We start from the raw sequence: 57,671 nt of genomic DNA, 5'->3' as shown, positions 1-57,671 counted from the left end.
TCAGTGCCCTGCGGCACCGCGAGGCCGGCGATGCGGTCGGCGATGCCGCGCAGCACCGCGCGCGGCTCCGGGGCGGCCGGGGCCGCCTCCGCGCGCGCCTGTGCCGGCGGCGGGCGGCGGAGCGCGGCGCGCACCAGAGCGGCGCGGTCGGCGATCGTCGCCGCATCCAGCGCGGCGAAATCGGCGGCCACGCGGTCGTACATCGGGATGGCGAACACCGGGCCGAGGCCGGCGCCTTCGACGGAGGCGGCCTCGCGCCTGCCCGGCGTGAAGGTGAAGGCGGGAATGTCGAGGCGGGCCAGCGCCACGGCCTCGGCCGCCAGCACGGCGGCCCAGGCGCGCGCGTCCGCGATCAGCGGCGGGCGGCCGGCGGCGCGGGCGGCCCGCCGGGTGAACGCGGCCTCGGCGCGGGCGCCGTCGCCGGAAAGCGCCGAGGCGGCCAGCAGGGCGTAGAGGTTGGTCGGCGCGCACAGCAGCCGGCACGGCACGTCGCGGAACCGCGCCAGCGCGCCATCTGGGGCCGTGAGGTCGGCCCGGCGACGCAGCAGCGCCGCCAGCGTGGCCTGGAAGCCGTGCGCCACCTCTCCGGCGAAGTCGCGCACGTCCAGCACGGCCTCGCCCAGGCGGGGGCCTTCCGCGAAGCTGGGAACCAGCCGGTCCGCCAGATGCAGCCAGTCCGTCCCGGCGTGCGCGACGTGGGTCTCGGGCCTGAGCGGCACCGGGCCGGCGCCGGCGGCGGCGATCGCCACCAGCGACGCGCCGCCGTCGAACGCGGTGAACACCGGCAGCAGGCCGTTGGAGAACAGCAGCGGGTCGTCCAGCGGGTCGGGCAGGCCGAGGTCGGCGGGGCTCGGCTGGAACAGGCATTCCAGATCGACGATCACCGGGAATGCGCCGGCCGGGACGAGATTGTCCGGATGGATGTCGCCGCCGCGCAGCAGGCCGAGCAGGGCCAGCAGCCCGCCGCAGCGGGCCATGTAGGCGCGGGCCGCGTCCATGTCGCCGAGCGGGGCGGGCGCCACCCATTCCATCCAGCCGTGGTCGCCTTGGTCCAGCACCCAGGGCGCGTATTGGCGGGGCGCCCGGTCATCGTCCGCGAGCGTGCCCAGCAGCGCGCCGAAGGCGGCCTCGGCGGCCAGGGCGCGGGGCTTGTAGGCGAGGCGCGTGCCGTCCGCGAAGGTGACGCGGATGACGCTCCTGCCGCCCGCATGGGGATCGGACAGGCCGAGCGCGAGATCGGTGATTTCCGGCACGCTGCCGCCCCAGGCGGGGTGGCGGGCGCAGAGCGAAGGGCCGTCCTGCGCCAGATGGCGCGCGAACGAGGCAAGGTTCCGCTCGCGGTCGGCGCAGAGCGTGGCGAGGCGGTCGCGCAGCACCGGCCAGGCATCAAGGCCGGCGTTGCCCAAGGCGGCGACGAAGGCGGCGACGAAGGCGGCGTAGCGCTCGCGGGGCACTCCGTCCGGGGCCGCGTCGAACAGGCGCGCCACGGCGGGGAGCGGCGCATCGGCGCGGAACGCCTCCACCAGGGCCGGGGCGGCGACCTCGCTCAGCCGCGCGCCGAGCGCCGCGTGGAGCGCACCATGGACGCCGGGCGCCACGGCGATGCCGGTGAGCGCTGCGCGCAGGCGCGGGGCGGCCGGTTCCAGCAGGGGGCTGAGAAGATCCAGGAAGGGCGCGGTCGTGGACGGCACGGGGACGCTCTCCGGTGGTGCTTTCCTGGTGGCGCTCTGCGGGCGGCGCTCTGCCAGTAGCGCTTTCCTGGCCGCGAGCCGGCCGCTGGCGTCTGCCACGGCCGACGGTCCGGCGCGGCGTCATGCGGCGGTTCGGGCGCGCGTGGCGGCCAGGCGCGGCGGCGCGCCCGGCCGGTGCTGTCGGACAGGAGCGGCGGGGCCGCCGCCGGTCACTTGGTGAAGATGCAGTAGCAGCCCTTGGTGAAGATGCAGTAGGGCGAGCCGCCGCCGGAGACATGGTCGAGCGCGGCGTCGTCCAGGGGCTCCATGCTGGTGGGCGCGCTGGTGTCGCGCGCGGCGAACACGCCTTCGATCTCTGCCTGCGTCAGCTGGATGCCGCGCGTGGCGGCGAACTCGGCCAGCGCCTTCGCGGCGAGCTTCACGTCGCCGGAGCCGGCGATGCCCTTCAGGATGTCCGTGTCCGACGCGATGAGCGCCTTCAGCTTTTCCAGCTCCGGATTCTGCTCGGCCATGTGTGTTCCCCCCAAGGATGGAACCTTGGCGATACACGGCAAAACGCGGCCGATCAAGCCGCAGCCCGCCACGGGCGCGTGCCCGGCACCCGAAGCGATGCCCCCGCGGATCAGCCGGCCAGGAAGCCGCCGTCCGCGCACAGCACGTGGCCGACGATGTAGCCGGCCTCGTCCGACAACAGCCAGGTCACGGCGGCGGCGACTTCCTCCGGGTGGCCCATGCGGCGCAGCGGCAGGCCGGCGGCCACGTGGCGCATGTCGGCGATGCCGGAGGCCAGCATCATGTCGGTGACCACCCGGCCGGGCGCCACCGCATTGATGCGCACGCCGCGCGGCGCATATTCCATCGCCGCCGACCGGGTGAGGGCGATGGCGGCGGCCTTGGAGGCGCCGTAGAGCGACAGGCCGGGGTTCGGGTTGCGGATGCCGCTGACGCTGGTGTTGTTCACCATGGCGCCGCCGCCGGCCGCGAGCAGCGCCGGGATCTGGTGGCGCATGGCGTTGAACAGCGCGCGCACATTGGTGTCGAATACCTGGGCGAAGGTGGCTTCGTCCTGCTCGGCCAGCGGCGCCCGCTTCTCCTGGAAGCCGGCATTGTTGAACACGGCGTCGAGCCGCCCGAAGCGCGCCAGCGCGGCGGCGACCAGCCCGGCTGCATCCTCCTCCCGGGTCACGTCCGTGGCCACGAACAGGCTCTCGGCGCCGGCCTCGCGCACCGCCTCCGCCACCGCCGCGCCCAGCTCCGCGCGGCGGCCGGCGATGACCACGGCGGCCGCGCCTTCCTGCGCCATGCGCACGGCGGCGGCCCGGCCGATGCCGCTGGTGGCCCCGGTGACGAGGCAGATCCTGCCGGCCAGCCGGCCGTTCGGCCGGGGATCGGGCAGGGGGCCGGCGAGGTCGGCCAGGGTCGGGGCGCTCATGGCCGGCGCCGCGTGAAAAGCTGGTTCATGATGGTCTCCCCGAGACGGCCGGCCGCGCATCGCCGCGATGGCGCGCCGCCGCCATGGAGACACCGGCTCCCGGCCATGGCCACCCGAAAATCGCGGCGCGGCGGCGGGCGGCGCGCCAGGACCGCCTTCGGGACCGTTCAGGCGGGCGTGCGCAGCAGGCCGGCGGCGATCTTCTCGGCGATCATGATGACCGGGATGTTGGTGTTGGCGCTGGGCAGGCGCGGCATCACCGAGGCGTCGGACACATAGAGATTCTCCGTGCCGATGACCCGGCCGGTGGGATCGACCACCGCCTCGGGGTCGTCCGCATCGCCCATGCGGCAGGTGCCGCTGGCGTGCCAGACGCCGAACACGTTGGCGCGCACGAAAGCCTCCAGCCGCGCGTCGTCGGCGAGGATCGCGCCGATGGCCCCGCCCGACATGAAGCGCCGCAGCAGGACGCCGCGCAGGGCGGCGGGCACGTCGAGCAGTGCGCCGAGCACGGCGGTCAGCGCCGCGTTGCCGGGCGACACCGCGCTCAGGCGCTTGATGGCGGGCGTGAAGCCGGCGGGGAACAGGTCGGCCGGATTGGCATTGAGCGCGTCGCTCACCACGAGGCGCACCAGCAGGCGGACGCCCGCCATCATCCGCGCCACGTCCTGCGGATGGCCGAGCAGGCCGAGATCCACGTCGGGATAGGCCATGGGATCGGCCGAGGCGAGGCGCACGCGCCCGCTGGATTGGGGCCGGTTGCACCACAGGAAATAGAGCCCGAGCCGGCGGCCGAGCGCGTGCCAGCCGGCCCGCGCCGAGGCGGTCATGTACATGTCCGACGCCTCGGCCCCGGCGACGCCGGAGGAGAAGCGCAGCGCGGCGAAGCTGGCACGCCGGTAAGCGGCAGGCAGGCGCAAATGCGCCGGCAGATACTGGCAGAAGGTCAGGGTGGGGTGGTCGCGCAGGTTCCGCCCCACGCCGTCGCGGGCGAGGACGACGGGAATGCCCAGCGTCGCGAGATCGGCGCCGGGGCCGATGCCGGCGCGCATCAGCAAGGCCGGCGTCTGCAGCGCCCCCGCCGTCACCACCACGCGCCCCGCCCGGACGGTCTCGCGCCGGCCTTCCCGCGCCACCTCCACGCCGGTGGCGCGGGGGCCAGCCATCATGAGCCGCACCACCTGCGCCTGCGGCCAGATGGCGAGGTTCGGCCGCGCCCGCGTCGCCGCATCGAGATAGCCGACGGCGGTGGACACCCGCCGGTCGTGCTCGTTGCTGAAGGCGGGCGGGAACACCCCGTCCTCGAACGCGCCATTCTGGTCGCTGAGGCGCGGCAGGCCGCCGGCGGCGAACGCCCGGGTTGCCGCCTCCGCGAACGGCGGCCAGTCCGGCGGCAGGATGCGGCGGATGGGGATGGGGCCGTCCGTGCCATGCAGCGGGCCGCCACAATCGAGATCGCGCTCCAGCCGGATGAAGAACGGCAGCACGTCTTCCCAGCCCCAGCCGGTGGCGCCGAGCGCTGCCCATTCGTCATAGTCGCGCGGCAGGCCGCGATTGGCCGACTGCACGTTGACGCTCGAACCGCCGCCCATGACGCGGCCCTGCTCATAGGCGCGCACGCCCGCCGTGCCGTCCGGGCGGGTGGTGGTGCGGGCCGTGAGGCCGGGCCACAGGAAGCGGTCGCCGTGGAACAGGCCCATGGGATAGCTGTCCGAGATGGCGGCCGGCACCGCGCCGGGCGGCGTGTCCGCCCCCGCCTCCACCAGCAGCACCCGCGTCCGGGCGTCGGCGGACAGGCGGTTGGCCAGCACGCAGCCGGCCGAGCCGCCGCCGACGATGACGTAATCGAAGACAGGTGCGTCGCTGGAAGCCATGGGATGCTCGGAACCTCGGGCCGGAAGCGGGGCGGGCGCTCAGACGACGCCGGCCTCCTGGTAGATGTGCTTGATCTCCATGAAGTCGATCAGCGCGTCATAGCCGTGCAGCCGGCCGAGGCCGCTGCGCCGGTAGCCGCCGGTCTCGGCCTCGGCGAACAGCTTGTTGTGGTCGTTGATCCACACCGTGCCGTTGCGCAGCGCGCGGGCAACCCGCAGGGCGCGGGCGCCGTCGCGGGTCCACACGCTGGCGGAGAGGCCGAAGTCCGTGTGGTTGGCGCGCCGCACCGCGTCGCGCTCGTCGGCGAAGCGCTCGATCACCAGCAGCGGCCCGAAGATCTCCTCCTGGACGAAGAAGGCGCCGGTGTCCTCGTGCGCCACCAGCGTGGGGGTGAGGAAGAAGCCGCGCTCCAGCGCGCCGCCGGGCCGGGTGCCGGCCAGCACCACCTCGTCGGCGGCGGCCATGGCCTCCTCGATCCGCCGGCCCACGGAGGCGCGGGCGGCGGCGTCGATCAGCGGGCCCATCTGCGAACCCGCCGCATCGCCGGGGGCGACCACGAGGGCCTTCAGCGCCGCCTTCATCTCGTCGTAGCGGCTCTCGTGCACCAGGATGCGGCGGGCGGCGGTGCATTGCTGGCCGGCGATGATGGTGGCCGCCGCCGCCAGCTTCGGCGCCACGGCGGCGACGTCCGCATCCTCGAACACCAGGCAGCAGGACTTGCCGCCCAATTCCAGCGACAGCTTCTTCATGGTCGGCGCCGCGTCGGCCATGATGCGCGCGCCGGTGGCGTTGGAGCCGGTGAAGGAGATGACGTCCACCTCCGGCGAGGTCACGAGGCACTGCGCCACCGCATGGCCGGTCTCGCTGACGAGGTTGAGCACGCCCTTCGGCAGCCCCTCCGCCGCGTGCAGCGTGCGCAGGATCTCCGCCGTGACGAGGGCGGTCTGCGGCGCCGGCTTCACCACGCAGGTGCAACCCGCCGCCAGCGCCGGGGTCAGCGCGCGGATCAGCAGCACGGCGGGCGCGTTCCAGGGGATGATGAGGCCGGCGACCCCGGCCGGCTCCTTCAGCAGCGTGGCGAAGGCGCCGGGCTCCACCTCCAGCACATGGCCGGGGATGTGGCGGGCGAGGCCGGCATAATAGCGGATCTCCGAGATGGCGCCGGCGATCTCGCCGCGCGACTGGGCCAGAGGCTTGCCGTTCTCGGCGGTGAGCAGGCGCGCCAACGCCTCGGCCTTGTGCTCCATGGCGTCGGCCCAGCGCAGCATGACCATCTGGCGCAGGCGCGGGGCCTGCGCCCAGTCCGGCCGCTCGAAGGCGTGGCGGGCGGCGGCGATGGCGGCTTCCGCGTCCGCCCGTCCGCCGGCGGCGAAATGGCCGAGCACGGCGCCGGTGGCGGGGTCGAGGCTGGCGCCGGTGGCCCCGTCGGCGGCGCCCTGCCAGGCGCCGTCGATGAGGTGCTGCGCGGTGAGCGGCGAGATGGCGGTCATGGATGCCTCCGGCAGGGTCAGCGGGCGCCGTGCCCGGCCTTCAGGGCGGCCGCGCGCAACTGGGTGAGCGTGGCGCTGGGGGTGATGGCGTCGGGATCGATCTTCAGTTCCAGCAGCGCGGGCCGCGACTGCTCCGCCGCGAAGGCGCGGGCGCGGGCGAAGGCCGGCGCGAAGGCGGCAGTGTCCTCCACCCTCTCGGCGAAGGCGCCATAGGCGCGGGCGAGGGCGCAGAAATCCGGGTTGGTGAGCGCGGTGGCGAACACGCGGCCGGGATATTCCTTCTCCTGGTGCATGCGGATGGAGCCGTACATGGCGTTGTCCACCACGATCACCACGACGCCCGCCCCATACTGGCAGGCGGTGGCCAGTTCCTGCCCGCTCATCAGGAAGCAGCCGTCGCCGGCGAAGCAGACCACCTCGCGCGCGGGATGCAGCAGCTTGGCGGCGATGGCGGCGGGCAGGCCGTAGCCCATGGCGCCGGAGGTCGGCGCGAGCTGGGTGCGGAAGCCGCCGTAGCGGTGGAACTTGTGCACCCAGATGGCATAGTTGCCGGCGCCGTTGGTGAGGATGGCATCCTTCGGCAGGGTCTCGCGCAGATGCAGCATCACCGCGCCGAGATCGAGCGCGCCGGGCATGGGGCCGGGCGTCTGGTCGGCCAGATAGGCGGCGCGCGCCGCCTTCACCTCGCCGCTCCATCGGGACCGGGTGTGCCAGCCGGCGGCGGGCTTGTGGCGCAGGGTGGCCGCGGCGGCGGAAAATTCGCGCAGGCCCGCATTGATGAACAGGTCCGCCTGGTACACCCGGCCGAGTTCCAGCGGGTCGGCATGCACATGGATGAAGCGCTGGGCGGGGCGCGGCACGTCGAACAGGGTGTAGCCGCTGGTGGTGGTCTCGCCGAGGCGCGGGCCGACCGCGAGGATGAGGTCGGCGGCGCGCACCCGCTCCACCAGCCTGGGGCTGGGGCCGAGGCCGACGTGGCCGATATAGTTGGGGTGGTGATTGTCGAGAATGTCCTGGCGGCGGAAGGCGGCGGCCACCGGCAGATCGAACGCCTCGACGAAGCGCTGGAAGTCGCGGGTCGCCGGGGCGTCCCATCCGCCGCCGCCGACGATCACCAGCGGGCGCTCGGCGGCCTCCAGCATGTCGCGCATGCGCTCCATCTCGGCCTGTCCGGGATGGGCGGCGACGCGCCGGTAGGCCTCCGCGTCGGCCGTGACGGCGCCGCCCGCGAGCATGTCCTCCGGCAGGGCGACCACCACCGGGCCGGGGCGGCCGGAGACGGCGACGTGGAAGGCGCGCGACACCAGCTCGGGCAGGCGCTCGGCCTGGTCCACCTCCACCACCCATTTGGCCATTCCGCCGAACATCTGCGGGTAGTCCACCTCCTGCCACGCCTCGCGCCCGCGCATGGCGCGGCCGACCTGGCCGATGAACAGGACGAGGGGCGTGGAATCCTGCGAGGCGGTGTGCACGCCGATGGCGGCGTGGCTGGCGCCGGGGCCGCGGGTGACGAAGCACACGCCCGGCCGCCCGGTGAGCTTGCCATAGGCTTCCGCCATGTTGGCCGCCGCCGCCTCGTGACGGGTGACGATGGTGCGGATGCGGTCGGTGGCGCCGGCGAGGGCGTCGATGGCGGCAAGAAAGCTCTCGCCGGGAAGGCAGAACACCGTGTCCACGCCATGGATCTTCAGCGCGTCCACGAGGATCTGGCCGCCGGTACGCGAATGCGACGTCTCAATCATGGTCCTGCCCGTGTGCTGGATCGAGGTCCGCGCCGGCCCGTGCGGCCGGCGCGGAAGGAGTATCAGCGGAACTGGCCCTTGGTCTCCGGCACGATGAGGGTGCCGATGAGGTAGAGCACGAACACGCCGCCGGCGAAGATGGACAGCGACAGGGGGATGTCGGCGGGCGTCGGGCTGGCCAGCGAGACGAAGGTCGGCATCATGCCGCCGATGGCGAAGCCGATGTTCCACGACAGCCCCGTCCCGGTGGCGCGCATGGCGGTCGGGAAGCGCTCGTTGAGGAAGATCAGCACCGGCGCGTAGCCGGCGTTGCCGACGAAGGCGATGCCGAGCGAGAACAGCACGATGGAGGTGAGGTCGGTGGTCCTGGCCATGCCGAGATAGAAGGTCGGCAGCAGGATGATGGCGAGCACGCCGATGATCAGGAACGTTTTCTTGCGCCCGATCACGTCGCTCAGCATGCCCACCAGCACCGCCGCCACGAAGGCCGAGACGCTGCACGCCATGAGGATGTAGGACGAGACGTGGTTGGGCAGCTGGTTGATGAGCTTCAGGAAGGTCGGCATGTAGCCGGACGTCAGATAGTAGCCCGCGCCGCCGCCGATGGTGATGAGCAGGTTGACCAGCAGCACGTTGCGATAGCCGCCGGAGAACAGCTCCTTGAGCGGGGTCTTGGCCGCCTTCTTGGCCGCCTTCTGCTTCTGCATCTCCTTCCAGAACGGGGACTCCTCCAGGTTGCGGAAGATGAACCAGCCGAGGAAGGAGGACAGCAGGCCGGAGAAGAACATGAAGCGCCAGCCCCATTCCGCGAACGCCTCGCCGGGGAAGACGGTGGAGGTGATGAGGAAGACGATGGAGGCGAGCAGGGCGCCGATGCCGGCGCCGCCGCCGCCCACCAGGCCCGACATGAAGCCGCGCCAGTTCGCCGGCACGGATTCGGTGCCGATGGTGTGGGTGGAGGCCACCACGCCGCCCACGAACACGCCCTGCACGAGGCGCAGCGCGAGGAAGATGATGGGGGCGGCCGCGCCCACCTGGTGGATGGTGGGCAGCAGGCCGAAGGCGGCGGTGGAGAAGCCGACGCCGACGATCGCCACCAGCATGGCGCCCTTGCGGCCGTGGGCATCGGCATAATGGCCGAAGATGGCCGAGCCGATGGGCCGCATCAGCAGCGTCACGGCGAACGAGGCGTAGACCGCCGCCAGCGACCATGTGGGATGGGTGGAGGGGAAGAACAGCTGCCCCACCACCGGCGCCACATAGAGCAGGATGAACAGGTCGAACAGATCGAGCGACCAGCCGAGCACCGAGGCGATGATGGCGCTCATCATCTGCTTGTTGTCCACCGGCCGCGCAGCGGCGCCGGTGGCGGGGATGTCACTTGTCGACATTCTTGGTTTCCTCCCTGGATGTGCCGGCGCGGCTTCTCAGAGGCCGGTGAAGGCCGGCTTGCGCTTCTCGTGGAACGCCTCGACGCCTTCCTTGAAGTCGTGCGACTGGCGCAGGCGGCTGTAGCAATGGCCCTCCAGCTCGATGGCGATGGAGAGCGGGCAATCCTCGGTGTCGTTGAGCAGCTTCTTGGCCGTGCGCTGGGCGATGGGCGAGAAGGCCCGCAGCTCCGCCACCAAGGCGTCGGTGGCCGCCTCCAGCTCGGCGTCGGCCACCTTCTCGGTGGCGATGCCCCAGTCCAGCGCCTGCTGGGCGGAGATGCGCTTGGAGCGCATCACGATGTCCTTGGTGCGGGTGATGCCGACCATCATTTGGAGCCGCGCCGAGCCGCCCGAGCCGGGGATCTGGCCGAGCTTCTGCTCGGGCAGGGCGTACTGGGTGGTGTCGGTCACGATGCGGAAGTCGCAGGCCAGCGACAGCTCGAAGCCGACGCCGAAGCAGTAGCCGCGGTTGGCCGCGATCACCGGCTTGGCGGCGCGCGCCGGGGCGGCGATGTTCCAGGCCAGCTTGGAGACGTGCTCGGGGGTCGCCTCCATGAAGCCCTTGATGTTGCCGCCGGAGGAGAAATGCTCGCCCACGGCGCGCACCACGATGACGCGCACGCGGTCATCCGCGTCGAGCGCCTCGAACACCAGGCGGAGCTGGTCGCGCTCGGGCATGGAGACGATGTTGTAGGGCGGGCGGTCGAGCACGATGTCGGCGCGCTCGGACGCCTCGTCGATCTCGACGCGGAACCCGTCCAGCTGCGTGAGGCGCGGATCGGCGAAGGTCATGGGGGACGGCATCTTGTGCTCCTTGATGTGAAAGCGGGAATGGGTGCGTGCGTTCAGGCGGCGCCCTGCGCCGGCGCGTCCTCTGGGGTGTAGTCGCCGGCGACGAGGAAGCGCCGCAGCAGCTTGCCCACGGGCGATTTCGGGATGTCCTGCACGAACACGAAGCGGCGGGGGCGCTTGAAATTGGCCAGCCCGCTGTCGCGGCAGTAGCGGTCGAGCTCGTCGGCGCCCACCGGCGCCGCCTTCTTGATGAAGGCGACGACGACCTTGCCCCATTTCTCGTCCGGTAGGCCCACCACCGCCACTTCCGAGACGGCGGGGTGCAGCGAGAGGCAGCTCTCGATCTCGGCGGGGAAGACGTTCTCGCCGCCGGTGATGATCATGTCGTCCATGCGGCCGGTGACGAACAGGTCGCCGTCGGCATCCAGGAAGCCGGTGTCGCCGGTGAAGTACCAGCCCTCGCGCAGCGCCTTGGCGTCCGCCTGCGGGCGCCGCCAATAGCCTTCGAAGGCTTCGTCTCCGGCCAGCAGCGCGATGATCTCGCCTTCCTCGCCGGGCCTTGCCATGTCGTCCGGCGTGCGCGCGTCGAGCCGCACCACGCGCACCATCTGGTTGATGCCGGCGCGCCCGGCCGAGCCGGGCTTGGCATTGGCCTTCTGGTCGATGGTGAAGGTGTAGATCTCGGACGAGCCGTAATGGTTCACGAACAGCTCGGGCGCGAAGGCCGCGTCGAGCTTCTTCAGCAGCCCGTCGGTCATGGCCGCGCCGGCGAAGCCCAGCTTGCGCACGCTCGTCACGTCGGTGGCGGCGAAGGCCGGGTCGTAGACCAAATCGTGATAGAGGGTCGGCACCAGATAGAGGTTGGTGACGCTCTCCCGGGCGATCAGGTCGAGCGCCTTGCGCGTGTCATAGCGCGGCAGGCAGACGAAGGCGCCGCCGATCACCGACATGGCGATGAGCGAGCGCACGCCCATGGTGTGGTAGAGCGGCATGACGCCCAGCGTGACCTCGCCGCGCCGGTAGAGGTTCTGCGCCACATGGGCGATGCCGGCGGCGCGCTCGGCCCGGTGGCGGCGCGGCACGCCCTTCGGCTTGGAGGTGGTGCCGGAAGTGTAGAGCATGATCGACCAGGCGTCCGCGCCGACGCGCGGCGCAACGTCCGCGGCGCTGCCCTGCGCCATGGCGGCGAAGGACAGGGCACCGTCCGGCACCTGCGCGCCCACCGCGATGGCCAGCAGGCCGGGGGCAAGGCGGCTGCCGTTCACCGCCTCGCGGGACACCTCCTCGAACACCACGCCCCGTGCCTCGCAATCCTCCAGGCAGAAATCCAGCTCGTCCGCCTTGGCGCGCCAGTTGATGGGGGTGATGACGAGGCCGGCGAACTGGCAGGCCCAGTGCAGGGTCGCCGCCTCCCAGCGGTTTTGCAGGATGCTGACCAGATGATCGCCGGGCTTCAGGCCGGCGCGGTCGAGCGCCGCCACCACGGCGGAGATGCGGGCGTACCACTGGCGGTAGGTGAGCCTCAGGTCCCCGTCCACCAGGGCGATGGCGTCGGGATCGCGGGCGACGCTGGCGACGAAGCTCGTGCCGAGGTCAAGCATGGGCGGTTTCCTCTTGGGTCGCTGAAAGTTCCGCGGCCGCCTCCAGGGCCGCGCGGACGATGGGCGTGTAGCCGGTGCACCGGCACAGATGGCCGGACAGCAGGTCCCGCACCGCCGCCTCGTCGGGGCGCGGCGTCGCCTTGAGGAAGGCGTCGAGGGACATCAGGATGCCGGCGGTACAGAAGCCGCACTGGAGCGCGTGATGCCGGCGGAACGCGGCCTGGAGCACCGAGAGCCGGTCGGGCGCGGGGGCGAGCCCCTCCACGGTGCGGATGGCGCTGCCCTCCACCTGCACCGCCAGCGTCAGGCAGGCGCGGGTGAGCATGCCGTCCACCTCCACCGTGCAGGCGCCGCACACGCCGTGCTCGCAGCCCACGTGCGTGCCGGTGGCGCCGATGACGTGGCGCAGGAAATCGGACAGCAGCATGCGCGGCTCGGCCACCCCGTCCACGGCGCGGCCGTTCAGGGTGAAGGCGACGGCATGGCGCCCCTCGGCGCTCAGGCGCGGCATTTCAGGGCCTCCTCGATGGTGGCGCGGCCGATGCGGCGCACCAGCTCGCGGCGGTAGCGCGCGCTCGCATGCACGTCGTCGCGGGCGTCCAGCTCGTAGGCGAAGGCGTTCAGCGCATCGTCCAGGGCGGAACCCTCCAGCAGCGGGAAATCGCGGGCGGCGGGCATGTCCGCCACGCCGCCGATGGCGAGGCGGATGGCGGTGCCGGAGACCAGCGCGCCGCAGGCGACGATGGCGAAGTCGCCGTGCCGCCGGGCGATCTCGCGGAACGCCGTGCCCGCGCCGCCGGCGACGGGGAAGGACACCGCCTCGATCATCTCGTCGTCGGCCTTGGCGGTGGCCATCATGCCGGTGAAGAAATCGGCCGCGGCCACCTTGCGCCGGGCCTTGGCGGTGGCGAGGTGGACGTGGCCGTTCAGCGCCACGAGGCAGAGCGGCAGCTCGGCGCTCGGGTCGGCATGGGCGATGGAGCCGCACACCGTGCCCCGGCTGCGGGTCTGCACATGGCCGGTGTAGGGCAGGGCCTTGGCGATGAGCGGCAGCGCGCGGGGCAGATCGGGCCAGGCGAGCAGCTGCGCCTGGCGCACGCCGGCCCCCACCACCACCTCGTCCCGCGCCTGGGCGAGGGTCGCCAGTTCGGGCAGGCGCATGATGTCCACCAGCACCTTGGGCCTGGCGAGCCGCATGTTGAGCATGGCCATGAAGGACTGGCCGCCGGCGATGACGCGGGCGTCGGAGCCTTCAGCCTTCAGCACGCCCAGCGCCTCATCGAGGCTGGCGGCGCGCACGAAATCGAACGGTGCGGGCTTCATCGGCCGCCCTCCTTCGGCGTGCGGGAGAACAGGGACAGCAGGCGCGCCAGCAGGCCGGGCCGGGGCGTCGTGCCCGCTGCGCCGCCCGCGCGCCGCGCCAAAGCGGCGAAGAACTGGCCGATGATGACCTTGGCGGCGCCGTCCAGCAGGCGGCCGCCGATGCTGGCCACCTTGCCGCCCACGAACGCCTCGTAGACATAGGCGACCTCGGTGCCGCCGCGCCCATCGGGGGTAAGGGTGATGCGGCCCTGGCCGCCGCCGAAGCCGAGATTGCCCTCCACCTTGCCGCCGAGCGTGACCGCCCGCGGCGGATCGAGATCGGACAGCGTGACCTCGGCGCGGTAGCGGCCCTTCACCGGGCCGATGCCCAGCGTGACGTCGGCGCGGAAATGGGTGTCGCTGATCTTCTCCACACCGTGGGCGCCGGGGATGATGGCTTCCAGCGTCTTCGGGTCCAGCAGCATGGCCCAGATCGCCTCCGGCGCCGCGCGCACCTGCGCCGCGCCCTCGCCGCGCATCAGCTTCTCGCCTTTCGCGCCCGCCGCCTTCGGGGCGCCGCCGCGCGGCTTGGCATCGGGCGGTGCGGCGCGTTCCTCGCCCTGGATCAGGGCGGCGACGCCGGAGGGCACCAGCGGCAGGCGGATGTCGGCGACGCCCAGCGCATCGGCCACCGCATTGGCGAGGCAGGCGGGGGTGGACATGCAATTGCCCTCGCCCACGCCCTTGGCACCCAGCGGGGTGAAGGGGGAGGGCGTCTGGGTATGGATGATGACCGGGTCCGGCACCTCGGTGGCGGTGGGCAGCAGATAGTCGGCGAAGGTGCCGGTCAGGAAGCTGCCGTCCGGGCCGTAGGCATATTCCTCCAGCAGCGCCGCGCCCAGCGCATGGGCGAAGCCGCCGCGGATCTGCCCGTCCACCATGCCGGGATGCAGGATGGTGCCGCAGTCATGGGCGGTGACATAGCGGTCGATGCGGATCTCGCCGGTGTCGCGGTCCACCTCGATGCCGCAATAGTCGAAGATGAAGCCGTGGCAGAGCGAGGAATTGATATGGTCCTCTTCGTCCGCCGCCGTCAGCTCCGGCGGGGTCCAGAAGGCGGTCTCGCGGATGGTCGGCGCCAGGCCGTCCGGCAGCTGAGCGGGCGACCAGTGCGAGAGGGCGGCGACCCGCGAGAAGGCCAGCGCATTGGCGGGGTTGCTCCGCGCGGACAGCTTGCCGCCGGCGAACACCACCTCGTCCGGCGGCACGTTGAGCTGGCTCGCGGCGATGCGCGCGAGGCGCCCGGCGAGGCGCCCGGCGGCGATCTGCGCCGCGCCGGCCACGGCTGCGGCGAAGCGGCTGGAATAATTGCCCGAGGCGATGGACCAGGCGTCCTTCGCCGTATCCATCTCCGTGTTGACGCGGATCTCGCCGGGGGTGAGCCCGAAGGCGTCCGCCACCACCTGGGACAGCACGGTGCGGTGGCCCTGGCCCTGCGGCACCGAGGCCACATGCACGCTCACCGAGCCGACGGGATCGATGGACACCGTGGCGGTGGCCTGGGCGCCGTTCTTCGGCCCCGCCTTGCGGCGCTCGGCGGGGGTGAGGACGGTGGCGATATAGCCCATGTTGGAGACCGACGGCTCCACCGCCGCCGCATAGCCGATGCCGTAGAGCCGGCCCTCCGCGCGGGCCGCGTCGCGGCGGGCGAGAAGCGCGGCAAGGCCACCCTCGGCGATGCCCGCCTCCAGGGTGCCGGCATAGTCGCCGCTGTCCAGCAGCGCGCCGGGGGCGGTGCGATAAGGGAAGGAGGCGGCGGGAACGAGGTTGCGGCGGATCACCTCCAGCGGGTCGAGGCCGAGCTCGACGGCGATGCGCTGCATCAGCCGCTCCAACGCGAAATAGACCTGCGGCCCGCCGAAGCCGCGATTGAGGCCGGTGGGGCATTTGTTGGTCACCACCACGCGGTTGCGTACGCTGACGTGGGCGATGTCATAGGCGCCGGTGAGGTTGCCGTGCATGCGGTAGAGCGTGGCGGGCTCGGGGGCCCTGAGGTGGGCGCCGCAATCCTCCACCTGGTCCCAGTCGAGCGCGCTCACCCGGCCGTCCGCGCTCACGGCGGCGGTGAGCGTGGTGGCGCGGTTGGTGGCGGAGACCGAGGCCATGAGGTGTTCGAGCCGGTCCTCGATCCACTTCACCGGCCGTCCGGCGACGCGGGCGGCCACCGCCGCCAGCACGATGTAGGGGAAGATGCCCTGCTTGACGCCGAACGAGCCGCCACTGTCCGGCGGGGTGCGCAGGCGCAGGCGATTGCCCGGCACTTTCAGCGCGCGGGAGATCACCGCATGGATGGAGAACGGACCCTGGAAATTGGCGAGGACGTCATAGGCGTCCTCGCCGGGGTCGTATTCGGCCACCAGGCCGTAGGTCTCGATGGGGGTGCAGGAGTTGCGCGGATAGTGGACCGCGATGGACACCCGCCGCGCGGCGGCGGCGAAGGCGCCCTCGGGGTCGCCATAGCGGAAGCTGCGGTCGGAGGCGGTGTTGCGCGGGAAGCCGTCATGGAGCAGGGGGGCGCCGTCGTCCATCGCGGCGAGCGGGTCCACCACCGCGGCGCGGGTGGCGTAGCGCACCTCGATGAGGTCGAGCGCATCCTCCGCCACGTAGCGGTCGCGAGCGACCACCAGCGCCACCGGTTCGCCCACATAGCGCACCCGCTCCACCGCCATCGGCCAGCAGGACACCGGGGCCTTGACGCCCACGACGAGGCTGGTGGTGAGGCGGGCGATGTCCGCGCCGGTCAGCACCGCCTCGACGCCGGGCAGCGCGCCGGCCGTCGCGCAGTCCACGCCGAGGATGTCCGCATGGGCGTGAGGCGAGCGCAGGATCGCCATGTGGAGGGTACCGGGCCGGGTCCCGAGATCGTCCATGAAGCGGCCGCGCCCGGTCAGCAGGGCGGCGTCTTCCACCCGTTCGACCGCGCGGCCGATCCAGCCGTCCTGTTGGGGGACATCGAGCATGTCCGGCGATTTCCTCGTGCGGCGCGCGGCCTTGGCGGCGGCGCTTCATTGGCCGGAGGGTGCCGGGCGGAGGCGGCGGGAGCCATGTCCCGCCGTCTCACGACTTACCGATGCGTCTCATTCGATGTGCTGCGGCGCATCATGTGCACTGCGCGAACGGACTTCATCCGGCCAGGCGCGAGGTCGCGCGGAAGGCGCTCGGCGTGACGCCCGTATGGTCGCGGAAGAAGCGGGTGAAATGGGAGGGCGCAGAGAAGCCGAGGCGCTCGGAAATGTCCGAGAGATTGTCGTTCTCGCCCACCACGGCGGACACCGCCGCCTCGATGCGCATGGAATTGAGATAGATGCGCGGCGGTACGTTGGTGGAGGCCTCGAACAGGCGGAAGAAATGCGCCCGGGAGAGCCCCGCCCCGCGGGCGAGGGACGCGGCGTCCACATCCTCGGCGAGGTTGGCGCGCATGCCTTCCACCACGCGGCGGATGCGCCAGTCCATGCGCAGCTGGCCGTCGAGGGCGCGGATGGAGGAGAAGGACCGCCAGGCGGTGAAGCGCTCCACCACCGCGATCATCAGGTCGGCGAGCAGCGCCTCGTGCACGGCGGTCGCCTCGGGCCGGGTCATCATCTCGGCGGCAAGGTCATGGCTCAGGTGGCGGATGCGCGGGGAGATTTCCCCGCACGGCTGCTCGAAGAAGCCGGGCACGCCCGAGGCCGCCCAGCCGGGGCGGAAGGTCTTCAGCCAGTCCGGCTCGATATAAAGGGCGAGGATGATGGTCTTGGGGCGGCTGGGGTCGTGCACATAAGCGTGCGGCTCCCAGCCGTCCACCAGCACCGCCGTGCGGTCGGTGAGCGGCACCATGCTGTCGCCCACGGTGAAGGCGGTGTCCGCCCCCTCCACCTTGAGCAGCACATGGCAATGCGGATGGGCGTGGCGCACCAGCGGCTGGTCCATGTCCAGCAGGGCGACACGGCCGAAGGTGCCGCAGGCGATCCGGAGTGCGTTCGACATGGCGCCGCCTCTCTTTCAGCTCATGCCTTGTTCCCCTTCCAGGGAATGAGCAGCCGCTCCACCTCGTCAAGGATGACCGAGAAGATGAAGCCGAGCAGCGCGATCACCAGCAGGCCCACATACATGGTGTCGACGGTCAGCACCTGCCAGGCGTTCCAGATCATGTAGCCGATGCCGTCCGAGGCGGCGACCATCTCCGAGATGGCGATCAGGATGAGGCCCATGCCCATGGCGAGCTTGATGCCGGCCATGATGGAGGGCAGCGCGCCCGGCAGGGCGATGGTGCGGAACACCTGCCACCGGCTGGCGCGGAAATTGTGCCCCACGTCCAGATAGATCTTGTCGATGTTGGCCACTCCCATCACGGTGTTGATGAGGATAGGGTAGAAGGCGCCCAGCGCCACCATCACCACCTTCGACATCTCGCCGAGGCCGAAGATCAGCAGCACCAGCGGCAGGATGGCGCTCTTGGGGATGGGGTAGGTGGCGGAGATCAGCGGGTCGATGGCGGCGCGCAGCGGCCGCGAGATGCCCATGGCGAGGCCGAGGAACAGCGCCGGCACGCCGCCCACCAGCATGCCGAGCGCGAGGCGGCGCAGGCTGGCCATCAGATTGTCGCCGAGCTCGCCATTGGCGATCAGCGCGCCGAACTGGTGCACGATGCTGGACGGCGCGGGGAAGAAGCGGGCGTCGATGAGCCCCGTGCGCGCGGCCGCCTCCCAGATGCCGAGCAGGACGAGCGGGGTGAGGAGGCCGATGAAGCGGTCGGCGCCCCTGAAGCTGGACCGGCGCGCCATCACTTGTCCCCCTCGGCATTGGCGCGGGCCCGCTGGACCTCTTCGCGCAATTGTTCCCAGATATTGAAGACGAGGTCGCCATAGGCCGGCTGGTGGCGGAGCTCCAGCACGTTGCGCGGGCGGGGGAAGGGCACGTCGATCATCGCCTTCTCGCGCCCCGGATTGGCGGTCATCACCATGATGCGGTCGCCCAGCGTCACCGCCTCGTCCACCGAATGGGTGATGAACACCACGGTCTTCTTGCTGGCCTCCCAGATGCGCAGCAATTCCTCGTGCAGCACCATCTTGTTCTGCTCGTCGAGAGCCGAGAACGGTTCGTCCATGAGCAGGATCTCGGGATCGTTGGCGAAGGCGCGCACGATGGAAACGCGCTGGCGCATGCCGCCGGAGAGCTGGCTGGGGAAACGGTCGCGGAAGCGCCACAGACCGATGCGCTCCAGCCACAGCTGCACGCTCTCGCGGACGTCCGTCTCCGGCACGCCGCGCATGCGCAGACCGTAGGCGGCGTTGTCGAACACCGTCATCCAGGGGAACAGGCTGTCGCCCTGGAACACCATGGAATTCTCCGGCCGGCTCGGGTCGGTCCGGTTGATGGTCATGGTGCCTTCGCTGAGGCCCTCCAGCCCGGCGAGCATGCGCAGCAGGGTGGTCTTGCCGCAGCCGGAGGGGCCGACGATGACGAAGAACTGGCCCTGGGGAATGTCGATGTCGACGCCGTCCACGGCGACGAAGCCGGACGCGCCGAAGTATTTCCTCACCCCGCGCAGCGAAATCTGCATCGGCGCCGGCACCGCCGTGGGCTTGGGTTGCGCATTCAGCCTGCTGACAACGGCCATCTTGGTCATCCTCCCGCTCGCGGCTCCGGGCCGCGCGCCCCGGTGACGGGCGGCGGCGGGCCGTGCTTCTGTTCAGGGTCCCGTGCGGCGCCCTCGCCCGGCCGGCCGTTGGCGCGGCGGCCGGAGCGCCTTGGGTTCTGCTAGTTCTGCGCGGCCTTGTAGGGGCCGAGCACCTCGACCGCGTGGGTGGAGAAGGAACTGTCCACCACGTCGTCCACCTTGCCCGGGCGTTCGAGATAGCCGGTCTCGCCGAAGAATTTGAGGTCCGCGGCGAGGCTCGGCATATCCACCGCGCCGTCGGGATTGACGCCGTTGGGCACCATCTTGGTGAACAGCTCTGCGTCCTTCAGGCCGGTGGTGCGCATGATGGTCTTGATGACCTCCGGCGCGCCCTTGCCGTCGAACCGGCCGTTGGCGGTGGCGTCGGCATAGACACGTGCGGCCTTCACATAGGCCACCATGAAGCGCTCGGCGACGGGGCGCCGCTTGGCGATGAAGTCGCCGCCATAGAGCACCGCGGCCACCTGCTGGTTGGGATAGCCGTCGACCACGAAGCGCACCGCGACGCCGGCGTCCACGGCCTGGGTCGCGGACGGCTCGGTGGTGATGGCCGCGTCGATGGCGCCGGTGGTGAAGGCGGCGATCTGCTGCGGGTAGCCGATATAGCTGTGCTGCACGTCCTTGTAGCCGAGGCCGGCCGTGGCGAGGATGTGGGCCAGCTTGGCGTTGGTGGCGGCGCCGGGGCCCACCGCGCCGGTGCGCAGGCCCTTCAGGTCGGCGACGCTTCTGACCTTGCCGCTGTCCACCAGCTCCTTGCGCACCAGCAGCGGCATGTAGTCGTAATGCACCGGGGTGGAACCCTTGTCCGCGACCACCTTGATGTTGATGCCGCGCGCCGCCGCATTGTAGAGCCCGGCGGAGGAGGCGCCCGCGCCCACGTCGATCTGCCCGGCGCCGAGCGGGGCGATCATCTTCGGTCCGGAATCGAAGGTGATGAGCTCCACCTTCAAGCCCTGCTCGGTGAAGAAGCCGCGTTCCTGCGCCAGATGGAACACCACGTCGGAAATCACATTGTTGATGCCGACCTTCACCGTGTCGGCCGCCCGGGCCGCGCCGGCGCCGGCGAGGCCGGCGGCGAGGGTCGCCGCCGCGACCAGGGCGCGGGTCATCCGAAAGCTCATCTGCTCTCCTCCCTTGGAGCCGTCCGGTGGCCGTCGCGGCCCCGGCTTCTGGCTGTTTCTTGCCCGCCGCGAACGGCGGGACGTCAGGTCAACTGCTGGGCGATGATGCGGGCAAAGGCGGCGTTCGGGTCCTTCACCAGGGCGTCGGACAGGTCCACGGCGTCCTCGCCCTTCACATGGATGCGGCGGAACGCGAGCGGATCGTCGGACAGCGGCGCGGTGGCGTCGAAGCCGAGCTTGGCGCTGATCCCCTGGTCGGTGGAGGGGTCGAGCTTGGAGCCCTGGGCGCCGGAGACCAGCACGAGGTCGCGGTCGGCCTGGAAGCGGGTGGCTACCGCCCATTCGATCTCGTCCGGGCTGGAGATGTCCACGTCCTTGTCCACCACCACCACCTGCTTGACGTCGTAATGGCCGCCGAACGCGCCCATGATGATGTTCTTGGCCTCGCCCTCGCTGGTCTTGTCGATCTTCACCACCAGATGGTAGCGGCAGGTGCCGCCGCGCGTCAGGCGCACGTCGAGCACGTTGGGGAAGCTGCGCTTGAGATGCTGGAGCAGCGTCGCCTCGCGCGGCACGGCGCCCAGCACCAGATGCTCGAAGCTGCCGCCGACGATGGTGTGGAAGATGGGGTGGCGGCGGTGGGTCACCGCTTCCACCTGGATCACCTCGCGGGCCGCGCGCGGCCCGTAATATTGCGGGAACTCGCCGAACGGGCCTTCCGGCTCGCGCACCTTGGGCAGAATGCGCCCCTCCACCACGATCTCGGCATGGGCCGGCACGCGCACCGCATTGGTCTTGCACTTCACCATCTCGATCGGGCGGCCGAGAAGGGCGCCGGCGATCTCCATCTCGTCCTCATCCAGCGCCGCGATGGCCTGGGAGGCCAGGAGGCAGGCGGGATGCACGCCGATGACGATGGCCACCTCCAGCCCGTCGCCGGCCTGCTCCGCCATGCGGTAGTAGGCGAGCGTGTGGCGCGGCAGCAGCAGCACGCCGATGCGGTCCGGCCCGCTGATCTGGCAGCGGTGGATGGAGACGTTCTGCACCCCCGTCACCGGATTGCGGGCGATCAGCAGGCCGGCGGTGATGTAGGGGCCGCTGTCCAGCTCATTGTGCTTGGGGACGGGCAACTGGGCCAGCAGGTCCACCTTGGTGTGCACCACCTCCTGGGCGGCGGCGGTGGTCACCTCGACCCAGGGCAGCGGATCGCGCGCGGCGGCGAGGAAGCGCGGCAGCAGGTCGTCCTCGCCGACCCCGAGTGCGTCCGCCACCCAGGAACGCTGGGTGAACAGATTGGCGACCACCGGAATGTCGTGGCCGCTGGGGCGGGGAAACAGCACCGCCTTGGAGCGCTCGGTGCACTTGGCGATGGCGGACAGTTCGTCGATCAGCGACACATTCTCGCGGGCCACGGCCAGTTCGCCGCGCGCCGCCAGCACCGCCAGCCAGGCGCGCAGATCGGCCGGGGTCTTGTCCTGCGCGGGGCGGGAGAGGGGTTCGGTACGCATGGGCCTGTCTCCGTCGGCGCGTGGGGCGCGCCCTGTGGGATGGGTCGAACGGGGTGGGTCGCCTCAGGCCGGCACCTGCCGCAGGCGCGGCGCGCGGCGCTTGAGCGCGGCATCCTCGCCCCAGCGGCGGACCACCTTGAGGTCGATGTCGAACAGGTCGAGCACGCGTCCGACCGTGTGGTCGATCATGTCGCCGAGGCTGCCGGGCCTGGCGTAGAAGGCGGGCACCGGCGGGGCGATGATGGCGCCCATCTCCGACAGCGCCGTCATGGTGCGCAGGTGCCCGGTATGCAGCGGCGTCTCGCGCGCCATCAGCACCAGCCGGCGGCGGTCCTTCAGCGCCACGTCGGCGGCGCGGGTGAGCAGCGTGGTGGTGACGCCGGAGGCGATCTCGGACATGGAGCGCATGGAGCAGGGGGCGACCACCATGCCCATGGTGCGGAACGAGCCGCTGGAGATGGCCGCCGCCATGTCGTCGGCGGCATGCGTGACGTGTGCCAGCGCCTTCACCTCGGCGACCTTCCGGTCGGTCTCATAGGCGAGGGTGATCTCCGCGGTCTTCGACATAACCAGATGGGTCTCGACGCCGGCCTCGCGGAGCAGCTCCAGCATCCGCACGCCGTAGGTCACGCCCGAGGCGCCGGAGATGCCGATGATGAGCCGCTTGCGATCCGACATGACGACACCTCGCTTCCGGCGGGGACGGCGGATGGTCGGGGCGCGGGCGTGCGGGGGCGCTGGCGCCGTGCACCTTTTTCCTCGCGCCGTCCTCCCACGCCGCCGTGCCATTGCTGCATTCTGGGCGTTTGCCGGCCGCGTCGAACGAGCCGGTGAATGAAACCATAGACAGTGCCGATGATCATCGCAAATAATGAATGATTATCGGTTGGATCATTCCAAATGATCGCGTGGCCCGATGACGACGTGGCCCGGTGACGGCATGGCCCGGCAGGGCGCCCGGTGGGAGGAAAGTCATGGATTTCCGGCAGATGCAGTATTTCCTCTGCCTCGCGGAGGCCCGCCACGTCACCCGCGCGGCGCGGCAGCTCAATATCGTGCAGCCGGCGCTGAGCATGCAGATCGCCAAGCTGGAGGCCGAGTTCGGCCAGAAGCTGTTCGATCGCGGCGCCCATGGCGTCACCACCACCGTCGCCGGGGAGGCGCTGGTGCGGCTGGTGACGCCGATCGTGCGCGATGTCGAGCATGCCATGCAGGAGATGGCGCGGCTGAACGGGCGGGTGTCGGGCCGGGTGGTGGTCGGGCTCATCACCTCGGTGGCGCAGAGCACGCTGGCGAGTTCCTCCGCCACCGTGGCGGCGCGCTACCCGGACGTGGAGCTCTCCGCCTGCGAGGGCTATACCGAGACGCTGACGGACTGGGTGACCTCGGGCCAGCTGGACTTCGCCATCATCAATGTGCCGCGCCGCAAGTTCGGCCTCACCTCGCACCACATCCTGGACGAGGAGATGGTGTTCGCCTGCCGCAAGGAGGCCGCCACCGCGGTGCCGCGCGACCTCGATTTCGCCCATCTCGCCCACTGCGATCTGGTCATGCCCTCCAAGCGCCACGGGCTGCGCATGATCCTGGAGCAGCGGGCGGCGGAGGCGGGCATCGAGCTGCGCCCGCGGCTTGAGATCGACACGCTGTCCGCCATCTGCGAGGTGGTCTCGACCACCGATCTCGTCACCGTGCTGCCCACCATCGCCCTGCACCAGGCCCTGGCGGCGGGGCGGGTGCGGGCGCACCATTTCCGCACCCCCCGCCTCGCCCGCTCCATCGCCTTCGTGCACCATCCCCGCCGGGTCGTCTCGGTGGCGGCGCAGGCGGTGGTGGAGGTGATCCGCAAGGACCTGGTGGAGGCGGCCACATCCGCCAGCACCTATGTGCATCCCGCCTCCGAGGGCGTGACCCGTCCGCGTGCCGGGAGCCGCGCGAAGCGGGCCGCGCCTGATCATAAGAAGTGATCCGCACCATAATGCGTAATTATTTGCGATGATGCTTGGCGACGCCGTACCAATCAGAAAAACCAAAGACGAGGAAACGCCAGAATGACGGGCACCCCTTCCGCGCCGGCCGCGGCCGTTCCGGCGGCGCAGGCCTGGGGCGCGGGCTCCGGCACCAGCGCCGCTGCGCGCCTGCGGCAGAAGATGCCGACCCTGGATTATCTGGAGCGCGCCGCGCGCCGGCGCATTCCGCGCTTCGCCTTCGACTTCCTGGAGGGGGGCACGGGGAGCGACCTGGGGGTGGCGCGCAACCGCGCGGCCCTCGACGCGGTGGAACTGGTGCCGCGCTATGGCGCGCCCTTGCCCGTGCAGACCGAGGTGGAGCTGTTCGGCGTGCGCTATGCCGCGCCGCTGGGCATCTCGCCGGTGGGGGTCGACGGGCTGGTGTGGCCGGGCGCGACGCGGCTGCTGGCACAGGCGGCGCGCAAGGCCCGCATTCCCTACATCGTCGGCACGCTAGCCGGGGCCTCCATCGAGGAGGTGGCGCGGCTCGCTGGGGAATGCGCCTGGTTCCAGCTCTACGGCCTGCCCGGCCGGGACCATCTCGTCACCTTCGATCTGGTGCGCCGGGCCGAGGCGGCGGGCGCACGCGCTTTGGTGGCGACCCTCGACGCGCCGGTGCGCTCCAAGCGTCCCCGCGATCTCGCCAACGGGCTGGTGGTGCCGTTCCGCACCACGCCGCGCACGGTGCTCGACGTCGCCACCTCCTGGCCCTGGGCGCTGGCGCTGCTGAAGGCGGGCGTGCCCGCCTTCGCCAACATGGCGCCCTATGTGGACGCGCCCGCCACCCTGCCCAAGACCGCCGGCTTCGTGCAGCGCGAGATCAAGGGCACGTTTTCCTGGGAGGCGGTGAAGCGGCTGCGCGATGCCTGGCCGCGGGCGCTGGTGGTGAAGGGCATCCTGCATCCGGCGGATGCGGAGATGGCGCTCGCCGTCGGGGTGGACGGCATCCTGGTGTCCAACCACGGCGGACGCCAGTTCGATGCCGCGCCCGCCGCCATCGACGTGCTGCCGGCCATCGCCGCCGTGGTGGGCGGAAGGGCGACGGTGCTGTTCGACAGCGGCATCCGCTCCGGCCTCGACGTGGCGCGCGCGGTGGCGCTCGGCGCCGCCGGGACGTTCTGCGGCCGCGCCTTCCTCACCGGCCTCGCGGCGCTCGGCGACGGGGGCGCCGATTATGTGGCGGGCCTGCTGGCCGAGGAGCTACAGGTGGCCATGGGACAGGCCGGCGCGGCGGACCTCGCCGCCCTGAGGGCGGTCGAACGCCGGCACGCCGGCGCCTTCGCTTTCGGGGAGAACGGCCGTGGGTGAAGTCGATACGCTCCCCGCGCAGGGCGCGGGCCTCGACGATGCTCTCGCCGCCCGGCTCCGGGCCGTGCTCGGACCGTCCGGCTTGGTGGAATCACCGGCCGACATGGCGCCTTACTGCACCGGCTTCGGCGCCGCCTTTTCCGGCAGGGCGGCTGTGGTGGCCCGCCCGGCCTCGACGGCGCAGGCGGCCGAGGTGGTGCGTCTGTGCGCCGAGGCGCGGGTGCCCATGGTGCCGCAAGGTGGCAATACGGGGCTGGCCGGAGGCGCCCAGCCGGATGCGTCCGGCCGCACCGTCATCATCAGCCTCGGCCGCATGCGGCGGGTGCGCGCGGTCGATGCGGCGAACGACACCATCACCGTGGAAGCGGGCCTGACGCTGGCCGAGGTGCAGGCGCAGGCGGAGCAGATGGGGCGGCTGTTTCCGCTCAGCCTCGCCTCGGAAGGCTCCTGCCAGATCGGCGGCAACCTCGCCACCAATGCCGGCGGCACGCAGGTGCTGCGCTATGGCAACATGCGCGGGCTCGTCCTCGGCCTGGAGGTGGTGCTGCCGGATGGCCGGGTGTGGGAGGGGCTGCGCGGTCTGCGCAAGGACAGCGCGGGCTATGACATGAAGCAGGTGTTCATCGGCTCGGAAGGCACGCTCGGCCTCATCACCGCCGCCGTGTTGCGCCTGTTTCCCCGCCCGCGGGCGGTGGAGACCGCCATGGCGGCGCTGCCGGACGTGGCCGCGTCCCTCGCGCTGCTGGCGCTGGCCCGCGAGCGGCTGGGCGAGGGCCTCTCCGCCTTCGAATTGATGCGCGCGCCGAGCCTCGACTATGCCGTCCAGGCATTGCCCGGCCAATCCTCGCCCTTCGCGCAGGCCCATCCCTGGTATCTGCTCATGGAGGCCAGCGGGCAGGGCGGCGGCGATGCGCTCAGGGCGGCCCTGGAAGGCGTGCTGGAGGCGGCCTTTGAGGCCGGCCTGGTCCGCGACGCGGTGATCGCGGATTCGCAGGAGCAGCGCCGCCGGCTGTGGGCGCTGCGCGAGGGCCAGGCCGAGGCGCAGAAGATCGCGGGGGAGGGCGTGAAGCACGACGTGTCCGTGCCGGTCTCCGCCATTCCGGCCTTCATCGCCGAGGCCGATGCCGCGCTGGAGCGGGCGTTCCCCGGCATCCGTCCGTTTGCCTTCGGCCATGTGGGCGACGGCAACATCCACTACAACCCGCTGGCGCCGCGACATTGGGCGCCGGGCGAGATGACCGCGCGGCGGGCGGAGATCAACCGTGTCGTGCACGACATCGTCATGGCCCACGGCGGCTCGATCAGCGCGGAACACGGGCTCGGGCAGATGCGGGTGGAGGAGGCGGCGCACTACAAGTCCGCCACCGAACTCGACCTGATGCGCACGCTCAAGGCGGCGCTCGATCCGCACGGACTGATGAACCCCGGCAAGGTGTTGGCTGCCCCGATGGGGTAGAGCGTCGGCGGGCTCCGGCATTGCGGCGGGCCGGGACGGGGCGGAGACTGCGCGCCGGTGCCACGCGCGGACGTGGCGCCTTCGACCGGAGGCTGCCATGGATCGCGACCCGTTCAACCTCGCGCGTTTTCTCGATGCGCAGGCGGACGTCTTCGGCACCGCGATGGCGGAACTGGGTGCCGGGCGCAAGCGCAGCCATTGGATCTGGTTCGTCTTCCCGCAGATGCGCGGCCTTGGCCGCTCCGCCACGGCGGACTTCTTCGGCATCGCCTCGCTGGAGGAGGCGCGAGCCTATCTGGCCCATCCCGTCCTCGGGCCACGCCTGCGGGCGGCGAGCAGGGCGGCGCTGGCGCACGCCGTCTCCGGCGCACATGCGCTCCTGGGCTCGCCGGACGACATGAAGCTCCGCTCGTCCATGACCCTGTTCGCCCAGGCGGCGGGCGCTGACGACGGGCTGTTCCGCGACGTCCTGCGGGCCCTCTATGGCGGGGAGGAGGATGCGGCCACGCTGCGCCTGCTGGAGGGCGCATAGGCGCTGTACTGAGCGAAGGGGACCCGGTGGACCGGGGCGGCATGGCGCCGCCCCGGTCCTGATCGCATGGAAGGCCTGGGCGCCTCAGAGGCCGGCCTGGGTAACGAACTTCGGGTTCAGATAGGCCTCGATGGCCTCCGAGCCGCCTTCCGAGCCGTAGCCGCTGTCCTTCACGCCGCCGAACGGCACTTCCGGCAAGGCGAGGCCGAGGTGGTTGATGGTCATCATGCCGGTCTGCACCTGGGCGGCGACGGCGTTCGCCGTCTTGGCCGAGCGGGTATAGGCATAAGCGGCGAGGCCGAACGGCAGGCGGTTGGCTTCCGTCACCACCTCGTCGAAATCGGTGAACGGCAGGATCATCGCCATGGGGCCGAACGGCTCCTCGTTCATCATGCGCATCTCGCGCGTGACGCCGGTGACCACCGTGGGCTCGAAGAAATAGCCCTTGTTGCCGATGCGGCTGCCGCCGGTGCGGATCTCGGCGCCCTTCTGGCGGGCGTCGTTCAGCAGCGTCTCCATGGCCGGGATGCGGCGCTCGTTGGCGAGCGGCCCCATGGTGGTGCCCTCTTCCAGGCCGTTGCCCACCTTCACGGTCTTGGCGGTGGCGACGAATTTGTCCACGAACTGCTCGTAGACCTTCTCCTGCACCAGGAAGCGGGTGGGGGAGACGCACACCTGGCCGGCATTGCGGAACTTCGCGCCGGCGATCTGCCGGGCGGCGAGGTCCACGTCCGCGTCGTCGAACACGATCACCGGGGCGTGGCCGCCCAATTCCATGGTGACGCGCTTCATGTGCTCGCCGGCGAGCGCCGCGAGCTTCTTGCCCACCGGAGTTGAGCCGGTGAAGGTGACCTTGCGGATGGTGGGATGGGGGATCAGGTATTCGCTGATCTCGGACGGCACGCCGTAGACGAGGCCGATGACGCCCGCCGGCACGCCGGCATCGACAAAGGCGCGGATCAGCTCGGCCGGGGAGGCGGGGGTTTCTTCCGGCGCCTTCACGATGATGGAGCAGCCGGCGGCGAGCGCCGCGGAGAGCTTGCGCACCACCTGGTTGACCGGGAAGTTCCAGGGCGTGAACGCCGCCACGGGCCCCACCGGCTCCTTGACCACCAACTGGTAGATGCCGGGCGCGCGGGCCGGGATGACGCGGCCGTAGGCGCGCTGCGCCTCCTCGGCGAACCACTCGATAATGTCGGCGGCGGCGAGGATCTCGCCCTTGGCCTCGGCCAGCGGCTTGCCCTGCTCCATGGTCATCAGCCGGCAGACCTGATCGGCGCGCTCGCGCCACAAAGCGGCAGCCTTGCGCATGATCTTGGAACGGTCGTAGGCCGACATCCGGCTCCAGGTCTGGAAGCCCTTGGCGGTGGCGTCCAGCGCGGCGTCGAGATCGGCGCGCGAGGCGTGGGCGACGGTGCCGATCTGCTCCTCGGTGGCCGGGTTCAGCACCGGGATGCGACGGCCGCCATCGGCATCGCGCCAGACACCGGCGATGTGGAGTTGCACGTCAGGATACATGAGGGGGCTCCGCTTTTCGGACAGGAAAGGGCCGAGGTCCTTCGCGGCATGCATATGGCACAGATCGCGCGCCACCGCCCGCGATCTCTGCGTGTGGCGGTGGCGAAGGCCGAGGCCTGCCCTTCCGCAATGCCGATCGGCCGCCACATAATGGTGGGGAGCCGAGGCCGGAGGATCAAGATGAAGCAGGGAATGCGCCCCGTGTCCGGCCTCGGCCTCGCGGTCTTGCTCTGGGGCCTCGTCATCGCGCCGGCGGTAGCGCGCGCGGCCGAGGGGGAGAATGCCGGCGCGCGTGCGGCCAGCACCAGCCTGCCGTTCACCGCCGCGCCCGTCGCCGCCTTCGACACGCCTTGGGCGATCGCCTTCCTGGACGGGGAGCAGATGCTCATCACCGAGAAGCCGGGCCGGATGTGGCTGGTCTCGGTGCGCGGGCAGAAGATCCCTGTGCAGAACGTGCCCCAGGTGGCCTATGGCGGCCAGAACGGCCTGCTGGACGTGGCTCAGTCCCCCGATTTCGCCGCCACCGGGCGGGTGTATTTCAGCTATGTGGAGCCCGGTGCAGGCGGCAGCGGACTTGCCCTGGCGCGGGCGCGGCTGGTGAAGGGCGAAGCCGCCGCGCGCCTGGATGACGTGGATGTGATCTGGCGGCAGCTGCCGAAGGGGCAGGGCAGCCAGCCCGGCGGCATCATCGCCTTCGCCCCCGACGGCCGCCACCTGTTCCTTACCTCCGGCGACCGGCGGCGGCCGGAGACGGCGCAGGACCCGGACATCGCGCTCGGCAAGGTGCTGCGGCTGAACCTCGACGGTTCGACGCCCGCCGACAATCCCATGGCCGGGCAGGGCGGCGTGCGTGCGCAGGTCTGGACGCTCGGCCACCGCAATCCCTACGGCCTTGCCTTCGCGCCCGACGGAAAGCTCTGGCTGCATGAGATGGGGCCGCGCGGCGGCGACGAGCTCAACCTCATCGAGCCCGGCAGGAATTACGGCTGGCCGCTGGTGTCGAACGGCGACAATTACGACGGCACGCCGATTCCCCGGCATGCCACCCGCCCCGATCTCCAGGCGCCCGCGCTCTACTGGACGCCCATCGTCGCGCCCGCAGGGCTGGCCTTCTATGACGGGCCGCTGTTTCCACAATGGCGCAACTCCGCGCTGATCGGCGGGCTGGCCTCGCGCGTGCTCATCCGGGTCACCTTCGATGCCGCCGGCGCACCGCACGAGAGCGACCGCTGGCAGATGGACAACCGCATCCGCGACGTGGCCGTGTCGCCCGACGGCGCGGTGTGGCTGATCGAGGACCGGAGCCCCGGCCGCCTGCTGCGGCTGACACCGCGCTGACGTTGCCCGGCGGGGGAGGGCTCTACCGGCCGTTCCTCAGTTCGCCTTCCACCAGCCGCTTCAGGTCCGCCATGCGCACCAGCTTGAACGGCCGGTACGGCGTCAGCCAGCGGTCCACCTCGCCCAGGGCCGCGGGCACCAGAGACCAGGACAATTGCCCGGCATGGGTCTTGTCGCGCAGCAGGCCGGCTTTCAGCAGCAGAACCAGATGCGGCTCGATCTCCGCCTCGCGCCGGCCGAGGCCACCGGCGATCTGCGCGAGCGTCCGGTCACCCTCTTTCAGCAGATCGAGAATCGCCCGCCGCACCGGGTGGGCGATGGCCTGAAACGTGCTGTGGTCGCCCGCCTCGTCTGTCGCATGCATCCGTCTTCGTCCGGCCGAGGGCATCGTCGCGCCCCGCCTTTCGTTATATCCATGCGAGCATAGCGCATGTCCAGCCTTTGCGGCGGCGCGCTCCGCGTCATCCTTCGAATCTCCACGCAGAGCAGCTTGCCCCGGCTTGTCCTGGCGGCATATTGACAAACTCGCGGCGCGGCTGTGTCATCGCTATATCCATTTGGACATTACGACTGGATCGCAGCCGTGAGCACAGCACCGGTTCTCCTCCGCCATTTCGCCGAACGCCAGGGCATGCTGCCCTCGGCGCAGAAGGGCCTCGCCGATGCTGGCGGCCTCGCTGCCGAGGGGCGGCGGGAGCGGATCTGGGAGCTGTCGTCCAACCTGCATTGCTCGGTCATCGGCACCTGCCTGTCCTCCGCCGAACTGCGCCAGTATTTCGCCAAGCTGAAGGACCCGCGCGCCAAGACCGCCTCGGAGCATGAGATTCATAGCCTCGCCGTGCATGGCGCGGGCCAGCGCGATCTGCCGGGCAAGCTGCTCAACAAGATGCTGGACCGGCGGCATGAGAGCAGCATCCGGCGCTTCTCCAAGGCCGCGACGCTGGACGAGGTGCGTGCGCTGTGGCGCGACTGCCTGGCGAAGGGCGACATTCCCGGGGCCTATTGGGCGGTCCTCACCCATCCCCTGACCGACCGGGCGCTGGTGCGGGAAGCGTTCGGCGAGGTGCACATGCTCTCCCACCTGGTGGGCATGTCGAACCGCGCCGACATCGCCCGGCTGCGTGAGCTGGAGCGCGATCTCGGGGCGCGGGACGAGAAGCTGACCCGCCAGGAAAGCCGCCTCCAGGAGATGGCGCAGGACCGCGCCGCCCTCCGGCGGGACGTGCAGCAGCTTCAGGCGGATCTGAAGCGCGCCCTGGCGCAGAACATCGTCCCCGCGCCGGTGCCGGACAACGTGCAGGCGTTGAACAAGCGGCTGGCGGACGAGCAGGCGCACGCCGCCGCGCTGGCGGAACGGCTGGCGGCGCGGGACGAGGCCCTGGCCGTCGGCGCTGGCCGTATCGTCGAGCTGGAGCGGCAGGTCGGCGCCCTGGAGCAGGAGGTCCGCGCCCTGGAAGCCGCGCTACCGGGAGCAGCGACCGCCATGCACGGCATGGAGCCCGACGCGGACGGGCCGAACCTCGAAGGCCGCCGCCTGCTCTATGTGGGCGGGCGGCCGAAGCAGGTGGAGCAGGTGCGGGCGCTGGTGGAGCGTCTCGGCGGGGTTCTGCTCGCCCATGACGGCGGCGTGGAGGAAACCACCGCCCTGCTGCCCGGCCTCGTCAGCCAGGCCGACCGCGCCTTCCTGCCGGTGGACTGTGTGAGTCATCTGGCGGCGTCCCAGGTGAAGCGGCTGTGCCGGGAGGCGGGCAAGCCGTTCCAGCCGCTGCGGACCGCAAGCCTCGCAAGCTTCGCGGCAGCGCTCGCCGGGCTCGCGCCGGGGCTGCCGCGGGCTGCCGAATGAGGCGCGCCGGGGCCGATCCCGCCACGCGTCCACTGCCATGGGCCTCAGGCCCGGAAAGCCGACCATGACAGCGTTTCGCATGGCCCAGGACGCAGACTGCGACATCGCCGCACTGGTCTATGGCACCGACCAGAGCCCCGATCGCCTGCTGGCGGCCTTCGCCGCCGACCTGCGGACGCGCGGGGTGAACGCGGTCGGCGTGTTGCAGAGCCGTGGCGGGGAAGGGGCGGCCGACGGGCTCGTCTTCGTGCCGGACGGCGCCACCCTCGCCATTCCCCGCTGCGGCACGCGGGACCATGACGCCTCGGCCGCATGGTCCAGTGCGCTGGTCCATGCGGAGGCATGGCTGCTTGAAGCCGAGCGGCAGAGGCCGGACCTGCTGGTCCTCAATCGCTATGGGGCCGCCGAACGCTCCGGCGGCGGCCTGCTGCGGGTGATCGCCGAGGCGGTGTCGCGGGATGTGCCGGTGCTGCTGCCCGTGCCGCAGGCGCGGTTCGCCGATTGGCTGCGGTTTTCGGAAGGCCTGTTCGTGAAGCTGGACTGCACGCGCGGCAGTCTGGAGGCATGGTGGGCCGGCGTCTCCCGCCCGGCCGGCGCTTTGCCCCAGCCGAGCTATTGCGAGCGCGTCAAATAGCGCCACGGCGCAGGTCCGCGCCCTCTCGCGCACACGGTGGCCGCGATTGCGGGCCGCTTCGCCCGTCGCTATGATGAAAAGTGCATATCGCTTTTCAGGACAGGCGCCATCGCCCGCCGCGTCGCGGGGGTGGCCGGTCCTCGACCCGGCACGTCAAGAATGAAACGATCACTGGGGATGTCGGCATTGCCGCCGGAGGCGGGCGGGGCGCAGCGCATCCGGCACCCGCGCTTGTCCTGTCCGGGCACAGCGGCCGGGGGGCGTCATGGCCTCGCTGAGCCTGCGCATCGACCTTGAGCCGGGCGGGCGGATCGGTCCCGGCAAGATCGAGCTTCTGGAAAAGATCGCCTCGCTCGGCTCCATCTCCGCCGCCGGGCGTGCCATGGGCATGTCCTACCGGCGGGCGTGGGAACTGGTGGAAGAGACCAACCAGATCTTCGGCAAGCCGGTGGCCATCCGCCAGATCGGCGGCAGGCACGGGGGCGGCGCGACGCTGACCCCGCTCGGCCTTGCCTTGATCTCGCGCTTCCGTGCCATCGAGCGCGCCGTGTCCGACGTGGCGCGGGAGCATATGGCGGCGTTGCAGGTGGAGGTGGAACGCCGGGAGGACGGGGCGGAGCCCGGCGTCTAGAGGGGCCGTCCGGTGTCGCCGGACGGGATGCCGGGCGCGGGCGGTGCTCGCGGCCTGGCAGGAAGGTGATGGCGCAGCGTGTCGCAGACCAAGATCGATGCCTTCCTGGCCCTCAAAAGCGACGGCCGGCTGCTGGCCGGGCGCGAGCGCATCCGCCTGCTGGAAGCGGTGGCCGAGCACGGCAGCATCACCAAGGCGGCCAAGGCCACCGGCTTCAGCTACAAGACCGCCTGGGAGGCGGTGGACGCCATCAACAACCTTCTGCCGACGCCCGCTTTCGTGACCCGCGCCGGCGGCCGCGCCGGCGGCAGCGCGGTCATCACCGATGAGGGGCGCCGGCTGATCGCCACCTTCCACCGCCTGGAGGGCCGGCTCGCCAAGATTTCCAGCCTGATCGCCGAGGACGGGCTCGACGGGCTGGGCGAAACCCTGCTGTGGACCGTGGGGGTGCGCATCTCCGCCCGCAACATGTTCCAGACCGAGATCGTCGACGTGCGCCGCTGGCCGGTGGATGTGGAAGTAACGCTCAAGGTCAGCGAGACGATCTCGCTGCTCGCCATCGTCACCAATTCCGCCGTCGAGGAACTGGATCTGCGGCCGGGCCGGCGCGTGCTGGCGCTGGTGAAGGCGTCCTTCGTCCACGTCGTCCCGCCGGATGGGGTTCCCGCCGATGCGCTCAACCGATTCGACGGCCTTGTCGTCTCGCGTACCGATGCGGAGGTGAACAGCGAGATCCAGCTGGATATCGGCGGCGGAAAGACCATTACCGCCGTGGTGCCGCGCCGCCGCGCCGAGGCAGCTGGCCTCGGTGAGGGCGACCGTGCCGTCGCCACCTTCGATCCCGACCATGTGATCCTCGCGGTGGATTGATCCCCGCCGCGGGCCGATCGCCCCCCACCGGCCACCGCCTGTCGGGTTCCGGACAGGGGCCGCGGACCCCGACAGCGTTATGTAGGCATCGGGCCATTCTCACGCCGCCGCTTGGCCCAAATGCCGCGGGATGGCGCTGAAATCAGTTGGCGCGAACATTGCTTTCCAACTCAAAATGTAATCGAATTACATAATGAGGGGATCATGGACGGCGCATCGCTTGCGGAAGCCTATCTCCGGGATCGCTCCCCGGTGGCGATCGTGCTGGGCACGAACGAGATCGCCTCGGCCATCGGGGTGCATCTGCACCGTGCCCGATACCGGGTCATCCTCTCCCATGACGCAGCCTTGCCGGTGATCCGGCGCAGCATGGCGTTCCACGACGCGCTGTGGGGCGATCCGGCGAGCGTGGACGGCGTGGCCGCCGAGCCGGTGGAGCGGGTCTGGGAGATCTTCTCCGTTCTCGCCGGCGGCGAGCGGCTGGCGATCACCCGCATGGGACTTGTTGACCTCATGGTCATCGCCCCGTTCGCGCTGCTGGTGGACGCGCGTCTCAACAAATATGCGGCGAAGGCGGACCTGCGCCATTTCGCTTCCGTCACCATCGGCATCGGGCCAGGCTTCGCGGTGGCGCGCAATTGCCACGTGGCCATCGAGACCCATCCGGAACGGGCCGGCGCGGTGCTGGAACGCGGCGAGACCGCCGCGCCCGACCGGGTCGCCCGCAAGCTCGGGACCAAGGGCGGCGAGCGGTTCGTCTATTCCGGCCTGTCGGGGCGGTGGCGCACGCCGCACGCCATCGGCACCCGCATCTTCCGCGACATGGTGGTCGGCTATCTCGACCGCAATCCGGTGGTCGCCCCGCTCGACGGCGTGCTGCGCGGCCTGGTGCGCGACGGCGTGGAGGTTCCCGAAGGCGTCAAGCTGCTGGAGATCGACCCCCGCAACCGCTGGCAGGCCTGCTGGACCGGCATGGACGAGCGCGGGCGGGCCATCGCCGCCGGCACCGTGCGCGCCGCCGCGCACCACCTCGCCACGGCCGATCAGGACCGCTGACCCTCATGTCTGCCGCCGCGCGGAGTTTCCCATGACCTTCCTGTCCCGCCGTTCCCTCCTGGCCGGCTCGGCGGCGGCTGCCGCCGCCGGCCTGATGCCACGGCGCCTGCCGGCGGCGCCGGCGCCGAAGCTCGAAATCCTCGGCGCGCCGAACGGCTCCACCATCGTGCTGGTGGAGTTCATCGAATCCGGCGGCCTCGCGGAGGCGGCCCCGGGCGCCACCTTCCGGCTGTGGCGCACCACGGACGATCTGCGCGCCGGCATCGTCTCCGGTCAGACCAAGCTGTTCTCCACCCCCTCCCACGTGCCGGCGAACCTCGCCGCCCGCGGCATGCCGCTCAAGATGCTCTGCATCCTGGGCATGGGGCACCTCTCGGTGGTGACGTCGGACGCCGGCATCCGCTCGTTCAAGGATCTGGCCGGCAAGCCGGTGCTGGGCTTCTTCCGGCACGACATGCCGGACCTGACCTTTCGGGCCATCGCCAAGATGGAGGGCATGGACCCGGACAAGGACATGACGCTCACCTATGTGCAGACGCCCATGGAAGCGGCGCAGATGCTCGCTGCCGGCAAGGCGACCACGGCCATCCTCTCCGAGCCTCCGGCCACGGCGGCGATCATGATGGCCATGCAGCAGGGCGTGACGCTGCGCCGGGCGTTCGACCTTTCGGAGGTGTGGGGCCAGCACAAGCCGAAGGCGCGCATTCCCATGGCCGGCATTGCCCTGCACGCCAGCCTGCTCGACACCTCTCCGGAGGTCGTCGATGCCTTGCGGCGCGGCCTCGTTCCGGCGAAGGACCGCGTCTTCGCCGACCCGGCGGCGGCGGCCAAGCTCGCCGCCCGCACCATGGAGATGCGCCCGCAGGTGTTCGAGAAGGCGCTGCCGCGCTTCAGCATCGACGTGGTGTCGGCCAAGGCCGCCAAGGCGGAACTGGTGGACTTCTATTCCACCCTGCTGGCGCTGGAGCCGGAGGCCGTCGGCGGGCGCCTGCCGCCCGACGATTTCTATCTGGATCTGTGAGCGTGCGCCGTTTCCTGCCTGGAGCGGACACGGCGTGGGGGGCGGCGGGGCTGGCGCTGCTGGCTCTCGGATGGACGCTGGTGAACTGGCGCTCAGGCCCCTTTGTGCTGCCCTCTCTGGTCGAGACCGGCGCCGCGTTGTTGCGGCTCATCGCCGATGGCAGCGCCGTGCGGGCCTCGGGCGCGACGCTGCTGCATGCGGTCGGGGGGGCGGCGCTGGGGGGCGGCATCGGCCTGCTGCTAGGGTTGGCCGGGGGCCTGTGGCGTGCGGTCGGCGCGGCCCTGGCGCCCAGCGCAACCGCCATACTGGGCGTGCCGCCCATTGCCTGGATCGTGCTCGCCTTCCTGTGGTTCGGCGTCGGCGTCACGGCGCTGCTGTTCACTGTGACCATCGCCACCCTGCCCATCATCTTCGCCGCCACGTTGCAGGGCATGCGGGCCCGTGATCCGGCGCTGGTGGAGATGGCGCGGGTGTTCCGCCTGCCGCGCCGGACGCGACTGATTCGCATCATCCTGCCGGAGCTGGCGGTGCATATCGCGCCGGCTCTGTCCACCGCCTTCGCCATCGCCTGGAAGGTGGCGCTCACCGCCGAGGTGCTGGGCGACGGCAGCGGCATCGGGGGCGGGTTCGCAACCGCGCGGGCCCATCTGGACCTGCCGGAGGCCATGGCCTGGATCGTGCTCGTGGTGATCCTGCTGCTCATCACCGACGCCGCCCTGCTGGGGCCGCTGCGCCGCTGGATCTCCGGCCAGACGGATGTATCCGCGCCCGTCGCCGCGCCGCCCTGCGCCGGCGCCAGCCTGCTGCGTGAGGGGGAGCGCTGATGCTCGCCTTCGAGAGGGTGTCCTGGAGCGTCGGCGGGCAGCCGGTGCTGGGCGGTGTCGATCTCTGCATCGGGCGCGGCGAACTGGTGGTACTGATCGGCGCCTCCGGCGTCGGCAAGTCGAGCGTGCTCCGGCTTGCCGCCGGCCTGCTGGAACCGACCGGCGGTCACGTGGCGCGGCGCGCGAGGCGCTGCGCCATGGTGTTCCAGGATCCGCGGCTGCTGCCCTGGGAGAGCGCCCTCGACAACGTGGGGCTGCCGCTGGAAGCGCACGGCGTGGTGCGCGCGGACGCGCGCGTGCGGGCCGGGCGATGGCTCGCCCGCCTCGGCTTCCGCGCCGAGGACCTGGCGAAGCGTCCCGGCCAGCTTTCGGGCGGCATGAAGGCGCGCGTCGCCGTCGCCCGCGCCTTCGTCGTCGAGCCTGATCTCGTGCTGCTGGACGAGCCGTTCGCCGCGCTCGACCTTGGCCTGCGCCGCGACATGCAGGCGCTGACCCGCAGCCTCGTAGTGGAGACCGGCGTCGCCGCCCTGTTCGTGACCCATGACCTGACCGAGGCGGTGCGGCTCGCCGACCGCATCCTGGTGCTGGCGGGCCGCCCGGCCCGCATCACGGCGGCCATCGGCCAGCGCCCGGTGGCGGCGTGGGCGGACATCTGGCAGGCGGCGGCCGCCTTCGCCCGCCGCCCCGACATCGCCCCCGTCCTGGCGGGGCTTACGGAACTGTCCCCGCATGCGGGGTGAGGAGAGACTGATGCCGTCTGCCCGTTCAATGATCCGCGCCGCCTGCGCGGTCGCCCTGCTGGCCGCCCCGGTGGCGGCGCGCGCGGAGGAGGTCGCGCTCTATGCGGCGGGCAGCCTGTCCGGCGCGCTCGGCGAGGTGGCCACCGCCTACACCAAGGCCACCGGCACCGAGGTGCGCGGGACCTTCGGCCCGTCCGGTCTGCTGCGCGAGCGGCTGGAGAAGGGCGAGCCGGGGCAGGTGTTCGCCTCCGCCGACATGGGCCACCCGCGCAAGCTGGTCGCGGAGGGGGCGGCCCCCGTCGTGGTGCGCTTCACCGGCAATCGCCTCTGCGCCATCGCCAAGCCGGCGCTGGGGCTGACACCGGGCAACGTGCTCGACAAGGCGCTCGATCCCGCCGTGCGGCTCGGCACCTCGACGCCGAAGTCCGATCCCTCGGGCGACTATACCTGGGCCATGTTCGACAAGGCGGACGCGCTACGCCCCGGCGCCGGGGCGGCGCTGAAGGAGAAGGCGCTGCAACTGGTCGGCGGGCCGAATTCCGAGGTGGTGCCGGCGGGCAAGAGCGCGGTGCCCTACATGATCGAGACCGGCAAGGCCGACCTGTTCATCGCCTATTGCACCACGGCCAGGGCGGCTTCCGACGGCGCGCCTTTGACCGTGGTGGACCTGCCCGCGCCGCTCGCCACCACGGCGGACTATGGGCTGGTGGTGATGAAGGGCGCGCCGCCGGCGGCGGCGGACTTCGCGCTCTTCATCGTGTCCGAGCCGGGCCAGGCGATCCTGGCGAAGTGGGGCTTCGCCTCCCTCGCGCAGCCCTGATCGTCAGGGCAGGGTGACGATCTCCACCCAGTTGGGGTTCTTGCCCAGCGGCTGGCGACCGAGCGGCGCCAGCGCGCCGCTCTCGGGATTGATCGCGTAGATCGTGGCCGAGCCGGACTTCTGGCCGGCGGCGATCAGGTAGCGGCCCAGGGGGTCGATGGCGAAGCCGCGCGGCTGGGTCTCGGTGGCGAAATTGCCGGCCGGCGTCAGCGCGCCGGTCTGCGCGTCCACGCGATAGGCAGCGATGGTGTTGGAGGTGCGCTCGGTGGCATAGAGCAGGCCGCCGTCCGGCGTGAGGTGGATGTCGGCGGTGGCGGGCGCCCCGCCCTTGAAGTCCGGCGGAACGGCGCTGACGGTGCCGATGAGCGCCAGCGTGCCCGCCGCCGCGTCATAGCGATAGCTGTTCACCGTGCCATCCAGTTCGTTGGTGCCGTAGACGAAACGCCCGTCCGGGCTGAACACGAAATGGCGCGGCCCCGCGCCCTTGGCGGTCGCCACCGCGGGCGGCGTGCCAGGCGAAACCTGCCCGCTGGCCGGATCGAAGCGGAACTGGAGCATTACGTCGCTGCCGAGATTGCTCGCCAGCACGTGCGTGTTCGCAGGATCGACGCGGATCGCGTGGGCATTCTTGCCGGTGGGCACCACCTGCACCGGCGTCTCGCCGGCGAGGCCGTCCGGCCCGATGGGGTTGATGGCGATCTTGTCGCCCGTATAGGAGGCGCTCAGCAGGAAGCGGCCCGTGGCGTCGGTGGAGAGATAGGCCATGTTGTCCGGCAGCTTCACGGTGCTCTGCTCGGTGAGCGTGCCCGTCGCCGGATCGACGGCGAAGGTGCTGACCGAATAGGGCTCCGAGCGCAGCGAGGCGTAGAGATGCCGGCGGTCGGGCGAGAGCGCCAGCGGCATGACCGCGCCCTTGGTGGGCGTGGTGGCCACCGGCGTCAGCGCGCCGGTGCGCTCATCCAGCGACAGCACCGAAATCTCGCGGCTGTCCGCATTGGAGACATAGACGAAGGTTCCGGCCACCGCGCCGCTCATATTGCCCCACACGGCGCCTGCCACGGCAACGCCGGCCATCGCGATCCTGAGTGTCATGCTGCTTCCCTCCCATGCTGGACGCAAGGCGTGCGCCCGCGCTTCGCGGGGCGGCCGTCGCGCCGCTCCGCGGTCCCGCGCTCCGGCGGGTTTTCAGATGCCGTGAAGGCCCGCGTCGCGGGCCGGAATCAGGTGATGGGCGCCGGGTTGAACAGCGTCAGCGCGTTGAACAGGCCCCAGCGGTCGGACCATGGCTTCACCCGGCCGCTCGCCACGTCGAGCATGAGGCGGAACAGGTCCCAGCCCACCTCCTCGATGGAGGCCTGCCCGGTGGCGATGCGCCCTGCGTCAAGGTCGATCAGGTCGTGCTAGCGCTGCGCCAGGTCGGTGCGGGTGGACACCTTGATGACTGGGGCCGCCGCCAGGCCGTAGGGCGTGCCGCGGCCGGTGGTGAACACCTGGAGCGTCATGCCGGAGGCCAGCTGGAGCGTGCCGCAGACGAAGTCGCTGGCCGGGGTGGCGGCGAAGATCAGTCCCTTCTCCTTCACCCGCTCACCGGGCGCGAGCACGCCGGCGATGGCGCTGGTGCCGGACTTCGCCACCGAGCCCAGCGCCTTCTCCACCACGTTGGCGAGGCCGCCCTTCTTGTTGCCGGGGGAGGGATTGGCGCTGCGGTCGGCGCCGCCCTGCGCCAGATAATCGTCGTACCAGGCCATCTCGCGGATCAGCGCGTCGGCTACCTCCGGCGTCGCGGCGCGGGGAGTGAGCAGGTGAATGGCGTCGCGCACCTCGGTGACTTCCGAGAACATGACGGTGGCGCCGGCCCGCACCAGCAGATCCGCGGCAAAGCCCAGCGCCGGATTGGCGGTGACGCCGGAGAAGGCGTCCGAGCCGCCGCATTGCAGGCCCACCACCAGCTCGGAGGCGGGCACGCTCTCGCGGGTGCGGGCGTTCAGCACCTTCAGCCGCGCGTCGGCCATCTCCAGGATGGCGCCGATCATCGCCTCGAAGCCGTGGAAGGCCTCGTCCTGGAGGCGGACGATGCCCTCCTTGCCCTCGGGCAGCAGGCGCTCGGGCTGGAGCTTCTCGCAGCCGAGGCTGACGATCATCACCTCGCCGCCGAAATTGGGATGCCGGGCAAGGCTCTGGAGGGTGCGGATCGGCACCACCGCCTGCGGGGCGCCGATGGCGACGCCGCAGCCATAGGCATGGGTGACGGCTACCACGTCGTCCACATTGGGATAGCGCGGCAGCAGTTCGTCCTTGATGCGCTTGATGGCGAAGTCGAGCGTTCCGGCGACGCACTGGACGCTGGTGGAGATGGCGAGGATGTTCTTGGTGCCCACCGAGCCGTCCGGATTGCGGAAGCCCTCGAACGTATAGCCCTCCAGCGGCGGCAGAGGTGCGGGCACGCGGGTGGACCGCTCGACGGAGGCAAGGTCCGGCGGCACCGGCATGGCGACGCGGGACTCTTCCACCCACGCGCCGCGCTTGATATCGCCGATAGCCCGGCCGATCACCTCGCCATAGCGCAGGATGGGCGCGCCGTCCGGAATGTCGGCCAGCGCCACCTTGTGGCCCTGCGGCACGAAGTCGATGACAATCGTGCCGTCGGCGAGCGTCATGCCCGCCTTGAGGCCGAAGGTGTTGACCGCGATGGCGACGTTGTCGGTCTCGTGGACCTTGATGGTGCGCGGCGCCTCGACCCCGCCGGCGGCCTGGTACGTCATCCTCATATCCTCCCTGATGCGCGCGTTTGTTCTTTGCTTTTGGCGCGCAGCCGGCTCAGCCGGCGTTGGTATAGGCCGTCTTCACGATGGTGTAGAACTCCGCCGCATAGCGTCCCTGCTCGCGGGCGCCGTAGCTTGAGCCCTTCCGGCCGCCGAACGGCACATGATAGTCCACGCCGGCTGTGGGCGTGTTCACCATCACCATGCCGGCCTCGCTGTTGCGCTTGAAGTGGCTCGCATGCTTGAGGCTGGTGGTGACGATGCCCGACGACAGGCCGAAGGGCGTGTCGTTCGCGACCTCCAGTGCCTCGTCGTAATCCTTCACGCGGATGGTGGCGGCCACCGGGCCGAAGATCTCCTCGCGGGCGATCCGCATGCTGTTCGTGGCCTCGGTGAACAAAGCGGGCTGGAGATAGAAGCCCTGCGTCGCCCGGTTCAGCCGTTCGCCGCCCCAGTGCAGCCTGGCGCCTTCGGCGCGGCCGATTTCGATATAATTGAGATCCTGCTCAAGCTGCTTCTCGTCCACCACCGGCCCGATCTGGGTGGCGGGGTCGAGGGCATTGTCCACCTTCAACGCCTTCAGCCGCTCGGTGACGGCGTCCACGAAGGCATCGTGGATGCGGTCCTCGACGATGAAGCGGGAGGAGGCGGTGCAGCGCTGGCCGGTGGAATAGAAGGCGCCGTTGACGGCGCATTCGGCCGCCACGGCCAGGTCCGCGTCGTTGAGCACGACCAGCGGGTTCTTGCCGCCCATCTCCAGCTGGAACTTCTTCATCGGGTCGGAGGCGATGCAGGCCTGCGCCACCTTGCGGCCGGTGTCCACCGAGCCGGTGAAGGTGATGGCGTTGACCGCCGGGCTCTCCAGGAAGGCCTGCCCGACCACCGAGCCGCGCCCCATGACGAGGTTGAACACACCTGCCGGCAACCCGGCGCGGGCGATGATTTCGGACAGGGCATGGGCCGAGCCCGGTACCAGGTCCGCCGGCTTGAACACCACCGTGTTGCCATAGGCGAGCGCCGGGGCGATCTTCCAGGCGGGAATGGCGATGGGGAAGTTCCACGGCGCGATGATGCCCACCACGCCCATCGGCTCGCGGGTGATCTCGACGTCAAGGCCGGGGCGGACGGAGGCCAGCTTCTCGCCGGCAAGGCGCAAGGTCTCGGCGGCGAAGAACAGGAAGATCTGCCCCGCGCGCGCCGCTTCGCCCATGCCTTCGGGCAGGGTCTTGCCTTCCTCGCGGGAGAGCAGGCGGCCCAGTTCCTCGCGGCGCGCGAGGATTTCGTCGCCGATCCGCTTCAGCGCGTCATGGCGCTCCTGCGGGGTCGAGCGCGCCCAGCGCGGCGCGGCGGCCTGCGCCGCGGCGATGGCCCGCTCGGCGTCCGCCCGCGAGCCCTGGGCATAGGCGCCCACCACGTCGCTGGTGTCGGAGGGATTGATGTTCTTCGTCACCGAAGCGCCATCGACCCACTCGCCGGCAATGAAATTGAACGCCACGTCACCCATGATCGCTTCCCGTCTCTCAAGTCCGAGGAGAACACGCCCCGCCGGCGTGGAACGCAGGCTGGCGGGACCGTGCTCCGTTGCCGGCGGCCGGCCTCACTCCGCGGCGGCGCGCGCGGTCAGCCCGCTGGCGGGCAGGGCGGCGACGAGGGCGGTCAGCTCGGCCGTCTCCTGGGCCGTCAGGTCGGTGAGCGGCGGGCGCACCGCGCCGCTGTCGCGGCCGATGACCTTCATGCCCGCCTTGATGATGGAGACCGCGTAGCCCTTCTTGCGGTTGCGGATGGCGAGCAGGGGCAGAATGAAGTTCTTCAGGCCGGCGGCCACCGCTTCCCGGTCGCGCCGGCGCACGGCGGCGTAGAAGGAGGTGGAGAATTCCGGCACGAAGTTGAACACCGCCGACGAATAGGTGGTCACGCCCATCTCCAGATAGGGCAGGGCGAAAGTCTCAGCGGTGGGCAGGCCGCCCACATAGGTCAGCCGGTCGCCCAGCTTGGACTGGATGCGCACCATGAGCTCGATGTCGCCGATGCCGTCCTTGTAGCCGACGAGGTTCGGGCAGCGCTCGGCGAGGCGCGCGACGCTGTCCTCGGTGAGGATGGCGTTGTCGCGATTGTAGACGATGACGCCGAGCTTGGTCGCGGCGCACACCGCCTCCACATGGGCCATCAGACCTTCCTGCTCGGAATTGACCAGATAGGGCGGCAGCAGCAGCACGCCGTCGGCGCCCGCGCGCTCGGCGGCGGCGGCGAGATCCTTGGCGATGGCGGTGCCGTAGCCGGCGCCGGCGAGGACCGGCACGCGGCCGCGGGTCTCGTTCACGGCGACCGTGACCACGCGCTCAACTTCGGCCGGCGTCAGCGAGAAGAACTCGCCGGTGCCGCCGGCGGCGAACAGGCCGGCGACGTCATAGCCGCACAGCCAGTCCATGTTGGCGCGATACTGCTCCTCGTTGAACGAGAGGTCGGCGTTGAACGGCGTGACCGGGAAGGAGAGCAGGCCGGAACCGAGGGTCTGCGCCATCTCACGCGGGGTCATCTTGCTCATCTCAAGTCCTTAAGCCTTGGGCGCCGCCTCGGGGCGCGGATCGGTTCACTGTGGTACTGCTGGATCGATGCAATTTCAGATCAAACCCGGCATTGATTGATGCGTTTTCGGGATTGGTTGCCCGCGTCCCGGGGGGCCGGGCGCGGGCTGCGCCTCAGGCGGTCTTCAGTTCTACCCGCTTGATCTCGCCGACCATCACCAGATAGGCGGCCAGGGCGACGAAGCCGTTGAGGCCGACGAACAGCAGCGCGCCGTTGAACGAGCCGGTGCCCTGCACGATGTAGCCGATGATGATGGGCGTGGTGATGCCGGCCATGTTGCCGAAGGTGTTGAACAGGCCGCCGGAGAGGCCGCCGATCTGCTTCGGCGAGGTGTCGGAGACCACCGCCCAGCCGAGCGAGCCGATGCCCTTGCCGAAGAAGGCGAGCGCCATCAGCCCGACCACGAAGGCTTCGGTCTGCACGTAGTTGCAGCCGATGATCGACATGGAGAGCAGCATGCCGCCGATGATCGGGACCTTGCGGGCCAGCGTTAGCGAGCCGGTGCGGCGCAGGATGGCATCGGAGATCACCCCGCCCAGCACGCCGCCGATGAAGCCGCACAGCGCCGGCAGCGAGGCCACCATGCCCGCCTTCAGGATGGTCATGCCGCGATCCTTCACCAGGTAGATGGGGAACCAGGTGAGGAAGAAGTAAGTGATGACGTTGATGCAGTATTGCGCCAGATAAATGCCGAGCATCATGCGGTTGGCGAGCAATTGGCGCACGTAGCCCCAGACGGGAGCCGCTTCGCCGGTCTTGGCTGCCGCGCCCATCTCCATCAGCGCGCCGCCCTCGCGGATGTGGTCGAGTTCCGCCGCATTGGCGCCGGGATGTTCGTTGGGGCCGTAGATGACTTTGCTCCAGACGGCCACGGCGACGATGCCGATGACGCCCATGGCCATGAAGGCGTAGCGCCAGCCAAATTCCTGGGTGACCCAGGCGGTCAGCGGGGCGAACAGCACGGGCGCGAAATACTGCGCCGAGTTGAAGATGGCCGAGGCCTTGCCGCGCTCGGCGGTGGGGAACCAGGCGGCGACGATACGCGCATTGCCGGGGAAGGACGGGGCTTCCGCTATGCCGACCGCGAAGCGGAAGGCGAACAGGGCGATGATGGCGCTGCCGGCGCCGAAGAAGCCGACCCAGCCCTGCATGAAGGTGAACAGAGACCAGAAGAAGATGCTGCCGGCATAGACCCATTTGGTGCCGTAGCGGTCCAGCAGCCAGCCGCCGGGGATCTGCGCAGCCACATAGGACCAGCTGAAGGCGGAGAGGATATAGCCCATCGACACCGGGTCGATGGCATATTCCTTGGCTAGCGGCGCGCCGGCGATGGAGATGATGGCGCGGTCGGCGTAATTAAGGACCGTCACGGCAAAGATGACGAATACGATCCAATAGCGCGCGCGGCTGCGCGCCTGCGCGGCGTAAGCTGTCGAGATGGCCACGGCCTGTCTCCCTGTTGGGTTTCCTCCCGACCCGTGGACCGGGCCGGATTGTTCTTGGCGAGACGAGAGACGGCGTTCGAGCGCTGGCGGCGCGCCGTCCCTTCGTATTGAGGCTGTCCGGCGGGACCTGCCGGTTCAATGCTGTGTCACGGGCCGGAGGTGGGGCGGCGCCGCAGCGGCACAGGCGCCGTGGATCGGCCGTCGTCGGGAAAGTCCAAAATCGCTAGCTGGCACGATACTCAGATGGAGATACCGTTCAGCCGCAAATCGAGCATCGATCATGTCAATTTTTGCATCGATAACATGACGTAAGGTCATGTTATCGGCAGGAAGCGGGCCGGTACGGCTCCGTGAGGTGGCTCAGAGGCGGGTCTTGCCGGAGCGGGTTTCCGCGCGGGGTTCCGGTGTCTCGTTCAGTCCCGGAATGAAGGGGGTGAGGAAGGAGACCGCGAGCGCCGTGGCGGCGCAGCCGATGGCGACGGAGGTGGCCGGCACATGGGTGATCAGCGCCCCCATGGCGGCCATGGACACCGGCAGGGAGGCGACGCCGATGAGGTTCACGGTCGCCATCACCGCCGGCACGTCGGCCTCGTCCGGCTCGCTCTGGAACACGCCGATGATACCCACATTGCCCGCCGACATGGCAAGGCCCAGCCCCACCAGCAGCAGGCAGGCGACGGGCAGGGAGGGCGCGAGGGTGAAGCCGAGATAGCAGGCGGCGGTGAGCACCACCGGCACGGCGATGCGCACCCGCCGCGATCCCGAAAGCGTCAGGGAGGCCATGGCGAGGCTACCGGCGATCATGCCCGCGCCCATGCTGGATTGCAGCCAGGCGAGGGCGTCGATGCCGCCGGTGAACTCCGTATTGGCGAACAGCGGGATGAACAGCGTGATCGGGCCGAGGCACAGATTTATGGCCAGCAGAACGGCCAGCATGGAACCCACCAGCGGGTAGCGCCGGGCGAGAGCAAAGCCGGCCGCCGCCTGGCCTGCCGGGCGTGGCGCGGCCTCCGCCGTCCGGGGCGGCATGCGGACCAGCCGTTCGATGGTGCCTGCCGTCAGATAGGCGGCACCGGTGATCGCCAGCACCGCGTCGAGCCCGCCGGCCTTGTAGACCAGCGCGGCCAGCGCCGGGCCCAGGATGTTGCCGGTGGCGACGCAGGAGTTCAGCAGCGCGGTGAGCTGGTTCGGCCGGTAGGCGCCGGTGGGGGCGAGGCGCACAGGGAGCGCCAGCATGGCCGGGTTGAACAGCGCCGCGCCCATGTTGCCGAGCAGGGTCAGCGCGAACAGCACGGCGATGTCGGCGCCGTGCGGCAGCAGGCCCACCAGCCCGGCGGCGGCGAGATAGAGCACGCCGCGCAGCAGGTCCGCCCAGACCACCACGCGCAGGGCGCCCAACGCATTGATGACGCGGCCCGAGCGCCATGTGAGCACGAGGTGCGGCAGCCCGCCGGCGGCGATGTACCAGGGGACGAGGACCTCCCCCGCGGTGGCGGTGAGGAACCACAGGATGCCCACCAGCGCCATGCGGTCGCAGACCTGCGAGGCGAGCTGGCCGCTCACCAGGAGGCGGGCATTGCCGTCGCGCAGGACCGCGAGGCGGCGCGCGGGCTGGGGGTCAGACGCTGGCCGGGTCACGGGCGCGGACATAGGCCAGGAGATCACGGGCGATGGGCGACTCCACGCAGATGGCGTCGTAGTCGAGCACGGTGCCCAGCAGATGCTGCATGATCAGCGTGTCGCCGCCGCTGGTGCGCGGCAGGACGCCGGTGAACAGGAAGCCGGCTTCCTCCAGCACCGGCACCGCCCAGGCGGCCTCCGGCTGCTCCAGCGGCAGATGCAGCACCACCACTTCGGCCTTCGCGCGGTGCGCCTGGTTGGTCTCGTGCAGCACGCGCTGCTTCAAATCGGCGCCATAGGTCTGCACCGCGACCGTCGCCACCGCCAGATTGCCGCTGATGGCGACGCCGAGCGTGGTCTGCTCCCGCCTCGGCGGCAGGATCGGGGCATCCGGCGCGGCGCGGCCGAAGGGGCAGCCGAGGCCGGCATAGAGCCGCTCCACCATTTCGGCATGGTGCCCGGGAGGATGGATCACCGGCACGTCGGCCCGCTCGGCCACCGGCAGCAGGCCGAGGACGATGGATTCCCGGTGGCCCAGCGTCTCGGCGATGCCGCGGAACGAAAGCGTGGCGGGTGCCAGCCCCAGCAGCAGCGCGCAGTCGCGCAGGCCGAGGCGGCTGGCGAAGCGCTGGGTGAAGGGGTGCGAGGTCACCTGCTCGATGAACACCGCCTTGCTGCCGCGCCTGCGGGCGTAGCCGATCAGTTCCTCGGCAAGCCGCCGCGCCACCTGCCGGCCGCGAAATTCCGGCAGGGTGACGCAGATGGCGAGGTCGCACAGATTGGGGTCCTCGCCGAACACCAGCGCCGCATGGCCGGCCACCGCGCCGTCCCGCGTGGTGGCCACCAGCGAACAGATCTCCCCGCTCTCGTTCAGCCGCACCATGCGGTCGGGAAAATAGACGTGCTCGTAGACGTAGGAATAGCCGTAGGCCTCATAGACGCACTGGGCCACCTTGATGGCCTCGTCCGGCTGCATGGGGTGGATGGAGAGCTCAACCGGCGCGGTGTCGGCCGGCGCAGCGGGCGCGCTGGCCTCCGGCGGAGGCACCGGGCGCTCGATGGCCACCGCCGGGCGGAACTTGACGAGGCGGACTTCCTTGCCCGCCGCCCCCAGGTTGCGGAACTGCACCTTGTCCATCATGTGCTCGATAAGGAATACGCCGAGCCCGAGGCCCATGGCATTTTCCGTCGCCTTGGCCGGATCGTGCCGCTCCACCGTGTCCGGATCGAACGGGCGGCCCTCGTCCCGGACGCGGATCTCCAGGCCCAGCGCGGTGGTGCGGCAGGTGATCTCGACGCAGGCGTGCTCGTGCGGACGGTAGGCGTGCTTGACGGCGTTGCTGGCCGCCTCCTCCGTCGCCAGCTCGATCTGGAACCGCTCCGCCTCCGGAAAACCGGCGTCCTCGGCCACCGCCCGCACGAAGGCGAGGGCCGCCGGAACGGCGTCCAGGCGGCTCGGCAGCAGCAAGCGGTACTGGTTGGGGTCCCAGTCGTGCGGCAGGGCGCTCATGCCCCGTCCTGCCGACGGTCGATGACGCGGCGCAGCTTGCCGGTGCGCGGGTTGGTCTCCAGTTCCCGCCCGCTCACCCACTCCACCTCCAGCGGATGCACGAGATCCTTGTGCAGCAGCTCACCGAACATGGGGCGTGCCGCATAGATGGCGGCGCTGATCTGTGCGGTATGGGCAGCGGCGGCAGCCGGATCACCGGTGCCGATGCGCAGCGTCATGCGGTCGAGGCGGCCCTGGTGGGTGACGACCAACTGGAAACCGCTGATCCCGGCCCGCTCCGTATAGGGTTCGAGGACATGGTGGACGTCCTCCACATAGAGCGTCATCGGCCCGATGCGCGCGCCGTCGTCGGAGCGCCCCAGCAGGCGGAAGCGGCGGTCCTCCGTGCCGGGCGGGTCGATCCACCGCGCCCGGTCGCCCGAGGGATAGCGGATGATGGGCATCAGCAGGCGCGTGAGATTGGTCAGCAGCACGCGGCCCTCCTGGCCGGGCGCCTCGATCGGCAGGCCTGTAGCGTCGTCGACGATCTCGACGATGGTGTGCCGGCCGAAGACGCGGTGCTCGTGCGGCCCGCAGGTGGGGTCGCAATAGCCGATCAGCGCGCCGTCGACGCTGGCGATGCCGACCGAGGTGATGTGCGCGCCGGGGAACACGCTGGCGATGAAGGCGCGCTGGTCGTCATAGAGATCCTCGCCGCCATAGAGGATGCGCTGCACCTTGAGGCCGGTCATGCCGGTCTCGCGCACCAGTTCCGCAAGCTTGAGGATGGTGGTCGGCACGCCGAGCACCACGTCGATGGAAAAGTCCTTCAGCGACTTCGCGATGAAGGCGAGATCGGCCTGGCCGGAGATGGGAAATTCCACCACGTTCGACAGCGCCTGGCGCAGGGAATCGTGCAGGAACAGGAAGCTGGCGTAGAGTTCCCCCGCATAGAACAGATTGGCCACCCGCATGCCGCTGTGCAGGCCGTTGGCAGTCAGGCTCTCGCCGAAAGCCGAGACGAAGGCGGTCCATTCCTCGGCTGTGAACACCGAGAATTTCGGGCTGCCGGTGGTGCCGCCGCTCTTGAACACGATGCCGTCGGAAAGCGGGCCGGTGAGCTGCGCCTCAATGGGGACGGCGGGGTCCCAGAAGGCGGCTTGCTCCACCACCGGCAGGTCCGCCAGCGCCCAGCCGGTGTCCGGCAGCCCGGCATAGAGCTTGCGGTAGTAAGGCGAGAGGGTGCGGGCGACCGCGACGACGGTCGGCAAGGGATAGGTGGTCATGGGAAGAACCTCGGACCTTAGCTGTTTCAGGCCGTCTGCCGGCGGTCGATCACCATGCGCAGCTTGCCGCTCCCGGCGATGCGCTCGAAGGCGCCGGGCGCCACCGGCTCCACCGCCAGATCGAGGACGTGATATTTGATGACCGCCTCGCGCAGCTCCGGATAGCGCTCCAGCAGGAGGGGGGCGACGGAGGCCGGGGCGAGCCCGCTGCCCTCGTCCACCCGGAGCACGATGCGCTCCTTGCCGCCGGACCAGTCGAGCACGGCCTGCAATTCGCCGGCATAGCCGCCGTGGTCGGCGAGCAGATTGGCGATCTTGCGATAGTTGAGGAACTTCATGCCGATACGGAAGACGTCGCCATGGCGGCCCATCAGCTCGAAGCGCGGCGCCGCCCGTCCGCAGGGGCAGGGCTCCGCCACCCAGCGGCCGAGATCACCGATCTCGTAGCGGTCCACCCCCTGGCCGTGGCGCAGCCGCGAGGTGAAGACGAGGCGCCCCACCGCGCCGTCCGCCACCGGCCGGTCGCCATCGAGGTCGAGGATTTCCAGGAATTGCGTGCGCGACATCACGTGATGGACGCCGCCGTCGCAATGGGGGCAGGCATAGGCCAGAGGCCCGGCATCCACGCTGCCATAGACCGCCGAGCGGATGGTGTGGACGCCGAAGTCGCGGCGCAGGAAGTCCTTCTGCGCCTCGTTGAAATGCTCGCCGCCGTAGAAGATCTTGCGCACCCCGCCATAGGCCTTCAGAGCGTCCCCCTGCTCGCGGAACAGGCGAATGAGATAGCCGGGCATGCCGATGAGCGTGTCCACCTTGTAGTCGGCGATGGCCTGCACTACCTGATCCAGCTCGTCGATGGAGGCCATGGGGAAGCACACCGCCTTCATCCGCTCCAGGATGGAGAAGAAGCTGACGAAGCCGCCGTAGAGATAGCCGGCCTTGAACAAATTCATCACCCGGTCGGTGGCCGGGTCGAGGCCGGTAGCGTAGAGGCCCTCGGCGGCGGCGCTCATCTGGCCGTCGTAATCGTGATGGCTGAAGACGGAGAGCTTGGGCGCGCCGCTGCTGCCGCCGCTGCGGAAATAGAGATGGGCGTCCTTCTCCGGGACCGGACGGGCCTGGAACGCTTCCTTGGTCAGGACCGGCGTGTGGGGCAGCAGGCCAGGCGGCGGGGCGGGCACGAAGTCGCCGAAGGCGGCGATGCCCGCCACCAGCGGCTCGGGCGCGCGCAGGCAGACCCGGCGGCTGTAGCGTTGCAACGCATAGACGCCGTCGTGCGGTTCGCCCATGTAGCCGTCCAGCATGCCCCCGGGCGGGGTGACGCGATAGACGCCGGCCTTGGTCAAGAGGCTGGTGAGCGCGGCCAGCTCGCCTGCGGCGCAGCCGAGGCCGCAGGTCTGGAGATAGGGCCGCAGCGGCCGCAGCGTGGCGACGAGGCGGGCGCGCACCATGGGTTTGATCCACAGCGTGCGAAACAGAGGCGAGGCGCGCAGCGGCGCGGCGTAATCCAGCAGCAGGCGCCAACTGCCGTCCGGCGCCTCCACGATGTCGCCTTCGCCCAGTACGGCGCCCAGCCGCACCAGTTCGCAGGCGGTGGTGATCTCCGCCTGTTCCTGCGGACCGGGCACGAGGCGCGCGGGCGTGCGGCCGGAAACCTCGCCCAGCGCGGCGGCGAAGCGGCCGGCGAAGGCATTGAGCGCCGCCTGCACGTCCTCGCCGTCCTCCACCTCCAGATAGAGACATTGCGGGCTGGCGCAGGCCTGCTGCTCGTTGAGGCAGACATCGTGCGCCATGGCGGCGAGCACTGCCGGATCCGCGGCGGCGGCAGGGGTTACATAGCCGAAGGAGATCTTGTGGCCCCATTCGACGATGCGGGCGGAGGAGGGGGCGAGCGCGCGGATGGCGTTCACCGCCTCCTCGCTGCCCCAGGCGGCGACGCCGTCGGCGAGGTTCAGGACCGTCGTCAGTCGGGCCTTGTCGCTGGAGGGGATGCGCAGCGAATAGACGAAGGGCTTCAATGCGCCGTCGGGCGCCGCGTCCACCAGCGCCTTGAGCAGCAACTCGGCGAACGGGCCGTCGGAGCTGCTGGCCTTGAGGATGTTGATGTTGCCGGTGAGCAGGCCTTCCACCACGCTCAGCGGCGCGACGGTCGGCGCATTGCCGGCAGCCACGTGCATCAGCACGCCGAGCGGCGCCCAGCCCTCGAAGATGGGGCGGGAGAAATCGAAGCGGCGCAGCATGGCCGGGTCGTCGGCGCCCAGCTCTCGGCTCAGCTTGGCCGAGAGGCTGTCCCAGGACAGGAAGCCCGCCACGCGGTCGAGCACGCGGTCGGCCTGCTCGGCGCTATAGCCGGCTTCCGCCAACGCTTCCGAGAGCTCAGGATGCGCGCGTCTGGCGATGGCGGCGGACAAGCGGTCGGCGGCGCGCAGCAACACGCCGGTGTCGAGCGTCGCGGAGAGGTCCGTGTCCAGCGTGTCGCCGAGGCCGGCCAAGGCGGTGTCGAGATCGGTGTCGAGATCGGCAGCGAGCCATTCGCCGCGCCAGAGATGCCTGCGGTTCATGCCGCGGTCCTCTTCAGGAGTTCGGCCGCGGCGAGCGAGCAGGTGCGGTTGCGCGACGTGCCGGCGCGCCCCGCGATGCGCAGGGTGGGCGTGGTGAGGCCGCAACCGCAGGCTGCCCCGTGGCCAACCTCCGCCAGGTCACCCATCAGCACGCTGTGGGCCGGCACCGAGGTGATGTAGGGCGAGACGAAGTGCAGGAAGCCGGTCTGGCCATCCTTCGCCACATCGAGCGTGCGCACGTCGCGGATGAATACGCGCGACCAGGCGGGCACGTGGAAATTGTGGTTGGCGCATTCCACATAGGGCACGCAATGCTCGGTGGAGCCGAAGCTCTCCCGGCAGCGCGCGTCGGGGATGCCGAGCTGCGCGGTGATGCGGGCATAGAGCTCGCGCTTGGGGATCTGCTTGTCCGCATGCCCCTTCCAGCCGCCGCCGAGGAACACCAGCGAGCCCTCCGGCAAGGCGAGCGGCGGCAGGCCCATGTCGGCCATGCGCTCCAGGATGAAATGCAGATAGGCGGGAAAGCCGAAGATGCGGACCGGCAGGCCGGCGTCGGCGAACTCCTGCAACGCGCGGATGGCGCCGAACGGGTCGAACTCGTGGCCGTGCCCGGTGGCGCGCAAGGCATAGGCGATGCGGTCCGGCGGGGCGAAGCTCAGCAGGAAATTCTTGGTGAAGGCCGTGCCGATCTTCATGCCGGCGACGGGCTCGTAGGACAGCAGCAGATAATTGGTCGGCTGCTCCGGTGTCTCCCAGCCGTAATGGCGGAAGGTGAAGGCGACCATGCGCTGGGCCGAGCCCAGCGACCAGTCGTCGAAGAACATCTGGCTGCGCTGGCCGGTGGTGCCGGAGGAGGTGAGGTGGGTGCTCACCTGATCCTTCGGGATCGACAGCACCTCGTGGGTCTTGAAGAAATTGGCATGGATTGCGGGGATGTCCGCGCAGCTCGCCACGTCCACGATGTGGTCCGCCGTGAAGCCGCGCCGGGCCATCAGGCCGGCATAGAAGGGCGAGCGCTCCTGATGCCAGGCGACGATCTCGCGCATGCCGGCGACGAACAGGCGGTCCTGCTCCGCTCCCACGTCATAGGGATGCGGCCAGGCGCAAAGAGCATCGACGGCGGCAAGGCGGGCCGGCTCGGGCGGCACCAGTAAGCTGGGAAGAGACACCCGGACCACCCCCGCAACACGTCACTGTTCGGGATCGTGATACCCTAACGCGCCCGGCTTGAACACTGGGCGGGTGCCCGGCCGTGGAGGCCGCGCACCCGGGATGTCCGGGCGCGCTTCGCCGGCTCAGGAGCCGCCGGGTGCCGGGGGGGGCGGCGTCTGGCCCGGCGCCACGATGGGGGCGGGCGAGCGGGTGTGCAGCGCGTCCGCCCGGCGCTTGCCGACGGATTCCCAGAACATGCCGGCCAAGGCGAGGATGGTGACGGCGAGGGTGACGTAGCGCACCCAGCGGGGCGCCGCGCCGCCGGTGTGCACGGTGCCGTCCTCCACGTCGCGCTTGTGGTTCAGCGCCAGGGCGTAGAACACCATGGTGGAGATGACGAAGATCAGCGACCAGCGGGTCTGGTTGCCGTCCGAGCCCACTAGCGCCCACAGCGAATAGACCGCCGCCACCAGCGAGATCATGGTGTAGAGGCCGTATTCGCCGTGCGGCATCTTCTTGTAGCCGATCACCTTCAGGGCGATGGCCGAGTAGATGTAGGGCAGCAGCGTCATGATGACGGCGATGGAGGCGATCTTGCCGAACTGCTCGCTGGCCGTCGGCGACATGGTGGCGAGCACCTGCAGGCTCATGATGACCGCGACGATGGCAAGGCCCATGGAGGGCACGCCCTTGTCGTTGACGCGGGCGAAGATATTGGGGAACAGCCCGTCGTCCGCCGCCGCCTTCGCGGTCTGGCCCACCAGCAGCGTCCAGCCGGCCAGCGAGCCGAGGCAGCCGATGGCGGCGCAGGCGGCCACCACGTTCGCCGCCGTGTCGCCGAGCGCGATCCGCGCCGCGTCGGCGAAGGGGGCGGAGGAGGCGATCAGCGCCTTGTTGGGGATCATGCCCATGATGACGGTGGAGGAGAGCACGTAGCACACCGCCGCCAGCACCACGCCGAACACCGTGGCGATGGGCACGTTGCGGCGGGGGTTCTCCACCACGCCGGCGGACACCGAGGCGGTCTCCACCCCGATGAAGGCCCACAGCGTGAAGTTCAGCGTCGCGCCGATGGCCGGGAAGGTGCCCTGGCCGGAGACGTTCCAGCCTTCCGCATAGGTGCGGCCGGAGAACCAGAACCAGCCGAAGATCGCCATGCCGAGGATCGGCACCAGCGCGAAGGAGGTGGTGAAGGATTGCAGCCGCCCCACCACGTTCGGGCCGAGGATGTTGGCGTAGGTGAAGAACCAGACCAGCGCGATCTGCGCCAGCGCCGAGATCAGCGGGTCCTTGAGCGCGGGGAAGAAGTTCGACAGATAGCCGAGGCCCGCCACCGCCAGCCCCACGTTGCCCACCACATTGGCGAGCCAGTAGATGAGGTTGGTCTGATAGCCCATATAGTCGCCGAACGCTTGGCGGGAATAGGCGTAGGGCCCGCCGGCGGCGGGATCGATGGAGGCAAGCTTGGCGAACACCAGCGCCAGCGCCACCGCCCCGGTGATGGTGACCAGCCAGCCGAAGATGGCGATGCCGCCGGTGGCGGCGAGGTTGGCGGGCAGCATGAACACGCCCGAGCCCATCATGTTGCCGGCCACCATCAGGGTGGCGGCCACGAGGCCGATCTTCTTGGGCGCACTCGCTGGAGCGATGCTTGCTGGAACAGCTGCGGCAGTCGCGTCGGCCATCTGAACCTCCCTTTCCGCTTGCGGTCAGTTCCGGATGCACATGATGCGGTAGACGCCCTCGTCCACCTCGACGCCGTGGGTGTCGTGGCCGAAGCCGGGGAAGCGGCGGTCGAACGCTTCCAGCGCCTTCAGATAACCGAGCACCGCGCCGTCCGCCGGCCCGGCATTCTCGCCGGGCATCAGCAGGGGAATGCCCGGCGGGTAGGGTACGACGCCGGTGGCCACCGTGCGGCCGGCCATCTCGTCGAGCGTCAGGGTCTCCACCGCGCCGCGCACCAGTCGCTCATAGGCCTCCACCGGGGACAGGTCCGGCTGCGGCAGTTGCGAGAATCCGGCGGCCATGGCGGCGGTGGTCTTCAGCTCCTTCATGGCGGCGAACATCTCGTCCGCCAGGTCCTTTAGCCCCATGGCGCCGTAGCGCGCGGGCGCGAGCGCCACGAGGTCCGGCAGGCAAGGCTCCAGCGGCACGTTGGCGTCATAGTCGCGTTTGAAGTCGGCAAGCTCGCTCACCAGCGTGCCCCACTTGCCCTTGGTGATGCCCAGCGAGAACAGGAACAGGATGGTGAAATCCGTGGTCTTCTCCACCACGATGCCCTGGCGGTCCAGATACATGGTGACGATGGCCGCCGGGATGCCGGTGTCGGCCAGCACGCCCGAGGGCGACATGCCGGGGGTCAGTACCGAGACCTTGATCGGGTCCAGCATGCACCAGCCGTCTTCCAGCCCCTCGAAGCCGTGCCAGGCGGCGCCCGGCGCCAGCACCCAGCAGGCGGCGTCGGTGGCGAGCTGAGTCTCGTCGGCGAGGTGGAAGGCGACGCGGGTGCCGGTCTTGGCGTCGTTCACCGTGTCCGGCTGCCAGGTGGTGAAGAACCAGGTGCCGCGCTCGGCAAACTCGACATGGAGCCGGGCCATGATCTGGCGGAAGGCCACCGCCTCGCGGATGCTTTCCGTGGTCAGCGCCTTGCCGGAGGGGCCGTCCATCATGGCGGCGCTGACGTCGTTGGAGGCGATGATGGCATAATTGGGCGAGGTGGAGGCGTGCATCATGAACGCCTCGTTGAAGCGCGCATGCTCAATGGGCCGCCGCCCGTCGCGCACATGGATGAAAGAGGCCTGGGAGAGCGCCGCCAGCAGCTTGTGGGTGGACTGGGTGGCGAACACGCTGGGCTTCGACGCATCGTGCGCGCCCGGCTCGCCATGCATGGCGAAGCGGTCCTTGTAGATCGGGTTGAAGCGGGCGTAGCCGTACCACGCCTCGTCGAAATGCAGCCGGTCCAGGCTCTGGCCGAGCAGTTCCTCCACGCGGGTCACATTGTAGCAGAGCCCGTCATAGGTGGAGTTGGTGATGATGGCGTGCACCGGCGCCGGATCCACATCGCCCTTGACCAGCGGATTGGCGGCGATGGAGGCGCGCACCGCCTCCGGCGTCAAGTTCGAGGGCGGGATGGGGCCGATGATGCCGAGGCCGTTGCGCGAGGGCATCATGTAGGTGGGAATGGCGCCAGAGAGCGTCATGGCGTGCTCGGCGCTCTTATGGCAGTTGCGGTCGCACAGGCACACCTGGTCGCGGGTCACGCTCGCCATGAGGATGACGCGGTTGGAGGTGGAGGAGCCGTTGGTCACGGTATAGGTGCGATGGGCGCCGAACACCCGCGCGGCGTATTTCTCGCCCTGTCCGATGGGGCCGGAATGGTCCAGCAGCGAGCCGAGCTCGCCCACCGAGATCGACAGGTCGGCGCGGAACATGTTCTCGCCGAAGAATTCGAAGAAGGCCCGGCCGGCGGGATGCTTGAGAAAGGCAGTGCCGCCGGTGTGGCCGGGCGTATGCCAGGAATATTCGTGCACGCGCGAGAACTGCGCCAGCCCCTTGAACATGGGCGGCAGCACCTGCTGCCGGTAGCGGTGGATCGAGGCGACCACGCGGCCGGCGATGAAGCGGGGGGTATCCTCCAGCAGCCAGACGAAATCGTCCACATGTCCCATGGCGTCGAGTGGAATGGTGGAGGCGAGTGAGCGGTCGGCGCACAGGAACAGCGGCACCGCCACGTTGCGTGCGCGGATCGAGCGGATGACCGCCAGCGCCGCCTTGTGGTCGGGGTCGCCGTCCACGTCCCAGTCCAGCAGAACGGCCTGGAACGAGGCATCGCTGGCGAACAGGAGGGCGGCGTCGGCGCAGGAAGCGGCGATCACCACGTCCACGTCCTCGTCGCGAAGCTGGTCTGCGAGCGCCCGGGCGGCGCGCCCGGCGGCGGAGCCAGCCGGATCGCCATGAACCAGCAGGGCCCGCATTCCAAGGTCTTCCCGTGAGCGTGACATCCCTGCCTCCGTTGGTCAGTGGCGCCGGATGAATTCTCTCGTGCTCGGCCACTCGTCTCCGACCGCCGGCGCGGAGCCTAGCCCGATTGGCGCGAATGTACATCCATCTTCTTGGGTCAGGGCGCTCCGTCGCAGAGAAATGCAGATTCGAAGTGGGCGACGCGATCGAAGTGGACGGAAAATTGAGGTAGATCAAGCAATGGAACAGTTGCCAACGTCTAGTATGCCGTCTTTGTCCATGGGGCCTCTGCCTCATGCCAGCTGGCATCAACCGCTCAGGCCAGCGTGAGGCGGCTTTATTTGCCCCGTCTGGTGCGGTGCAGCGTCGCGCTGCGCCCTTTCCGTCCGTCGGTCGAGGCCCGAAGGGTGCGGTCGTTCGCGACGGGGCGTCAGTGGCGGGTGAGAAGCTCGTCGAAAGTCGCGGCCATCGCGGCCATGTCCAGGTCGCCGATCACCGGCGCGAGACTGT

46 protein-coding genes and 1 pseudogene (2 of these 47 running past the window's edge) are annotated in these 57,671 nt (G+C 70.4%); 14 read left to right on the top strand and 33 right to left on the bottom strand.

The features are described from left to right. The 18 genes from lanM to YU1_RS0102000 all read right to left on the bottom strand — a co-directional run. Positions 1-1,691 carry the 5' portion of a type 2 lanthipeptide synthetase LanM gene (gene lanM / locus YU1_RS0102085; RefSeq protein ID WP_029002666.1) on the bottom strand. It extends 1,132 nt beyond the left edge of the window, so 1,691 of the gene's 2,823 nt are visible here — the first part of the coding sequence; it begins with the start codon at positions 1,689-1,691; its stop codon lies beyond the left edge, outside the window. A 209-nt stretch (positions 1,692-1,900) separates the two neighbouring features. Continuing rightward, the gene (locus tag YU1_RS0102080) at positions 1,901-2,203 is read right to left on the bottom strand and encodes a hypothetical protein (RefSeq protein WP_029002665.1); all 303 of its coding nucleotides are present in this window, start codon (positions 2,201-2,203) and stop codon (positions 1,901-1,903) included. A 110-nt stretch (positions 2,204-2,313) separates the two neighbouring features. Next, the gene (locus YU1_RS0102075) at positions 2,314-3,123 is read right to left on the bottom strand and encodes an SDR family NAD(P)-dependent oxidoreductase (protein WP_084539590.1); all 810 of its coding nucleotides are present in this window, start codon (positions 3,121-3,123) and stop codon (positions 2,314-2,316) included. Positions 3,124-3,290: 167 nt separating this feature from the next. After that, positions 3,291-4,997 (bottom strand): GMC family oxidoreductase, encoded by a 1,707-nt coding sequence (locus tag YU1_RS0102070; protein WP_029002663.1) that lies wholly within the window; start codon positions 4,995-4,997, stop codon positions 3,291-3,293. A gap of 39 nt (positions 4,998-5,036) precedes the next feature. Then, a complete protein-coding gene (locus tag YU1_RS0102065; protein ID WP_035713236.1) occupies positions 5,037-6,488 on the bottom strand; it encodes an aldehyde dehydrogenase family protein in 1,452 nt (483 codons plus the stop codon). Positions 6,489-6,505: 17 nt separating this feature from the next. After that, entirely contained in the window at positions 6,506-8,230 is a 1,725-nt protein-coding gene (locus YU1_RS0102060) for a thiamine pyrophosphate-binding protein (protein WP_029002661.1), read from the bottom strand. Between the two features lie 62 nt (positions 8,231-8,292). Then, complete coding sequence (locus tag YU1_RS0102055; RefSeq protein WP_029002660.1) at positions 8,293-9,621, bottom strand: MFS transporter; 1,329 nt, start codon at positions 9,619-9,621, stop codon at positions 8,293-8,295. Positions 9,622-9,657: 36 nt separating this feature from the next. Beyond that, positions 9,658-10,464 (bottom strand): enoyl-CoA hydratase/isomerase family protein, encoded by an 807-nt coding sequence (locus YU1_RS0102050; protein WP_029002659.1) that lies wholly within the window; start codon positions 10,462-10,464, stop codon positions 9,658-9,660. Positions 10,465-10,505: 41 nt separating this feature from the next. Further along, positions 10,506-12,053 (bottom strand): AMP-binding protein, encoded by a 1,548-nt coding sequence (locus tag YU1_RS0102045; RefSeq protein WP_029002658.1) that lies wholly within the window; start codon positions 12,051-12,053, stop codon positions 10,506-10,508. Beyond that, the gene (locus YU1_RS0102040; RefSeq protein WP_029002657.1) at positions 12,046-12,564 is read right to left on the bottom strand and encodes a (2Fe-2S)-binding protein; all 519 of its coding nucleotides are present in this window, start codon (positions 12,562-12,564) and stop codon (positions 12,046-12,048) included. Before YU1_RS0102040 ends, YU1_RS0102045 begins: the two co-directional genes overlap by 8 nt. Beyond that, on the bottom strand, positions 12,552-13,376 hold the full coding sequence (locus YU1_RS0102035) for an FAD binding domain-containing protein (RefSeq protein WP_029002656.1): 825 nt from the start codon (positions 13,374-13,376) through the stop codon (positions 12,552-12,554). The genes YU1_RS0102040 and YU1_RS0102035 overlap by 13 nt, the downstream gene beginning before the upstream one ends. After that, entirely contained in the window at positions 13,373-16,375 is a 3,003-nt protein-coding gene (locus tag YU1_RS0102030; protein WP_029002655.1) for a xanthine dehydrogenase family protein molybdopterin-binding subunit, read from the bottom strand. Before YU1_RS0102030 ends, YU1_RS0102035 begins: the two co-directional genes overlap by 4 nt. Before the next feature lie 163 nt (positions 16,376-16,538). After that, positions 16,539-17,381, bottom strand: a complete 843-nt coding sequence (locus YU1_RS0102025) for a helix-turn-helix domain-containing protein (protein ID WP_029002654.1) — start codon at positions 17,379-17,381, stop codon at positions 16,539-16,541. Between the two features lie 20 nt (positions 17,382-17,401). Continuing rightward, complete coding sequence (locus YU1_RS0102020) at positions 17,402-18,178, bottom strand: ABC transporter permease (protein WP_029002653.1); 777 nt, start codon at positions 18,176-18,178, stop codon at positions 17,402-17,404. Next, a complete protein-coding gene (locus YU1_RS0102015) occupies positions 18,178-19,014 on the bottom strand; it encodes an ABC transporter ATP-binding protein (protein WP_029002652.1) in 837 nt (278 codons plus the stop codon). The genes YU1_RS0102020 and YU1_RS0102015 overlap by 1 nt, the downstream gene beginning before the upstream one ends. Before the next feature lie 140 nt (positions 19,015-19,154). Continuing rightward, positions 19,155-20,195 carry an ABC transporter substrate-binding protein gene (locus YU1_RS0102010; RefSeq protein WP_051356366.1) on the bottom strand — a complete coding sequence of 347 codons (1,041 nt, stop codon included), beginning with the start codon at positions 20,193-20,195 and terminating at the stop codon, positions 19,155-19,157. A gap of 83 nt (positions 20,196-20,278) precedes the next feature. After that, complete coding sequence (locus YU1_RS0102005) at positions 20,279-21,703, bottom strand: UbiD family decarboxylase (RefSeq protein ID WP_029002650.1); 1,425 nt, start codon at positions 21,701-21,703, stop codon at positions 20,279-20,281. Between the two features lie 63 nt (positions 21,704-21,766). Next, the gene (locus tag YU1_RS0102000) at positions 21,767-22,381 is read right to left on the bottom strand and encodes a UbiX family flavin prenyltransferase (protein ID WP_029002649.1); all 615 of its coding nucleotides are present in this window, start codon (positions 22,379-22,381) and stop codon (positions 21,767-21,769) included. Positions 22,382-22,677: 296 nt separating this feature from the next. On the opposite strand from YU1_RS0102000, the gene YU1_RS27475 reads away from it, so the two are divergent. The 4 genes from YU1_RS27475 (at position 22,678) to YU1_RS0101980 (ending at position 27,005) form a co-directional block, all read left to right on the top strand. Next, the gene (locus YU1_RS27475) at positions 22,678-23,667 is read left to right on the top strand and encodes a LysR family transcriptional regulator (RefSeq protein ID WP_051356365.1); all 990 of its coding nucleotides are present in this window, start codon (positions 22,678-22,680) and stop codon (positions 23,665-23,667) included. A gap of 84 nt (positions 23,668-23,751) precedes the next feature. After that, positions 23,752-25,017, top strand: coding sequence for an alpha-hydroxy acid oxidase (locus tag YU1_RS27470; protein WP_035713230.1), 1,266 nt, complete (start codon positions 23,752-23,754; stop codon positions 25,015-25,017). Further along, positions 25,010-26,473 (top strand): FAD-binding oxidoreductase, encoded by a 1,464-nt coding sequence (locus tag YU1_RS0101985; RefSeq protein WP_051356364.1) that lies wholly within the window; start codon positions 25,010-25,012, stop codon positions 26,471-26,473. Before YU1_RS27470 ends, YU1_RS0101985 begins: the two co-directional genes overlap by 8 nt. A 97-nt stretch (positions 26,474-26,570) precedes the next feature. Next, complete coding sequence (locus tag YU1_RS0101980) at positions 26,571-27,005, top strand: DUF1810 domain-containing protein (protein WP_029002647.1); 435 nt, start codon at positions 26,571-26,573, stop codon at positions 27,003-27,005. An 84-nt stretch (positions 27,006-27,089) separates the two neighbouring features. Here YU1_RS0101980 and YU1_RS0101975 read toward each other — a convergent pair whose 3' ends face one another. Further along, positions 27,090-28,523 carry an NAD-dependent succinate-semialdehyde dehydrogenase gene (locus YU1_RS0101975; protein ID WP_029002646.1) on the bottom strand — a complete coding sequence of 478 codons (1,434 nt, stop codon included), beginning with the start codon at positions 28,521-28,523 and terminating at the stop codon, positions 27,090-27,092. A gap of 180 nt (positions 28,524-28,703) precedes the next feature. Here YU1_RS0101975 and YU1_RS0101970 point away from each other — a divergent pair, with 180 nt between their 5' ends. After that, positions 28,704-29,861, top strand: a complete 1,158-nt coding sequence (locus YU1_RS0101970; RefSeq protein WP_156921903.1) for a PQQ-dependent sugar dehydrogenase — start codon at positions 28,704-28,706, stop codon at positions 29,859-29,861. Between the two features lie 22 nt (positions 29,862-29,883). Here the strand turns inward: YU1_RS0101970 and YU1_RS0101965 are convergent, their stop codons facing one another. After that, positions 29,884-30,225, bottom strand: coding sequence for a helix-turn-helix domain-containing protein (locus YU1_RS0101965; protein WP_029002644.1), 342 nt, complete (start codon positions 30,223-30,225; stop codon positions 29,884-29,886). 219 nt (positions 30,226-30,444) lie between these two features. Between YU1_RS0101965 and YU1_RS34675 the strand changes: the two genes are divergently transcribed. The 9 genes from YU1_RS34675 (at position 30,445) to YU1_RS0101920 (ending at position 38,300) form a co-directional block, all read left to right on the top strand. Beyond that, entirely contained in the window at positions 30,445-31,704 is a 1,260-nt protein-coding gene (locus YU1_RS34675) for a DUF2325 domain-containing protein (RefSeq protein WP_156921902.1), read from the top strand. A 64-nt stretch (positions 31,705-31,768) separates the two neighbouring features. After that, positions 31,769-32,338, top strand: a complete 570-nt coding sequence (locus tag YU1_RS0101955; RefSeq protein ID WP_029002643.1) for a DUF2478 domain-containing protein — start codon at positions 31,769-31,771, stop codon at positions 32,336-32,338. 265 nt (positions 32,339-32,603) lie between these two features. Further along, positions 32,604-32,969, top strand: a complete 366-nt coding sequence (locus YU1_RS0101950) for a winged helix-turn-helix domain-containing protein (RefSeq protein WP_029002642.1) — start codon at positions 32,604-32,606, stop codon at positions 32,967-32,969. Positions 32,970-33,047: 78 nt separating this feature from the next. Continuing rightward, the gene (locus YU1_RS0101945) at positions 33,048-33,839 is read left to right on the top strand and encodes a TOBE domain-containing protein (RefSeq protein ID WP_029002641.1); all 792 of its coding nucleotides are present in this window, start codon (positions 33,048-33,050) and stop codon (positions 33,837-33,839) included. Positions 33,840-34,043: 204 nt separating this feature from the next. Beyond that, entirely contained in the window at positions 34,044-34,895 is an 852-nt protein-coding gene (locus YU1_RS27460) for a hypothetical protein (RefSeq protein WP_051356362.1), read from the top strand. A 31-nt stretch (positions 34,896-34,926) separates the two neighbouring features. Next, positions 34,927-35,916 (top strand): ABC transporter substrate-binding protein, encoded by a 990-nt coding sequence (locus tag YU1_RS0101935; protein WP_029002640.1) that lies wholly within the window; start codon positions 34,927-34,929, stop codon positions 35,914-35,916. Positions 35,917-35,918: 2 nt separating this feature from the next. Further along, positions 35,919-36,740, top strand: coding sequence for an ABC transporter permease (locus tag YU1_RS0101930; RefSeq protein ID WP_029002639.1), 822 nt, complete (start codon positions 35,919-35,921; stop codon positions 36,738-36,740). After that, a complete protein-coding gene (locus YU1_RS0101925) occupies positions 36,740-37,480 on the top strand; it encodes an ABC transporter ATP-binding protein (RefSeq protein WP_029002638.1) in 741 nt (246 codons plus the stop codon). Before YU1_RS0101930 ends, YU1_RS0101925 begins: the two co-directional genes overlap by 1 nt. A 10-nt stretch (positions 37,481-37,490) precedes the next feature. Beyond that, on the top strand, positions 37,491-38,300 hold the full coding sequence (locus YU1_RS0101920; protein ID WP_198018794.1) for a molybdate ABC transporter substrate-binding protein: 810 nt from the start codon (positions 37,491-37,493) through the stop codon (positions 38,298-38,300). Between the two features lie 3 nt (positions 38,301-38,303). Here the strand turns inward: YU1_RS0101920 and YU1_RS0101915 are convergent, their stop codons facing one another. The 13 genes and pseudogenes from YU1_RS0101915 to YU1_RS0101855 all read right to left on the bottom strand — a co-directional run. Next, a complete protein-coding gene (locus YU1_RS0101915; RefSeq protein WP_245263201.1) occupies positions 38,304-39,392 on the bottom strand; it encodes a lactonase family protein in 1,089 nt (362 codons plus the stop codon). A gap of 128 nt (positions 39,393-39,520) precedes the next feature. Next, a pseudogene (gene garD, locus YU1_RS27455) lies at positions 39,521-41,062 on the bottom strand (galactarate dehydratase). A 55-nt stretch (positions 41,063-41,117) separates the two neighbouring features. After that, complete coding sequence (locus YU1_RS0101905; protein ID WP_029002635.1) at positions 41,118-42,566, bottom strand: aldehyde dehydrogenase family protein; 1,449 nt, start codon at positions 42,564-42,566, stop codon at positions 41,118-41,120. A gap of 93 nt (positions 42,567-42,659) precedes the next feature. Further along, positions 42,660-43,607 carry a 5-dehydro-4-deoxyglucarate dehydratase gene (gene kdgD, locus YU1_RS0101900; RefSeq protein WP_029002634.1) on the bottom strand — a complete coding sequence of 316 codons (948 nt, stop codon included), beginning with the start codon at positions 43,605-43,607 and terminating at the stop codon, positions 42,660-42,662. 154 nt (positions 43,608-43,761) lie between these two features. After that, a complete protein-coding gene (locus YU1_RS0101895; RefSeq protein ID WP_029002633.1) occupies positions 43,762-45,093 on the bottom strand; it encodes an MFS transporter in 1,332 nt (443 codons plus the stop codon). A 360-nt stretch (positions 45,094-45,453) separates the two neighbouring features. Then, the gene (locus YU1_RS0101890; protein WP_029002632.1) at positions 45,454-46,743 is read right to left on the bottom strand and encodes an MFS transporter; all 1,290 of its coding nucleotides are present in this window, start codon (positions 46,741-46,743) and stop codon (positions 45,454-45,456) included. Next, positions 46,712-48,223 carry a GNAT family N-acetyltransferase gene (locus tag YU1_RS0101885; RefSeq protein WP_029002631.1) on the bottom strand — a complete coding sequence of 504 codons (1,512 nt, stop codon included), beginning with the start codon at positions 48,221-48,223 and terminating at the stop codon, positions 46,712-46,714. Before YU1_RS0101885 ends, YU1_RS0101890 begins: the two co-directional genes overlap by 32 nt. Further along, a complete protein-coding gene (locus YU1_RS0101880) occupies positions 48,220-49,488 on the bottom strand; it encodes a phenylacetate--CoA ligase family protein (RefSeq protein WP_029002630.1) in 1,269 nt (422 codons plus the stop codon). The genes YU1_RS0101885 and YU1_RS0101880 overlap by 4 nt, the downstream gene beginning before the upstream one ends. A 26-nt stretch (positions 49,489-49,514) precedes the next feature. Then, the gene (locus YU1_RS0101875; RefSeq protein WP_029002629.1) at positions 49,515-52,049 is read right to left on the bottom strand and encodes an acyl-CoA reductase; all 2,535 of its coding nucleotides are present in this window, start codon (positions 52,047-52,049) and stop codon (positions 49,515-49,517) included. Next, positions 52,046-53,218 carry a LuxE/PaaK family acyltransferase gene (locus tag YU1_RS0101870; protein ID WP_029002628.1) on the bottom strand — a complete coding sequence of 391 codons (1,173 nt, stop codon included), beginning with the start codon at positions 53,216-53,218 and terminating at the stop codon, positions 52,046-52,048. The genes YU1_RS0101875 and YU1_RS0101870 overlap by 4 nt, the downstream gene beginning before the upstream one ends. A gap of 126 nt (positions 53,219-53,344) precedes the next feature. After that, positions 53,345-54,886, bottom strand: a complete 1,542-nt coding sequence (gene adiC / locus YU1_RS27450; RefSeq protein WP_035713221.1) for an arginine/agmatine antiporter — start codon at positions 54,884-54,886, stop codon at positions 53,345-53,347. A gap of 24 nt (positions 54,887-54,910) precedes the next feature. After that, entirely contained in the window at positions 54,911-57,175 is a 2,265-nt protein-coding gene (locus tag YU1_RS0101860) for an Orn/Lys/Arg family decarboxylase (protein ID WP_156921915.1), read from the bottom strand. 416 nt (positions 57,176-57,591) lie between these two features. Beyond that, positions 57,592-57,671, bottom strand: partial view of a hypothetical protein gene (locus tag YU1_RS0101855; protein WP_035713218.1) — the 3' portion only. It continues 646 nt past the right edge of the window; 80 of the gene's 726 nt are visible here — the last part of the coding sequence; its start codon lies off the right edge, out of view; its stop codon occupies positions 57,592-57,594.

The organism is Azorhizobium doebereinerae UFLA1-100 (assembly GCF_000473085.1).
GTDB lineage: Bacteria > Pseudomonadota > Alphaproteobacteria > Rhizobiales > Xanthobacteraceae > Azorhizobium > Azorhizobium doebereinerae.
Note: the sequence above shows the minus strand (reverse complement) of the source record. Positions and strands in the feature narration are given on the sequence as shown.

Excerpts from the sequence above, each read along its gene's own strand:
- YU1_RS0102080 (WP_029002665.1), bottom strand. The coding sequence starts at position 2,203 with ATGGCCGAGCAGAATCCGGAGCTGGAAAAGCTGAAGGCGCTCATCGCG.
- YU1_RS0102075 (WP_084539590.1), bottom strand. The coding sequence starts at position 3,123 with ATGAGCGCCCCGACCCTGGCCGACCTCGCCGGCCCCCTGCCCGATCCC.
- YU1_RS0102070 (WP_029002663.1), bottom strand. The coding sequence starts at position 4,997 with ATGGCTTCCAGCGACGCACCTGTCTTCGATTACGTCATCGTCGGCGGC.
- YU1_RS0102065 (WP_035713236.1), bottom strand. The coding sequence starts at position 6,488 with ATGACCGCCATCTCGCCGCTCACCGCGCAGCACCTCATCGACGGCGCC.
- YU1_RS0102060 (WP_029002661.1), bottom strand. The coding sequence starts at position 8,230 with ATGATTGAGACGTCGCATTCGCGTACCGGCGGCCAGATCCTCGTGGAC.
- YU1_RS0102055 (WP_029002660.1), bottom strand. The coding sequence starts at position 9,621 with ATGTCGACAAGTGACATCCCCGCCACCGGCGCCGCTGCGCGGCCGGTG.
- YU1_RS0102050 (WP_029002659.1), bottom strand. The coding sequence starts at position 10,464 with ATGCCGTCCCCCATGACCTTCGCCGATCCGCGCCTCACGCAGCTGGAC.
- YU1_RS0102045 (WP_029002658.1), bottom strand. The coding sequence starts at position 12,053 with ATGCTTGACCTCGGCACGAGCTTCGTCGCCAGCGTCGCCCGCGATCCC.
- YU1_RS0102040 (WP_029002657.1), bottom strand. The coding sequence starts at position 12,564 with ATGCCGCGCCTGAGCGCCGAGGGGCGCCATGCCGTCGCCTTCACCCTG.
- YU1_RS0102035 (WP_029002656.1), bottom strand. The coding sequence starts at position 13,376 with ATGAAGCCCGCACCGTTCGATTTCGTGCGCGCCGCCAGCCTCGATGAG.
- YU1_RS0102030 (WP_029002655.1), bottom strand. The coding sequence starts at position 16,375 with ATGCTCGATGTCCCCCAACAGGACGGCTGGATCGGCCGCGCGGTCGAA.
- YU1_RS0102025 (WP_029002654.1), bottom strand. The coding sequence starts at position 17,381 with ATGTCGAACGCACTCCGGATCGCCTGCGGCACCTTCGGCCGTGTCGCC.
- YU1_RS0102020 (WP_029002653.1), bottom strand. The coding sequence starts at position 18,178 with ATGGCGCGCCGGTCCAGCTTCAGGGGCGCCGACCGCTTCATCGGCCTC.
- YU1_RS0102015 (WP_029002652.1), bottom strand. The coding sequence starts at position 19,014 with ATGGCCGTTGTCAGCAGGCTGAATGCGCAACCCAAGCCCACGGCGGTG.
- YU1_RS0102010 (WP_051356366.1), bottom strand. The coding sequence starts at position 20,195 with ATGAGCTTTCGGATGACCCGCGCCCTGGTCGCGGCGGCGACCCTCGCC.
- YU1_RS0102005 (WP_029002650.1), bottom strand. The coding sequence starts at position 21,703 with ATGCGTACCGAACCCCTCTCCCGCCCCGCGCAGGACAAGACCCCGGCC.
- YU1_RS0102000 (WP_029002649.1), bottom strand. The coding sequence starts at position 22,381 with ATGTCGGATCGCAAGCGGCTCATCATCGGCATCTCCGGCGCCTCGGGC.
- YU1_RS27475 (WP_051356365.1), top strand. The coding sequence starts at position 22,678 with ATGGATTTCCGGCAGATGCAGTATTTCCTCTGCCTCGCGGAGGCCCGC.
- YU1_RS27470 (WP_035713230.1), top strand. The coding sequence starts at position 23,752 with ATGACGGGCACCCCTTCCGCGCCGGCCGCGGCCGTTCCGGCGGCGCAG.
- YU1_RS0101980 (WP_029002647.1), top strand. The coding sequence starts at position 26,571 with ATGGATCGCGACCCGTTCAACCTCGCGCGTTTTCTCGATGCGCAGGCG.
- YU1_RS0101975 (WP_029002646.1), bottom strand. The coding sequence starts at position 28,523 with ATGTATCCTGACGTGCAACTCCACATCGCCGGTGTCTGGCGCGATGCC.
- YU1_RS0101970 (WP_156921903.1), top strand. The coding sequence starts at position 28,704 with ATGAAGCAGGGAATGCGCCCCGTGTCCGGCCTCGGCCTCGCGGTCTTG.
- YU1_RS0101965 (WP_029002644.1), bottom strand. The coding sequence starts at position 30,225 with ATGCATGCGACAGACGAGGCGGGCGACCACAGCACGTTTCAGGCCATC.
- YU1_RS0101955 (WP_029002643.1), top strand. The coding sequence starts at position 31,769 with ATGACAGCGTTTCGCATGGCCCAGGACGCAGACTGCGACATCGCCGCA.
- YU1_RS0101950 (WP_029002642.1), top strand. The coding sequence starts at position 32,604 with ATGGCCTCGCTGAGCCTGCGCATCGACCTTGAGCCGGGCGGGCGGATC.
- YU1_RS27460 (WP_051356362.1), top strand. The coding sequence starts at position 34,044 with ATGGACGGCGCATCGCTTGCGGAAGCCTATCTCCGGGATCGCTCCCCG.
- YU1_RS0101935 (WP_029002640.1), top strand. The coding sequence starts at position 34,927 with ATGACCTTCCTGTCCCGCCGTTCCCTCCTGGCCGGCTCGGCGGCGGCT.
- YU1_RS0101925 (WP_029002638.1), top strand. The coding sequence starts at position 36,740 with ATGCTCGCCTTCGAGAGGGTGTCCTGGAGCGTCGGCGGGCAGCCGGTG.
- YU1_RS0101920 (WP_198018794.1), top strand. The coding sequence starts at position 37,491 with ATGCCGTCTGCCCGTTCAATGATCCGCGCCGCCTGCGCGGTCGCCCTG.
- YU1_RS0101915 (WP_245263201.1), bottom strand. The coding sequence starts at position 39,392 with ATGACACTCAGGATCGCGATGGCCGGCGTTGCCGTGGCAGGCGCCGTG.
- YU1_RS0101905 (WP_029002635.1), bottom strand. The coding sequence starts at position 42,566 with ATGGGTGACGTGGCGTTCAATTTCATTGCCGGCGAGTGGGTCGATGGC.
- kdgD (WP_029002634.1), bottom strand. The coding sequence starts at position 43,607 with ATGAGCAAGATGACCCCGCGTGAGATGGCGCAGACCCTCGGTTCCGGC.
- YU1_RS0101890 (WP_029002632.1), bottom strand. The coding sequence starts at position 46,743 with ATGTCCGCGCCCGTGACCCGGCCAGCGTCTGACCCCCAGCCCGCGCGC.
- YU1_RS0101885 (WP_029002631.1), bottom strand. The coding sequence starts at position 48,223 with ATGAGCGCCCTGCCGCACGACTGGGACCCCAACCAGTACCGCTTGCTG.
- YU1_RS0101880 (WP_029002630.1), bottom strand. The coding sequence starts at position 49,488 with ATGACCACCTATCCCTTGCCGACCGTCGTCGCGGTCGCCCGCACCCTC.
- YU1_RS0101875 (WP_029002629.1), bottom strand. The coding sequence starts at position 52,049 with ATGAACCGCAGGCATCTCTGGCGCGGCGAATGGCTCGCTGCCGATCTC.
- adiC (WP_035713221.1), bottom strand. The coding sequence starts at position 54,886 with ATGGCCGACGCGACTGCCGCAGCTGTTCCAGCAAGCATCGCTCCAGCG.
- YU1_RS0101860 (WP_156921915.1), bottom strand. The coding sequence starts at position 57,175 with ATGCGGGCCCTGCTGGTTCATGGCGATCCGGCTGGCTCCGCCGCCGGG.